The organism is Acinetobacter sp. YH01022 (assembly GCF_013420235.1).
Taxonomy (GTDB): Bacteria; Pseudomonadota; Gammaproteobacteria; order Pseudomonadales; family Moraxellaceae; genus Acinetobacter.
The window spans coordinates 1-57,671 of sequence record NZ_VOYP01000012.1 but is presented as its reverse complement, the minus strand read 5'-3'; the positions used below and the strand labels follow the sequence as shown (position 1 = coordinate 57,671).

At 41.4% G+C, this 57,671-nt stretch carries 54 protein-coding genes (1 of these 54 running past the window's edge); 27 read left to right on the top strand and 27 right to left on the bottom strand.

Annotated features, from left to right (window positions below):
- Window positions 1-270: the 5' end (the start) of a 3-deoxy-8-phosphooctulonate synthase gene (kdsA, locus tag FTT87_RS06215; RefSeq protein ID WP_086196319.1), read on the bottom strand. The gene continues 588 nt to the left of window position 1, outside the view; 270 of the gene's 858 nt are visible here — the first part of the coding sequence; the start codon lies at window positions 268-270; the stop codon falls past the left edge of the window.
- A 32-nt stretch (window positions 271-302) separates the two neighbouring features.
- Window positions 303-1,943: a CTP synthase gene (locus FTT87_RS06210; protein ID WP_180043435.1), complete on the bottom strand. Its 1,641-nt coding sequence runs from the start codon at window positions 1,941-1,943 to the stop codon at window positions 303-305.
- A 226-nt stretch (window positions 1,944-2,169) separates the two neighbouring features.
- Here FTT87_RS06210 and FTT87_RS06205 point away from each other — a divergent pair, with 226 nt between their 5' ends.
- From FTT87_RS06205 to FTT87_RS06195, 3 genes are all read left to right on the top strand, one after another.
- Complete coding sequence (locus FTT87_RS06205) at window positions 2,170-2,589, top strand: internalin (protein ID WP_180043433.1); 420 nt, start codon at window positions 2,170-2,172, stop codon at window positions 2,587-2,589.
- A gap of 258 nt (window positions 2,590-2,847) precedes the next feature.
- Window positions 2,848-3,324 carry a CinA family protein gene (locus tag FTT87_RS06200; protein ID WP_180043431.1) on the top strand — a complete coding sequence of 159 codons (477 nt, stop codon included), beginning with the start codon at window positions 2,848-2,850 and terminating at the stop codon, window positions 3,322-3,324.
- 2 nt (window positions 3,325-3,326) lie between these two features.
- A complete protein-coding gene (locus FTT87_RS06195) occupies window positions 3,327-3,950 on the top strand; it encodes an aminotransferase (protein WP_180043429.1) in 624 nt (207 codons plus the stop codon).
- A gap of 33 nt (window positions 3,951-3,983) precedes the next feature.
- Here the strand turns inward: FTT87_RS06195 and prpC are convergent, their stop codons facing one another.
- Together prpC and prpB are read right to left on the bottom strand one after the other, a co-directional pair.
- Window positions 3,984-5,120: a 2-methylcitrate synthase gene (gene prpC / locus FTT87_RS06190; RefSeq protein WP_180043427.1), complete on the bottom strand. Its 1,137-nt coding sequence runs from the start codon at window positions 5,118-5,120 to the stop codon at window positions 3,984-3,986.
- 37 nt (window positions 5,121-5,157) lie between these two features.
- Window positions 5,158-6,033: a methylisocitrate lyase gene (gene prpB / locus FTT87_RS06185; RefSeq protein ID WP_086174234.1), complete on the bottom strand. Its 876-nt coding sequence runs from the start codon at window positions 6,031-6,033 to the stop codon at window positions 5,158-5,160.
- Window positions 6,034-6,369: 336 nt separating this feature from the next.
- Between prpB and FTT87_RS06180 the strand changes: the two genes are divergently transcribed.
- The 3 genes from FTT87_RS06180 to FTT87_RS06170 all read left to right on the top strand — a co-directional run bounded on the left by FTT87_RS06180 (window position 6,370) and on the right by FTT87_RS06170 (window position 8,626).
- Window positions 6,370-7,020, top strand: a complete 651-nt coding sequence (locus FTT87_RS06180; RefSeq protein ID WP_086196325.1) for a TetR/AcrR family transcriptional regulator — start codon at window positions 6,370-6,372, stop codon at window positions 7,018-7,020.
- 114 nt (window positions 7,021-7,134) lie between these two features.
- Window positions 7,135-8,055: an ornithine carbamoyltransferase gene (argF, locus tag FTT87_RS06175; protein WP_180043425.1), complete on the top strand. Its 921-nt coding sequence runs from the start codon at window positions 7,135-7,137 to the stop codon at window positions 8,053-8,055.
- A 100-nt stretch (window positions 8,056-8,155) separates the two neighbouring features.
- Entirely contained in the window at window positions 8,156-8,626 is a 471-nt protein-coding gene (locus FTT87_RS06170) for a hypothetical protein (RefSeq protein ID WP_180043423.1), read from the top strand.
- A gap of 25 nt (window positions 8,627-8,651) precedes the next feature.
- On the opposite strand, the gene FTT87_RS06165 is transcribed toward FTT87_RS06170, so the two are convergent.
- From FTT87_RS06165 to rpiA, 7 genes are all read right to left on the bottom strand, one after another.
- Complete coding sequence (locus tag FTT87_RS06165; RefSeq protein WP_180043421.1) at window positions 8,652-9,005, bottom strand: YnfA family protein; 354 nt, start codon at window positions 9,003-9,005, stop codon at window positions 8,652-8,654.
- Between the two features lie 131 nt (window positions 9,006-9,136).
- Window positions 9,137-11,413: an ATP-dependent Clp protease ATP-binding subunit ClpA gene (gene clpA / locus FTT87_RS06160; RefSeq protein ID WP_180043419.1), complete on the bottom strand. Its 2,277-nt coding sequence runs from the start codon at window positions 11,411-11,413 to the stop codon at window positions 9,137-9,139.
- A gap of 9 nt (window positions 11,414-11,422) precedes the next feature.
- The gene (clpS, locus tag FTT87_RS06155) at window positions 11,423-11,836 is read right to left on the bottom strand and encodes an ATP-dependent Clp protease adapter ClpS (protein ID WP_180043417.1); all 414 of its coding nucleotides are present in this window, start codon (window positions 11,834-11,836) and stop codon (window positions 11,423-11,425) included.
- Window positions 11,837-11,854: 18 nt separating this feature from the next.
- Window positions 11,855-12,610 carry a DUF6776 family protein gene (locus FTT87_RS06150; RefSeq protein ID WP_086196331.1) on the bottom strand — a complete coding sequence of 252 codons (756 nt, stop codon included), beginning with the start codon at window positions 12,608-12,610 and terminating at the stop codon, window positions 11,855-11,857.
- 78 nt (window positions 12,611-12,688) lie between these two features.
- Window positions 12,689-13,744 (bottom strand): N-acetyl-gamma-glutamyl-phosphate reductase, encoded by a 1,056-nt coding sequence (argC, locus tag FTT87_RS06145; RefSeq protein ID WP_180081603.1) that lies wholly within the window; start codon window positions 13,742-13,744, stop codon window positions 12,689-12,691.
- A 702-nt stretch (window positions 13,745-14,446) separates the two neighbouring features.
- Window positions 14,447-15,127, bottom strand: coding sequence for a M48 family metallopeptidase (locus FTT87_RS06140; RefSeq protein WP_180043414.1), 681 nt, complete (start codon window positions 15,125-15,127; stop codon window positions 14,447-14,449).
- A 104-nt stretch (window positions 15,128-15,231) separates the two neighbouring features.
- Window positions 15,232-15,903, bottom strand: a complete 672-nt coding sequence (rpiA, locus tag FTT87_RS06135) for a ribose-5-phosphate isomerase RpiA (protein WP_166168347.1) — start codon at window positions 15,901-15,903, stop codon at window positions 15,232-15,234.
- A gap of 107 nt (window positions 15,904-16,010) precedes the next feature.
- On the opposite strand from rpiA, the gene ilvA reads away from it, so the two are divergent.
- The 3 genes from ilvA to FTT87_RS06120 all read left to right on the top strand — a co-directional run bounded on the left by ilvA (window position 16,011) and on the right by FTT87_RS06120 (window position 19,820).
- The gene (gene ilvA / locus FTT87_RS06130; protein ID WP_180043412.1) at window positions 16,011-17,549 is read left to right on the top strand and encodes a threonine ammonia-lyase, biosynthetic; all 1,539 of its coding nucleotides are present in this window, start codon (window positions 16,011-16,013) and stop codon (window positions 17,547-17,549) included.
- 276 nt (window positions 17,550-17,825) lie between these two features.
- Window positions 17,826-18,476, top strand: a complete 651-nt coding sequence (locus FTT87_RS06125; RefSeq protein WP_086196336.1) for a TrkA family potassium uptake protein — start codon at window positions 17,826-17,828, stop codon at window positions 18,474-18,476.
- A 3-nt stretch (window positions 18,477-18,479) separates the two neighbouring features.
- Complete coding sequence (locus tag FTT87_RS06120) at window positions 18,480-19,820, top strand: TrkH family potassium uptake protein (RefSeq protein ID WP_180043410.1); 1,341 nt, start codon at window positions 18,480-18,482, stop codon at window positions 19,818-19,820.
- A 59-nt stretch (window positions 19,821-19,879) separates the two neighbouring features.
- On the opposite strand, the gene FTT87_RS06115 is transcribed toward FTT87_RS06120, so the two are convergent.
- The 3 genes from FTT87_RS06115 to FTT87_RS06105 all read right to left on the bottom strand — a co-directional run bounded on the left by FTT87_RS06115 (window position 19,880) and on the right by FTT87_RS06105 (window position 24,816).
- A complete protein-coding gene (locus FTT87_RS06115; protein ID WP_180043319.1) occupies window positions 19,880-21,034 on the bottom strand; it encodes a phospholipase A in 1,155 nt (384 codons plus the stop codon).
- Window positions 21,035-21,058: 24 nt separating this feature from the next.
- Entirely contained in the window at window positions 21,059-23,998 is a 2,940-nt protein-coding gene (locus FTT87_RS06110) for an insulinase family protein (RefSeq protein ID WP_180043321.1), read from the bottom strand.
- Window positions 23,999-24,366: 368 nt separating this feature from the next.
- A complete protein-coding gene (locus tag FTT87_RS06105) occupies window positions 24,367-24,816 on the bottom strand; it encodes a GNAT family N-acetyltransferase (RefSeq protein WP_086196340.1) in 450 nt (149 codons plus the stop codon).
- Between the two features lie 136 nt (window positions 24,817-24,952).
- Here FTT87_RS06105 and FTT87_RS06100 point away from each other — a divergent pair, with 136 nt between their 5' ends.
- Genes FTT87_RS06100 through FTT87_RS06090 form a run of 3 tightly spaced genes read left to right on the top strand, consistent with a single transcriptional unit; the run spans window position 24,953 to window position 26,918 of the window.
- Window positions 24,953-25,957, top strand: coding sequence for an adenosine kinase (locus tag FTT87_RS06100; protein ID WP_180043323.1), 1,005 nt, complete (start codon window positions 24,953-24,955; stop codon window positions 25,955-25,957).
- Window positions 25,958-25,971: 14 nt separating this feature from the next.
- Window positions 25,972-26,283 carry a Rieske (2Fe-2S) protein gene (locus FTT87_RS06095; RefSeq protein ID WP_171521995.1) on the top strand — a complete coding sequence of 104 codons (312 nt, stop codon included), beginning with the start codon at window positions 25,972-25,974 and terminating at the stop codon, window positions 26,281-26,283.
- A 17-nt stretch (window positions 26,284-26,300) separates the two neighbouring features.
- A complete protein-coding gene (locus FTT87_RS06090) occupies window positions 26,301-26,918 on the top strand; it encodes an OB-fold-containig protein (RefSeq protein WP_180081609.1) in 618 nt (205 codons plus the stop codon).
- A gap of 108 nt (window positions 26,919-27,026) precedes the next feature.
- On the opposite strand, the gene FTT87_RS06085 is transcribed toward FTT87_RS06090, so the two are convergent.
- Window positions 27,027-27,497, bottom strand: coding sequence for a DUF6231 family protein (locus FTT87_RS06085; RefSeq protein WP_180043327.1), 471 nt, complete (start codon window positions 27,495-27,497; stop codon window positions 27,027-27,029).
- 34 nt (window positions 27,498-27,531) lie between these two features.
- Between FTT87_RS06085 and FTT87_RS06080 the strand changes: the two genes are divergently transcribed.
- Window positions 27,532-28,404, top strand: coding sequence for a DUF2797 domain-containing protein (locus FTT87_RS06080; RefSeq protein WP_180043329.1), 873 nt, complete (start codon window positions 27,532-27,534; stop codon window positions 28,402-28,404).
- Between the two features lie 59 nt (window positions 28,405-28,463).
- Here the strand turns inward: FTT87_RS06080 and FTT87_RS06075 are convergent, their stop codons facing one another.
- The 3 genes from FTT87_RS06075 to FTT87_RS06065 all read right to left on the bottom strand — a co-directional run bounded on the left by FTT87_RS06075 (window position 28,464) and on the right by FTT87_RS06065 (window position 31,363).
- Entirely contained in the window at window positions 28,464-30,332 is a 1,869-nt protein-coding gene (locus FTT87_RS06075) for a SurA N-terminal domain-containing protein (protein ID WP_180043331.1), read from the bottom strand.
- A gap of 132 nt (window positions 30,333-30,464) precedes the next feature.
- On the bottom strand, window positions 30,465-30,737 hold the full coding sequence (locus tag FTT87_RS06070) for an HU family DNA-binding protein (RefSeq protein WP_004651791.1): 273 nt from the start codon (window positions 30,735-30,737) through the stop codon (window positions 30,465-30,467).
- 158 nt (window positions 30,738-30,895) lie between these two features.
- Window positions 30,896-31,363, bottom strand: a complete 468-nt coding sequence (locus tag FTT87_RS06065) for a phasin family protein (RefSeq protein WP_180043333.1) — start codon at window positions 31,361-31,363, stop codon at window positions 30,896-30,898.
- Window positions 31,364-31,553: 190 nt separating this feature from the next.
- Here FTT87_RS06065 and FTT87_RS06060 point away from each other — a divergent pair, with 190 nt between their 5' ends.
- The 8 genes from FTT87_RS06060 to fdx all read left to right on the top strand — a co-directional run bounded on the left by FTT87_RS06060 (window position 31,554) and on the right by fdx (window position 37,740).
- The gene (locus FTT87_RS06060; protein ID WP_180043335.1) at window positions 31,554-32,201 is read left to right on the top strand and encodes a hypothetical protein; all 648 of its coding nucleotides are present in this window, start codon (window positions 31,554-31,556) and stop codon (window positions 32,199-32,201) included.
- A gap of 111 nt (window positions 32,202-32,312) precedes the next feature.
- Entirely contained in the window at window positions 32,313-32,786 is a 474-nt protein-coding gene (locus FTT87_RS06055; protein WP_180043337.1) for an Rrf2 family transcriptional regulator, read from the top strand.
- A gap of 1 nt (window position 32,787) precedes the next feature.
- Complete coding sequence (locus FTT87_RS06050) at window positions 32,788-34,005, top strand: IscS subfamily cysteine desulfurase (protein ID WP_086196348.1); 1,218 nt, start codon at window positions 32,788-32,790, stop codon at window positions 34,003-34,005.
- Between the two features lie 105 nt (window positions 34,006-34,110).
- A complete protein-coding gene (iscU, locus tag FTT87_RS06045) occupies window positions 34,111-34,497 on the top strand; it encodes a Fe-S cluster assembly scaffold IscU (RefSeq protein ID WP_180043338.1) in 387 nt (128 codons plus the stop codon).
- A gap of 38 nt (window positions 34,498-34,535) precedes the next feature.
- Window positions 34,536-34,856: an iron-sulfur cluster assembly protein IscA gene (gene iscA / locus FTT87_RS06040; protein WP_180043340.1), complete on the top strand. Its 321-nt coding sequence runs from the start codon at window positions 34,536-34,538 to the stop codon at window positions 34,854-34,856.
- 105 nt (window positions 34,857-34,961) lie between these two features.
- Window positions 34,962-35,477 carry a Fe-S protein assembly co-chaperone HscB gene (gene hscB, locus FTT87_RS06035; protein ID WP_180043342.1) on the top strand — a complete coding sequence of 172 codons (516 nt, stop codon included), beginning with the start codon at window positions 34,962-34,964 and terminating at the stop codon, window positions 35,475-35,477.
- Window positions 35,478-35,525: 48 nt separating this feature from the next.
- Window positions 35,526-37,388, top strand: a complete 1,863-nt coding sequence (gene hscA, locus FTT87_RS06030; RefSeq protein WP_180043343.1) for a Fe-S protein assembly chaperone HscA — start codon at window positions 35,526-35,528, stop codon at window positions 37,386-37,388.
- A gap of 13 nt (window positions 37,389-37,401) precedes the next feature.
- Window positions 37,402-37,740, top strand: coding sequence for an ISC system 2Fe-2S type ferredoxin (gene fdx / locus FTT87_RS06025; protein WP_086174266.1), 339 nt, complete (start codon window positions 37,402-37,404; stop codon window positions 37,738-37,740).
- A 71-nt stretch (window positions 37,741-37,811) separates the two neighbouring features.
- On the opposite strand, the gene FTT87_RS06020 is transcribed toward fdx, so the two are convergent.
- The 5 genes from FTT87_RS06020 to aspA all read right to left on the bottom strand — a co-directional run bounded on the left by FTT87_RS06020 (window position 37,812) and on the right by aspA (window position 45,558).
- Complete coding sequence (locus FTT87_RS06020) at window positions 37,812-39,272, bottom strand: adenylate/guanylate cyclase domain-containing protein (protein ID WP_180043345.1); 1,461 nt, start codon at window positions 39,270-39,272, stop codon at window positions 37,812-37,814.
- 65 nt (window positions 39,273-39,337) lie between these two features.
- Window positions 39,338-39,772, bottom strand: a complete 435-nt coding sequence (locus FTT87_RS06015; protein WP_086196353.1) for an HIT domain-containing protein — start codon at window positions 39,770-39,772, stop codon at window positions 39,338-39,340.
- A 233-nt stretch (window positions 39,773-40,005) separates the two neighbouring features.
- Window positions 40,006-43,464 (bottom strand): transcription-repair coupling factor, encoded by a 3,459-nt coding sequence (gene mfd / locus FTT87_RS06010; protein WP_180081611.1) that lies wholly within the window; start codon window positions 43,462-43,464, stop codon window positions 40,006-40,008.
- Between the two features lie 133 nt (window positions 43,465-43,597).
- Window positions 43,598-43,969 (bottom strand): hypothetical protein, encoded by a 372-nt coding sequence (locus FTT87_RS06005; protein ID WP_180043350.1) that lies wholly within the window; start codon window positions 43,967-43,969, stop codon window positions 43,598-43,600.
- Window positions 43,970-44,109: 140 nt separating this feature from the next.
- The gene (gene aspA, locus FTT87_RS06000; protein ID WP_086196355.1) at window positions 44,110-45,558 is read right to left on the bottom strand and encodes an aspartate ammonia-lyase; all 1,449 of its coding nucleotides are present in this window, start codon (window positions 45,556-45,558) and stop codon (window positions 44,110-44,112) included.
- A 461-nt stretch (window positions 45,559-46,019) separates the two neighbouring features.
- On the opposite strand from aspA, the gene putP reads away from it, so the two are divergent.
- Window positions 46,020-47,558 (top strand): sodium/proline symporter PutP, encoded by a 1,539-nt coding sequence (gene putP / locus FTT87_RS05995; protein WP_180043352.1) that lies wholly within the window; start codon window positions 46,020-46,022, stop codon window positions 47,556-47,558.
- Between the two features lie 64 nt (window positions 47,559-47,622).
- On the opposite strand, the gene FTT87_RS05990 is transcribed toward putP, so the two are convergent.
- The gene (locus FTT87_RS05990) at window positions 47,623-48,108 is read right to left on the bottom strand and encodes an Lrp/AsnC ligand binding domain-containing protein (protein ID WP_086196356.1); all 486 of its coding nucleotides are present in this window, start codon (window positions 48,106-48,108) and stop codon (window positions 47,623-47,625) included.
- 118 nt (window positions 48,109-48,226) lie between these two features.
- On the opposite strand from FTT87_RS05990, the gene putA reads away from it, so the two are divergent.
- From putA to FTT87_RS05970, 4 genes are all read left to right on the top strand, one after another.
- Window positions 48,227-51,997: a trifunctional transcriptional regulator/proline dehydrogenase/L-glutamate gamma-semialdehyde dehydrogenase gene (putA, locus tag FTT87_RS05985; protein ID WP_180174559.1), complete on the top strand. Its 3,771-nt coding sequence runs from the start codon at window positions 48,227-48,229 to the stop codon at window positions 51,995-51,997.
- Window positions 51,998-52,313: 316 nt separating this feature from the next.
- Window positions 52,314-53,396, top strand: a complete 1,083-nt coding sequence (gene trmA / locus FTT87_RS05980; RefSeq protein ID WP_180043356.1) for a tRNA (uridine(54)-C5)-methyltransferase TrmA — start codon at window positions 52,314-52,316, stop codon at window positions 53,394-53,396.
- A 251-nt stretch (window positions 53,397-53,647) separates the two neighbouring features.
- Window positions 53,648-53,878, top strand: a complete 231-nt coding sequence (locus FTT87_RS05975; RefSeq protein WP_086196359.1) for a hypothetical protein — start codon at window positions 53,648-53,650, stop codon at window positions 53,876-53,878.
- Window positions 53,879-54,162: 284 nt separating this feature from the next.
- A complete protein-coding gene (locus FTT87_RS05970) occupies window positions 54,163-55,407 on the top strand; it encodes an OmpP1/FadL family transporter (RefSeq protein WP_180043357.1) in 1,245 nt (414 codons plus the stop codon).
- A gap of 17 nt (window positions 55,408-55,424) precedes the next feature.
- Here FTT87_RS05970 and FTT87_RS05965 read toward each other — a convergent pair whose 3' ends face one another.
- Window positions 55,425-56,198 (bottom strand): phosphodiester glycosidase family protein, encoded by a 774-nt coding sequence (locus tag FTT87_RS05965; RefSeq protein ID WP_257221750.1) that lies wholly within the window; start codon window positions 56,196-56,198, stop codon window positions 55,425-55,427.
- A gap of 143 nt (window positions 56,199-56,341) precedes the next feature.
- On the opposite strand from FTT87_RS05965, the gene FTT87_RS05960 reads away from it, so the two are divergent.
- Window positions 56,342-56,875, top strand: coding sequence for a lecithin retinol acyltransferase family protein (locus FTT87_RS05960; RefSeq protein ID WP_180043360.1), 534 nt, complete (start codon window positions 56,342-56,344; stop codon window positions 56,873-56,875).
- A 148-nt stretch (window positions 56,876-57,023) separates the two neighbouring features.
- Here the strand turns inward: FTT87_RS05960 and FTT87_RS05955 are convergent, their stop codons facing one another.
- Complete coding sequence (locus FTT87_RS05955; RefSeq protein ID WP_180043362.1) at window positions 57,024-57,485, bottom strand: SRPBCC domain-containing protein; 462 nt, start codon at window positions 57,483-57,485, stop codon at window positions 57,024-57,026.
- Window positions 57,486-57,518: 33 nt separating this feature from the next.
- Window positions 57,519-57,671: transposase (locus FTT87_RS05950; protein ID WP_180043364.1), on the bottom strand; the 153-nt coding region annotated here is incomplete at its 5' end.

Genomic DNA, 57,671 nt, shown 5'->3' with positions numbered 1-57,671 from the left:
TTTTTTAATGTCTGCTAACCACTCGATCCCTTTTTCCAAGCCTGGGCCACGGAAAGAGTTCAAGCTTGAACGGTTGGCTTTATCAAAACTTGCTTTAAACACGTAAGGAATTTCCAGACGTTTGCAGATATCAACATAAGTTTCTGCAATTTCAAAAGCAAGGTCTTTTGACTCAAGTACATTCATTCCGCCGAATAATACAAATGGCAAGTGATTTGCCATTTGTATATCGCCTAAACGTACAATTTCTTGTGGTTTTAATTGCGACATTTAAACTTTCCTAGTTTAGTCTTGCCCAGCCATTATTTGGTTTTTTGGTACTGTTTTTTCGCAGCATCAATAAAGCTGGCAAATAATGGGTGCCCATCACGTGGTGAACTTGTAAATTCCGGGTGGAATTGTACAGCAATAAACCAAGGATGTTGAGGAATTTCAACTGTTTCTACCAAATGTTGTACTGGTGAATAACCTGAAATCTTCAGACCTTTCTCTTCTAGCGCAGGAATGAAACGGTTGTTCATTTCATAACGGTGACGGTGACGTTCGATAATTTCATTCGAACCATACACTTCTGCAGTTTTTGTACCTGCAACCAGCTCAGATTTTTGCGCACCTAGACGCATGGTTCCGCCAAGATCAGAATCTACAGAACGCTGTTGAACTTCGCCACGCTCATCCAGCCATTCGGTAATCAAACCAATTAAAGGTGATTTGGTTGAACGGTTGAATTCTGTGGATGACGCATCCGTGATACCCGCTACGTTACGCGCGTATTCGATCACTGCCAACTGCATACCTAAACAGATACCAAGGAATGGCACACCGTTTTCACGTGCATATTTAATTGCCAGCATTTTGCCTTCAGTACCACGCTCACCAAAACCGCCCGGAACCAGAATGGCATCTGCATCTTTAAGCGCTTCATTCACATCTTGGCTTTCAAGATCTTCAGCATTGACATAGTCAATTTGGACTTTGACACGGTTTTTAATGCCCGCATGAAGAAGTGCTTCGTTTACAGATTTATATGCATCTGGAAGCTCAACGTATTTACCTACCATCGCCACACGTACTGTGTATTCAGGGTTTAATAAAGCTTCTACAACATTGTCCCAGTCTGAAAGATCCGCTTCAGGCAGGTCGTTATAACCAAAACGTTCACAAATTAAATCGTCAACATCCTGTTCATAGAACGTACGCGGGATTTGATAAATAGTACGTGCATCTTTACAGACCACAACCGCACGCGCTTCCACGTTAGTGAATAATGCAATTTTACGGGTTGTATCTGCATCAACATCATGCTCGGTACGGCAGATTAAAATATCTGGTTGAATACCAATCGATAACAACTCTTTCACTGAGTGCTGAGTCGGTTTGGTTTTCAGTTCTGCTGCTGACTTGATGTATGGAAGTAAAGTCAAGTGCATCAACATGGTACGTTTATGACCAAGCTCTACCATTAACTGACGTACAGATTCCATGAATGGGAGAGATTCGATGTCACCTACTGTTCCGCCAATTTCCACAATTGCGACGTCATAGCCTTCGCCAGCGCGAAGCACACGTTCTTTAATATTATCGGTAATATGTGGAATAACCTGAACAGTACCACCCAGATAGTCACCACGGCGTTCTTTATTTAAAACATCCTGATAAACACGACCTGATGTGAAGTTGTTCAGTTTGGTCATTTTCGCACGACGTAAGAAACGTTCGTAATAACCCAAGTCTAAGTCAGTTTCAGCACCATCCTCTGTGACAAAAACTTCACCGTGTTGGAACGGACTCATCGTTCCTGGATCGACATTAATGTATGGATCCATTTTGACCATGGTCACTTTTAAACCACGGGCTTCTAAAAGCGCAGCCACAGATGCAGCTGAAATACCTTTACCTAGTGATGATACAACACCACCAGTAACGAAAATAAAATGGGTCATTAAGTTTCTCGTACAATGGAGCCTAAATTGGCCTACAATGTTGTGCGATTTTACTTTACTCTGTACCAATAAAGCAAAGTCATTCCGCATCAATTCATAGAACAATAAACAATTGGTTATTCTATCAGCATTTCCGATAAAAAATTAGGGTAAGCTGATAGGATTTTTATATTTGTATTTGCTGTTATAATAGCAACATCCAATTAATGCTTTATTTTGTGCGATTATGAATAACAAACTTTTACTTTGTGGTGCTATTGCAGCAAGTTTACTTTTAACAGCATGTGTAAAAAAAGAAACTCCAAAAGAAGATGAGCAAGAACAGGTTGAAACAACCGAGCAAACTGAACAAATGAATCAGCCTGCAGAAGCTGTACCTTTGGAAGCTATGGAAGATAACAACGCTCAAGCTCCAGCGCAGGTAGAAGTTGAACGTGAAGAAACGCCAAATACAACTACAGTCATTCGTCGTGAAGTGCGTGAAGCTCCTCAACAGACTACAACTGAAACTGCTCAAGCTGAAGCACCAAAAGCTCAACCAAAACCTGCTTCAGAAGCCCCAGCCAAATCAAATAATGAAGCTCAGTCTGAAGATGATGCAGTAGCTGCGGCCATTGCTGCGGCAACACCTGCATTGGATCAATAAATTCAGTCAGTTTTAAAGACCCGTCTTTATGGCGGGTTTTTTATTGTGGTTTACCAGAGATCGAAAATAATTTATAGATTCTAAATAAAATTTTTATTTAAAAACGATCGAGATAAAGTTAAGCACAAAGAACATAGATTTAAAAAACATGAACCGAAAAATGAAAAACTGATTTTTTGTCTTTCACCATATTTTGAGTGAAGTCTACCCAAGATAAAAAATTTGAACTAAATAGTATTGATTTTGAGACACAAACCTATGCTAAAACAATGTTGTGATTTGCTTGAAACACATCAGTTAAAAATTGCTTTTATTGAAAGTGCCAGTTCTGGCTATCTTTCCAGTCAGTTTTCTATTTGCAAAAACAGTGGCGCAGAAATTTTACTGGGTGGGCTGGTCAGTTATGATCCCTCAATCAAGATCAATATCCTGCATATTGATGCTGAACTGATAGAAAAATACACCGCAGAATCTGCTGAAGTCACAGAAGCAATGGCAAGGCAAGGAAAAAATCTCTTTACTCAAGCCGATATTATTGTTGCTTGCACGGGTTTACTGAAACCTGGCGGTAGCGCAACAGAAAATAAACCTGAAGGCACATTTTTCACCTCAATTTTATATTTAAATAAAATACACAATTTTCAATATTTTATTGAGGGTACAGCATTAAAACGCCTTGATGTTTTAACTCAATATATTGCAGATGAAATCATCAAACTTATTCAGAGTGTTTAGTGATGTTTAAACTCAAAATGTTCACATTCGGATTAATCCTGCTGCCATGCAGCAGTTTTGCAACCGTAGGTGGTCCTCAAAATATCGAAGTATTGGGCTATGAAAACAAAGAGCAAAAAGTCTATCTGCTTAAACATTATCTTGATGGTCGTGGTCGCCTACCGCAACTTTATTATTATCAATTTAAAAATACCCAGCAACCGGCAAAGCTGATTCAGGTGAATTCGCTATATATTAATCCTAAAACCAAGAAAATTGATTATGACCAAGATAGTCGGCAGTTCGATAAGGAAATAGTAAAAATTAAAAAGCGGCTTAACCCTCTTGCACCACTACCTAAATCAAGCATCAAGATTCAGGTATTAAAGAAAATCACCTCTAAAGAAAAATCTTGCTATGATCCGAAAGAATATATTCCGAAATATACTTATACATACCAACTCAGCAGTCAAAGCTTGAAAAGCCAGATCCATCAGGCAATCGATTATCGCCACGGATTAAGCATATCCCAAGCTTATAAGATTCCCCGGCAACAGAAGATATTAGCGGTGGTTAAATACCTGGGCATTCCTTTTGAAACAGGTTACACCATTGAAGATCCAGTTTTACTGACTGCAAAAAAATAAAGCCTCCGAAGAGGCTTTATTCATGCTTTTATCTTAAGCTACAGTACGCTCTGCAATTGGAACCACTTTACGCAGTTCAGGGCCGGTATAATCCGCACTTGGACGAATAATACGGTTGTCTGCACGCTGTTCCATTACATGGGCTGCCCAGCCTGTTACACGGCTCATTACAAAGATTGGTGTGAACAATTTAGTTGCAATCCCCATGAAGTGGTAAGCAGATGCATGGAAGAAGTCTGCATTACAGAACAATTTCTTCTCGCGCCACATCACCTCTTCACAGCGTACTGATACCGGGTAAAGTACTGTATCACCGACATCTTGAGCTAAACGCTCAGACCAGATTTTGATGATGCCATTACGTGGGTCATTGTCTTTATAGATTGCATGACCAAAGCCCATGATCTTTTCTTTACGCTCCAGCTTACCCAGCATTTCGCGTTCGGCTTCTTCTGGAGAGGTCCAGTTTTCAATCATTTCCATCGCTGCTTCATTGGCACCGCCATGTAATGGACCACGAAGTGAACCAATAGCACCAGTAATACATGAGTGCATATCAGACAACGTAGATGCACACACGCGCGCAGTAAATGTAGATGCGTTGAATTCATGCTCTGCATAAAGAATCAGCGACACATTCATCACCTGTTCATGCAATTCATTCGGTTTTTCACCACGCAGTAAATGCAGGAATTGTGCACCAATTGAATCATCATCGGTATTTTCTTCAATGCGCACGCCATCGTGGCTATAACGATACCAATAGCAAATAATTGCAGGTAAAGTCGCCAAAATACGGTCGGCAACATCTTGCTGCTCATCAAAAGATTTTTCAGTTTCCAAGTTGCCTAGCATGGACACACCGGTACGCATCACATCCATCGGATGCGAATCTGCCGGAATGCGTTCCAACACTTCTTTCAACGCTTGTGGAAGCTGACGTAAAGATTTCAATTTGGCCTTATAAGCCGCAAGCTGTTCAGTCGTTGGCAATTCACCAAAGAAGATAAGATAAGCCACTTCTTCAAATTGGCAATTTTCCGCCAGATCCTGCACATCATAACCACGATAGGTTAAGCCTGCGCCACTCTTACCAACAGTAGAAAGTGCGGTTTTACCTGCAACCTGTCCACGTAATCCTGCACCTGTCAGTACTTTTCCTTCAGCCATTTTTAATTCTCCATTTTGAATTATTTATTTAAAAAATTTATTTAAACAATTTATCTAAAGTGTTCTCAAACGTATGATAATCAAGAAACTCGTAAAGCTCTTTACGCTGTTGCATCTTGTCCAATACATTCACTTGCGTACCGTTTTCACGGATAGAACGCATCACTTCCAATGCCGCTTTCTGCATTGCACGTGTCGCAGACAGTGGATAAAGTACCATACGAATACCTTGTTCACCCAACTCATCTACGGTGTAATAAGGCGTATCACCAAATTCGGTAATATTTGCCAATACAGGCACACCTACAGCATCACACACTGTACGATACATGGTAATGTCAGTCATCGCTTCAGCAAAGATTGCATCCGCACCAGCTTCAACACATGCACATGCACGGTCAATCACCGCTTGTAAACCTTCTTTTTGCAAGGCATCGGTACGCGCCATCACCACAAAGTTTGAATCAGTCTTGGCATCCACCGCTGCTTTAATACGGTCAACCATTTCCTGCTGGGTCACAATTTCCTTGTTTGGACGGTGACCACAACGCTTTTGTGCAACCTGATCTTCAATATGAACGGCTGCAGCACCAGCCGCAATCATCTGTTTAACAGTACGGGCGATATTAAATGCTCCGCCCCATCCCGTATCAATATCTACAAGTAAAGGCGTATCGACACGCTCAGTGATACGACGTACATCTTCCAGAACATTGTCCAAACTGGTCATACCCAAGTCAGGCAATCCGTAAGAATAGTTGGCAACTCCTGCGCCCGATACATAAATGGCTTTATAACCCACTTCTTTCGCCATCATGGCTGCATAGGCATTCACTGTGCCGATAATTTGTAATGGCTTTTCAACTTCCAGTGCTTGTCTAAATCTTAAGCCTGCAGACATTTGTTGTGTCATCTTCCTTTCCACAGTTTAACTTTATTTATCGAAGTTTGAGTATATCCATAAACCTCTGTTTGGCCATGACTCTTTAGAATTTTTACTCTATAACTTTAGTCAAATAATTCTCAAATTTATTGCACAATAAATTTTCGTGATATTAGATATTATTTATTTTTGATAAACACAGCTTTTTTGTATTCTAAATAAGCTAAATTTGAGCTATTTTCTAAAATAATGACTTTTTCAGTTCAAATCATGCCGTACGCGAGTACACTTCTACACAGCACGCTTTACATATATTTGTTATAATAACAATCTCCCTCCTATTTAATTGTTAGTTTTTTATCCAATATGCATAAAATCGCCCATTTAGCTCCTTTAGGTAAAGATATACCACCAACCAAGCGTGGTCATGAGCGATGTGTGGCATTATTAGTCAGTGCAACCGACCTGTTTTTAGAACGTGGTTACGATGCAGTATCACTGGATGATATTGTGCAACACGCAGGCGGATCTAAGGCTTCAATCTATAAATACTTTGGCAATAAAGAAGGCTTATTCAAAGCAATTTGTGATTATCGTCGGGAACAGTTTTTTAAAGATATCTGCATCCCTTTTGAACACGGTAAAGATGATCTTCGTGTCTATTTAATCCAAACCCTGATAAATGTTAAGCAACATTTGATGCTTCCAGAAAATGTAGCCTTCCTTCGTTTAATTATTGAACAGACACAGCGCAGCCCACAGCTTGCTCTTTACATTCACGAACAGGGTCCAAAGCATATTCAAATCGCCATAGCCAATGCGCTAACCAAAGCCGATGAGATCGGGATTATTCACTGTAAACAACCGATTTATTCTGCTCAACTGTATTTTGGCATTATCCGCAATATTGAATGGTGCGTACTTATGGGTGTGCCAATCCGTGAAAATGATCAAGAAACCATCAATTACATTACTTATTGTGTAGATCGCTTCCTGGAAGGCCATCAACCCCGTTAGATTTTTTGCAATTTGTCTCGCATATAGTATATTAGCCGATTCCGTATTTTTTTCTTAACCAACCAGCAACTAATTACTGATAATTTATTTTCAGCGGTTATTGTGGAGTAAATGATGGCTCTCCGTCACTTTCTAACTTTACGTGATTTATCGACTTTAGAACTTAACCAAATTTTGCAACGCGGGATCGAACTCAAGCGTAAGCAGCATAACAATGAAGTTTTCCAACCTTTCGTTGGTAAAGTCATGGGTATGATTTTTGAAAAATCGAGTACTCGTACACGTGTTTCGTTTGAAGCTGGCATGAGTCAATTCGGTGGTAGCGCAATCTTTCTTTCTTCACGTGACTCCCAACTTGGTCGCGGTGAGCCAGTTGAAGATTCGGCACGCGTAATATCAAGCATGCTGGATATCGTAATGATCCGTACTTTCGGCCATGATATCGTTGAGCGTTTTGCTTCTTATTCAAAAGTACCTGTAATCAATGCATTAACAGATGATCACCACCCTTGCCAACTATTGGCTGACATGCAAACTTACCTTGAACACCGTGGTTCAATTGAAGGTAAAACCGTTGCCTGGATTGGTGATGGCAACAACATGTGCAACTCTTATATTGAAGCTGCACACATGTGGGGCTTTAAATTAAAAATTGCTGCACCTAAAGGCTATGAACCACAAGAAAAATTTCTGACTGAGTTTGCTCATTGCGTCGAACTTGTCGATTCAGCTGAAGATGCTGCGGTAAATGCCGATCTGATTGTGACTGATGTCTGGGCAAGCATGGGACAGGAAGAAGAGCAAAAAATCCGTGAACAAGCCTTTGCTGATTATCAGGTCAATGAACGCTTAATGGACCTTGCTCACCCAGATTGCTTATTCATGCACTGCTTGCCAGCTCACCGTGGCGAAGAAATCTCAGAAAACATGCTTGATCACAAAAATGCTGTGGTTTGGGATGAAGCTGAAAACCGCCTGCATGCACAAAAAGCACTGGTTGAATTCTTAATTAATGAAAATTTAAAGAAAGATTAAATTTTCAGCCTCAAGTTTTCTAAAAAAGTACCTTCGGGTGCTTTTTTTATGCCTATAAATTGTTTAATTTAAATCATAAGTATTCTCAGTGATGATGATCATGCCATTTAAAACAATATTTTTATGTTTAAGCACTTTTCTTATATTTAATACCGCACATGCCAAAGCCACCGAGCTCGACCAATATTTTGTTAAAAAGCAGATTCTGGATTCATCTTATAAAATTAAAGACCATAAAGCGCTGAATGAGATTTTAGATGTCATCAGTGATGAAGATTCGCGCACATTGCCTTTCCAGATCGATCAAAACATGCTGATGGAAAAATACCAAATGAGCGCGAATGGGGTAAAAATTGAAGGCATTATCACCACGCCTGATTTTACCCAGTTTGCCCAAGATGTTGGTGAAAAGGAAGTCAAAAAACTGCTGAGAAAAAATATTTTGCAGAACTGCAGCTTGTTGTTTGAAAATGAATTTCAACGTGTAAATCCCTATCATGTTGAATTAAAGCTGTCATCCGAAAGTAAAAACTATGACTTTAAGATTAAGAACAGTGAATGTTCTTTTTAAAAAGCTGTCTGATACGTTAGGCTAACTAACGTATCAAACCTTGCGGTTGTAAAATAATAATGCTTGCCCCAATCATCACTACAATTCCGCCCAGTAAATCCCAGCGACTTAATGCCACCTGATCAACAAATCTTAACCACATCAGTGCGGTAAAAATATAAATTCCACCATAGGCTGCGTAAATTCGTCCCGATGCAGCAGGATGTAGAGTGAGTAACCAGACAAATGTAGCCAGTGCCAGGACCGCTGGAATCCAAAACCACTGAGTTTTTCCCTGATTTAAAATAAGATAGGGAAAATAACACCCCAGAATTTCCATCACAGCAGTGACAAGAAATAAAAAGACCATGTTTAAAACTTTGGTAATTTGAATATCCATAAATTAAAGGTTACATCCGATTTCATTTTTCTAAAGATTTTGAAAATCATACTTGAGGTAAAACACAAAAAATTTAGATTGAAGCAAATAAAAACCCGTGCGAACACGGGTTTTTTATGAGTTATTTTTAATTACGCAGGTTCCGCAGTCTGATCTTCAAACACTTCCAGTTTAAGACCGACTGCTTTGCCATTCTCTTTCTTCACTGAAACTGCAACATTGCCGCCATGTTCTGCCAATTCACCAAAGAGAATCATCTCGGCAAGCGGTTTTTTCAGGTGTTCCTGAATCAGACGCTGCATTGGACGAGCACCCATCAAACGGTCATAGCCATTTTCGGCCATCCATTCACGTGCACTTTGATCCACTTCAAGAATGACTTTTTTATCATCCAACTGCGCCTGAAGTTCAGTCAGGAATTTATCCACGACATTTTCAATAATTGTGGTTGGCAATGCCTTGAATTGAATCACTCCATCCAGACGGTTACGGAATTCTGGAGAGAATGCGCGTTTCATTGCTTCCTGATTGTCATTACTATTATCTTGTTCTCTAAAACCAATGCTGGCACGTGAAATACTTTCTGCACCAATATTGGTGGTAAGAACCAGAATCACATTACGGAAATCTGACTTGCGACCATTATTATCTGTTAACGAGCCATGATCCATAATCTGCAATAATAAATTAAACACATCAGGATGCGCTTTTTCAATTTCATCCAACAGCAATACGCAATGTGGATTTTTATGAATGGCATCGGTCAGCAAACCGCCCTGATCAAACCCCACATAACCCGGAGGTGCACCAATTAAACGTGAAACTGCATGACGTTCCATGTATTCCGACATATCGAAACGGACAAGTTCCACACCCAGTAATTTTGCCAACTGTTTGGTGACTTCGGTTTTACCTACCCCGGTTGGGCCTGCAAACACAAAGCTACCCACAGGTTTCTCCGGTGATTTCAAGCCAGCACGCGACAATTTAATTGCAGAACCAAGTGCTTCAATGGCTTCATCCTGACCAAAGACCACACGTTTAAGATCACGCTCCAGATTTGAAAGCACCGTTTTATCATCTTTCGATACTGTTTTCGGCGGAATACGGGCAATCTTGGAGATGATATCTTCAATATTTTCAACCGTGATTAACGTATCGTCTTGCTCGGCTTTCAAACGGCGCTGAGCACCTGCTTCATCAATTACATCAATTGCTTTATCTGGCAAGAAACGGTCATTAATAAACTTGGCTGATAGCTCTACCGCTGAAACCAGCGCTTTATCATCATATTTGACATGATGAAAATCTTCAAACTTCGATTTCAAGCCACGTAAAATATCAATGGTTTCCGAAATTGAAGGTTCATTGACATCAATTTTCTGAAAACGACGTGACAAGGCATGATCTTTTTCAAAGACTTGGCGATACTCTTGGAACGTGGTTGAACCAATACAACGTAACGAACCATTCGATAAAGCCGGTTTAATTAAGTTTGATGCATCCATGGTGCTGCCCATGCTTGAACCAGCCCCAATAATCATGTGAATTTCATCAATAAATAACACGGCTTCTGGTTTCTTTTTCAACGCATTCAAGAGTTGTTTCAAGCGTTTTTCAAAGTCACCACGGTACTTGGTTCCTGCAACCAGAGCTCCAATATCCAGACTATATATTTCTGCATGGGCTAATGGCTTCGGTGCTTTACCATTAACAATCAGCCAAGCCAGTCCTTCTGCAATCGAGGTTTTACCAACCCCCGGATCACCAACCAGCAAAGGATTGTTTTTACGGCGACGACATAAAATCTGTGCTGCACGTTCAATTTCTTTTTCACGCCCGATCAAAGGATCGGTTTTACCTTTTTGCGCTTCTGCATTCAAGTTAGTGGTATATAGATCGAGTGGGCCTGCATTTGAAGAACTCGATGTTTCTCCATCCAGCTCTTCCACTTCCTCTTCAGCCTGTACGTCTTCTTTACGTGTACCATGCGATAAATATTGAGTTAATGTTAAACGATTAATTTGATGACGTTTAAGCAAGTAAACCGCAAAAGAATCACGTTCAGAATACATCGCAACAAGAATGTCTGCACCTTCAACAGTTCGATCTCCACCACTTGATTGCACATGGAAAATCGCACGTTGCAGAATACGATCAAAGCTTTCCGTCGGATGTGGTGCCTGATCACTATGTTCGCTTAATTTAGGGGTGTGTTGCTCAACATATTCTTCCAGTTCCTTGCGAAGAACGATAATGTCCGCACCACATGCTTTTAACGCATTTACTGCAGAGTCATTATCAAGTAAAGCCAACAATAAATGTTCAACCGTGAGAAACTCATGTCTCTTTTGACGAGCCATGCTTACAGCCAAACGTAATGATACTTCTAATTGACGACTGAGCATGTAATCCCCTTAATCTTTTGGCTCAATCTGACAAAGTAATGGATGACCTTGAGACCGAGCATAATTATTGACTTGGTTCGCTTTCGTTTCCGCAATGTCTCGTGGATAAACGCCTGCAACACCTTTCCCTTCATAATGTACAGTTAGCATTACTTGGGTCGCTTGGTCAAGATTCAAAGCAAAGTATTGTTGTAAAATTTCAATTACAAAATCCATAGGGGTGTAATCGTCATTCATCAAAACAACAGCATATAAGGGGGGACGCTTTAATTCAGGGGGAGCCGTTTGTACTGCAACATCCCCTTCAGCGTCATCCTGCGAGTCATTACTTAAGCGTGGACTAATATGCCAGTCGACATATCCCGATTGATGAAAAGAATTTTTGATGGTGTTTAAACAATAATGACGCTTATTCATTCGCATAGGATTTTTAATTCACATTTATTGTGCATTTGCTTCTGCTTGAGGAATTTCAGAAATAAATGCCGATTGACTCTCTATAGGTTTACCACGTCCCCAACTAAAGCGCTTAATTAACGGTGTACTTGTTGCTCCGGTTAAACGAACCTCAATGAATTGTGGTGTAAAGCCGTTAGGCATGGTCCAGCGTCCGGTTAAACGTTCATAATCTTCAAAGTTAAAGTTTTTGTCTTCCATAGGAACCACCAAAACTTCAGTACCCTGAATTAAACGCAACTCCACAGTTCCTGAAACACCCCGTCTATTCGGACTGATTTGAACCAGATCAAGTTGATATTCATAGGCATTTTCTGGTAAGGGTTTAATGCCGATATTTTGTATGGTCAGGCTTAAACCACCACGCTGACGCAACACTTCACGGTAAATTGCACTCAAACCTTCAGCCTGACTTTTATCTTCACGTGCCTGATTCAAAGCAGTAAACAAATCATTTGAATTACTGACCGCAACATCACGCTCCTGTACTGCCAGATTCAAATTTTTATTCAGCATTTCCAGGCTGGCTTTTTGCTTTTGCACTACTTCGACCAGCTGTTCGGCATCCGCCTCATAGCCAACCACAGTCAAACCTTGCCGATGCCCAACTGAATAGCCCAGCAAACCACTTCCCAGAACAAGAATGGCCGCACCAATTGCCAGCGGTAAATTACCCTTTAGAAAAGGTTTTTTACTGAGGAAATTCAGTTGTGACGGAGTATTTGAGTCAGAATTCGGCATCGTCATCTCTTATTTTGATTCATTCAAAACACACATTTAAATCCAAATCCAAATGTGTGTGAAGTCGAAAAACGTTTTTTATGGTAATAAGCCAATACCTGCAAGACCTGCATTCTCAGCAAAGCCAAACATCAGGTTCATATTTTGTACCGCCTGTCCTGCCGCACCTTTCACCAAATTGTCTTGTACAGAGAGCACAACCAGTTTTTTAGGCTGTGGTTTATACAAGGCAATTCGAAGCTGGTTGGCACCGCGTACCGAACGTGTTTCAGGTGAGCTGTTAGGTGGCATTACATCTACAAACTGTTCATTGGCATAGAATTGTTCATACAAGCTTTGCAAATCGGTAGCATCACCTGCATCAGTTAAGTCCACATACATGGTACTCAGCATACCGCGGATCATAGGAACTAAATGCGGTACAAATAAAATGTGATTAAATACATCTTTAAGACCGGAAATATTTTCCAATGCTTCCACAATTTCAGGATGATGACGATGACCTGCAACGCCATAAGCCTTAAAGTTATCGGCATTTTCAGAATAAATCATACCTAGGCTGGCTTTACGCCCTGCACCAGATACGCCGGATTTTGCATCAATAATAATACTTTCCGGTTTCACCAATGCTTCAGTTTGTTTAAATAATGGTGCCAAGCCTAACTGAACTGTAGTTGGATAACACCCAGGGTTACCCACTACATTGGCTTGTTTAATTTTGTCACGATTCAGTTCGGACAAACCGTAAACTGAATCTTTTAAAATATCTGGGCAGGCATGTTCAAGACCATACCATTTTTCAAATTGTTCCAAGTCTTGCAAACGGAAATCCGCCGCCAAGTCGATGACTTTAGTATTTGCTGCAACAAGTTCTGCTGCATGTTTCATTGCTACACCATGAGGGGTTGCAAAGAAAACCACATCGCATTTTTTCAGTTCATCAATGTTTAAATCTGAATATTCAAGATCGGTATGACCGCGCAAGCTTGGGAACATGTCATCGACACGGCGACCTTTTTCGGTACGTGATGTCAGTACATTAACCTGTACATTTGGGTGTCGTAGTAAAAGACGCAACAATTCAACGCCTGTATAACCTGTACCACCGACAATACCAACAGTAATCACGATCACTACCTCAAATCTAAAGTGTCCATTTCGTAACTGCGTAGTATGACAGGAAGTTTTGGTTTTCTAAACCATTTCTCAAAGGATTGATGTTTTTTTATAAATTTTGGATTAGCTCCTCAGTCCTGTTTCCAGTTTGTGAACTTAGCTCTTTCCAGCTTCGGCAACACAGGTAGACAGCAAATAAAAATCCCGGAAAAGCAAAGAATACAATCACATCTCTAATAGTAGATAGCCCAGTCACCCCAAGTATTACTCCTGTAGTCGCTAGAATTTTGAAACTGGTTCTTCCATACTCCAAAACAGTGCAATAACAAATAAAACGATCCAATAAAATGGGGTAGAGAATGCTCAGCATAAAAATTAAATAATAGAGGAATAATGCTGGAGTACACATACAAAATCAGCAAACTTAGCGCAAATTTATTCCAATTTAGTTTAAGCAAAATTCTAATTTTTATAGTTTATTTTAACTGAATTTACAGATATGAAATATTTAATTCGCTTAGGCTATTTTCCGAGTAAGAATGATAAAAAATATTTAACTTCAATTTTATCTAAATGTTGAAATGAATTCTCAAAGACTCTTCTCTATTCCGCTATTCACAGCTCACAGCAGTTTAGAAATTCAAAATCATCTATTTAAAACAGTCTTAAAAATATGACCCGAGTAATGTTTAAGTGATGCTGTATATCAACCCAATTAGTTTAATTGCACCACCAATACAGCATTGGATTAGTTTTTAAAATTTTGCGATGCTGCTGATAATTGGCATCATGCTTTGCAACTTTCGCCCAAAATCTTGGACTATGATCAAAATGCTGGGTATGCGCCAACTCATGCACACAAACATAACGTACGATATTTTTAGGAAACAATACCAGAGCACTATTCAACATAATGTCATGTTTCGATGTACAACTTCCCCATCGTGTTTTAGGCTGCCGAATCGCACATTTGCCAAAACTCAAATTACTTTCTTGGCTCACACCCCCCAAATAAAGCGGAAGATGCTGCTTTGCATAGGCGATTACAAACGCTTTTAAATATTGTTCAGGCTGACGATCACTGATCAAAAGTTTTAAATTTTCATCATCAAAAATAAAACCATGCTTTTGGCTTTGATAAATGATCTGTAAAGGCTGATCTAAATTAAACAGCTGTAATTCATTCGGTAAAGTTTTGTCTATTTGAACAATTTTTTCTTGCTGTTTCTGCCAAGTTTGAATGAGCCATTGCTCAGACTGATCTATAAAATTTTGAATTTGTCGTTTGCTGCAAAGTACCGGCGCAGTTAAACGGATCTGAGTCGGTTCAACACGTAAGCGTAAATTCTTCGCTCGCGAATGACGGACAATCTGGATTTCAGGTAGGTCGTTTAGGGTCATTTTGTTCTTTTAAAATCTCCCCAAACCCCCTCTTTTACAAAGAGGGGCTTTAAAGTTTCCCTTTAAGAAATGGAGATTTAGAGGGATTTTTCTAGAAAGTTTAATTAAACCGCAGTACGCTCTTCAATACCGTTGTCTGTTGCAACTACAGCAATATCCGCTTTATTCAAAGCAAAAATACCATTACACACCACACCCGGAATGTTGTTAATGGTTTTTTCAAGTTCCAACGCATTTAAGATATTCAAATTATGCACATCTAAAATCACATTGCCGTTATCTGTCACTACACCTTCACGATAAACCGGATCGCCACCCAAGCTTACAATTTTACGTGCTACCGCAGAACGCGCCATTGGAATAACTTCTACAGGCAGCGGGAAATCACGACCCAATTGCTCTACCCATTTCGAATCATCCACGATACAGACAAATTTCTTTGCAATCGATGCCACGATTTTTTCACGAGTCAATGCAGCACCGCCGCCTTTGATCATATGCATATGACGGTCAATTTCGTCCGCGCCATCGACATAAGCATCCAAGCCGCCTACAGAGTTCATATCGACCACTTCAATACCTAATTTTTTAAGGCGCTGTGCTGTTGCTTCAGAGCTGGCAACCGCAGCTTCCAGTTGCAATTCTGGCAATAATTCAATGAGGAAGTTCACAGTACTTCCTGTACCTACACCCAAAATCCCGCCTTTAGGCAAGTGCTTTAAAGCAGCTTTTGCGGCAGCTTGTTTCTTTTCATCTTGGGTAGCATACAGACTCATAACTTGGCTCAACTATTTTTTGACATTTGTTGCTGATTTAACAGCCCAAATGTACGGGGGTTTGTTACAATAAAGACCTATTTTAAACTGTTAGATGGAAAATTAACATGCTGTCTCGTTTGGTTCGACAAATATTACAAGCAACGGTGTATGACGTTGCAATCGAAACTCCACTCGAAGCAGCGCCACGAATTAGTGAAAAGCTAAACAACAACATTCGCTTTAAACGCGAAGATTTACAACCTGTCTTTTCCTTTAAACTACGCGGTGCCTATAACCGTATTAGTCAATTACCGAAATCTCAGTTGGAACGTGGCGTTATTACGGCTTCAGCAGGTAACCATGCACAAGGTGTGGCCCTATCTGGTAAAAAACTGGGAATTCGCGCCATTATTGTCATGCCGAAAACCACGCCTGACATTAAAGTTCAGGCAGTAAAACGTTTGGGTGGAGAGGTAGTCTTGCATGGCGATTCTTTCGATGTTGCCAACAAATATGCCATTCAACGTGCTACCGAAGATGGTATGACCTTTATTCCGCCTTATGATGATGAACTGGTGATGGCCGGTCAAGGTACTATTGCCAATGAAATTTTACGTCAATGGCGTGATGTGGAATATGTATTTGTTGCTGTTGGCGGTGGCGGTTTAATTGCCGGTGTTGCCGCTTACCTTGGCGATGTTGCACCGCATGTCAAAGTCATTCCGGTGGAATATGATGAATCTGCATGTTTAAAAGCGGCTTTTGAAGCCAATGAACGTGTAATTCTACCCTCTGTAGGCTTATTTGCTGACGGTACTGCGGTTGCACAAATTGGTGAAAAACCGTTTGATGTGATTCGCCTGCAAAAATCAGACAACTCGGGTTCAATTGTTGAACCGGATGTTGTACTGGTGAACACAGACGAGATCTGTGCAGCAATTAAAGATACCTATGACGAATGTCGCAGCATTGTAGAACCTTCCGGTGCCATGGCACTTGCCGGGATCAAGAAATATGTGGCAGAACATGGTCTGGAAAATAAAAATATGGTGTCGATTGTTTGTGGTGCCAACATGAACTTCGACCGTCTGCGCTATATTGCCGAACGTACAGAGCTCGGTGAACGGAAAGAAGCCATTTTTGCCGTGACCATTCCAGAAGAAAAAGGTTCATTCCTGAATTTCTGCCGTGCCCTGCAAGGCCGTAATATTACGGAATTCAACTACCGTGCCAGCTCTTCTAGTGCTGCTCAAGTATTTGTCGGCATTAGCTTGAAAGGTGGCGAAAAAGAACGTCACGACATTTATGACACCTTGACGACGCAATATGATGTTGATGATTTGTCTGATGATGAAGTTGCAAAACTGCATATTCGTTATTTGGTCGGTGGTCACGCAGACATTGAAAATGAACGTCTGTTCCGTGTCGAGTTCCCGGAACGTCCAGGTGCATTACTGACTTTCCTGGAACGTTTAGGACCTACCCACAACATTACCCTGTTCCACTACCGCAACCACGGCGCGGCGGAAGGTCGTGTACTGGTTGGCTTAGAAGCAAGCGACGCGAAACAAAATCCAGATGGTTTAATTGAAACATTGGAAAATATCACTTATCCATATGCTGAAATTACCAACAATTTGGGTTATCAACGATTCTTGAAATAATTTTTTAGCATGACTTGAAATAGCCTGTATGAATACAGGCTATTTTTTTGCATTTAACTCTCGTTATTAAAAAAATAGTTAGACAAATCACATCAATCAAAAGCTGCACATGGGCTGTTTTATAATCTTGAGCTAATCATTCCCTGTTTAGAATTCAGTTGAATGACGTTATTCAATACTTAAGCTAAAGTTTAACACGCAAACTCTAAAATTTAGTGGCATCATAGTCGTTGAAATATGATGTAAAAATTGAAAACGAATTAGGATTAAAAACACATGGCACAGTTTGCAGTGATTGGTTTGGGTAGTTTTGGTGCAACCGTCGCAACCAAATTAGCCATGTTAAACCATGATGTGATTGGTATAGACAGCAATAAAAAATATGTAGAAACCTTTTCTGATCAGCTGACTCATGCAGTCATTGCCGATGCCACAGATGAACATGTACTCAAAGAACTGAATATTCAAAACTGTGAAGCCGTGGTGGTGGCTATTGGCGAAGATATAGAAGCCAGCATCTTATGTGTTTTGCATCTAAAAAATATGGGGATTAAAAAAATTTGGGCTAAGGCCAAATCACAAGCCCATCACATGATTTTGACCCATCTTGGCGTGAATAAAATCATTCATCCTGAAGAAGATATGGGTAACCGGGTTGCCCAGTCATTAAGCTACCCGATGGTCAGTCGTTATATGGGTTTAGAAGACAATCATTTCATCGTTAAAATTGAAATTAAAAAGAGTCAGCAGGGCGAACGTTTTCATCAGCTTATGAGTCATGTTCCTGAAATTAAAACGATTCTGCACAAACGCGGCAAAGAGGTTTCATATAACATTGATCCTAATTTAATTATGCAAGAAGGTGATATCTTAGTCGTGGAAGGCGAAATTGAACCATTAAGAAAACTATCTGCCCGGTTTAAATAAAATATGAATCAAGCGCAAAACAAAAATCCCAATACGGTCAATCTAAGCCCACCCAGTTTACTGGCACTGGGTTTCTTGAGCTTTATCGTTGTCGGAACTTTATTGCTCAAACTCCCGATTTCACATCATGGTGAATTAAGCTGGCTCAATGCCCTGTTTACTTCAACGTCTGCCGTGACCATTACCGGGCTGTCTGTAGTCAATGTCGGAGACGCCTATACCACCTTTGGCAAGGTCGTCATTATGCTGTTATTGCAAAGCGGCGGCCTGGGTTTTATGACCTTTGCCATACTGGCTGCACTGAGCCTTTCTTCCAATATCAGGCTCAAACAGCAAATGATGGCGCAGGAAACCATTGGTCAAACCAGCCTGGCTAAAGTGTCATTCACCATTAAAGGGGTGCTGTTATATTCCCTGTTTTTTGAAGCGATTGGTACATTGATTTTAACTATTGCCTGGATGCCAGAATACGATTTTTCCCGCGCCTTTTTTTACGCGGCTTTTTATAGTGTTTCGGCTTTTAATAACGGCGGTTTTTCCCTATTTCCCAATAGTTTGATGAGTTTTGCAGACCATTACTTTATTACTTTTACCATTAGTATGCTCTATATTATTGGTGGAATTGGCTTTGTCGTGCTGATGGATATCCAGCGCACTCGTCGCTGGAAAAAATTAAGTGCCAATAGCAAATTAATACTCTCTACCATTGCAGGTTTAAACCTGTTTGCCTTTATCGTAATTTGGGCACTGGAAGCCAACAATCCCCTAACCCTGGCGAATATGAGCCTGGGTGATCAAGCCCTAAATGCCTGGTTCCATGCCACAGTTCCGCGCTCATCCGGTTTTAACAGCCTGGAGATGGCAAACATGACCGATGCTTCCACCTTAGTCACCATGATCCTGATGTTTATTGGTGGCGGTTCACTCAGTACGGCTGGCGGTATCAAGGTGGGTACTTTTATTATTGTGGTCTTAAGTGTGATCACTTTTTTACGACGCTCGGAAGAATTAACCGTATTCAATCACTCAGTTTCTAAAACCACCTCATTTAAAGCCTTAGCCGTGGTTTCCATTACCGCCATACTGATATTTTTAGGATTATTTACGCTTCTTATTCTGGAGCCCAGCAAAAACTTCCTGGATTTACTCTTCGAAGCAGTTTCTGCCACCTGTACGGTAGGATTATCACGTGGCATTACCAGTGAATTACAGCCTGCAAGTCTGTTTGCATTAATCTTACTGATGTTTGCGGGTCGTTTGGGGCCACTGACTCTGGCCTACCTGATTGCCACTCCGAAAAAAAGCCGTTTAAAACATCCACCGGCAGATATTCAAATTGGTTAAACCCGATTCAATAAAAAACCACTCATACAGAGTGGTTTTTTATCATTCATGGATAAATTTTAATACCAATTCATTAAGGATACACCTAAACCGACATAAGTGGCCCGATGGTTATAATCAATCAGGCTTTCACCATAGCCATCAAACAATTGAAAATGACCACGCAATTTACCGCTAATCGGGAATGCCCAATCAAACTGCATAGCCCCATGCGCATCATCGCCACCTTTTAGCGAGTGACGCAGCATCAGGGAAAATTCATGATCATTCTTGCGGTAGAATGCAGTTAAATCACCACGACCAATATAGTTTTTAATATCCGGGTTGTTATCATCTTTTGCATCTTCTTCAATGCGATACCAAGGACGTAGCATCAATGCAAAGTTGTCGCGTTCTAAACCGACATTAAAAATAATACGGTTCCAACTACGCGATAAAGGATCGGCACGGCCATTGGACTGATGGTTAAAGGTCACGCCTAGTAAACGTGCATTTAAGCCCAAAATTTCATAATTGGTCCGAAATACCAGACTGGCTTCAGGTTCATAGTTGGTTTCACGAAAAGGACGCGAGGCATCTGCATTATAAACCTGCCAGTGTGATGACTGGGTATAACCCAGCCAGATATCTCCATTATCACCAAACAGGTTTTCAACTGCTTTGGTTTTTAAAGACAACTGGAATTTCGCTTCCATCGATTTCAGGTTTTGCTCATCACCCACCTGTACCGTGTTATTTTCATTCGGACTGAAAGGACGTTCGTTTTTATCCGAAGTCCAGAATCCTGGAAGCAGATAAACCGGTTGGTGCGCACGAATATTCCAGGTTCCAAGTTTACTTTCAGAAGACAGCTCCCAACGCTTGTCCAGCAAAGACGTATTGGGATCAATTTTTGGCCCCTCAACTGCAAAGACATTACTCATCCCATGACTGATTTTTTCTTTGATCGTTTCTGGCTCAGTCGGTGCAGGTGCAATTTGATTGGCTGCCTGACGTTCAGACACCAGTGCCGTTTTTTCTGTTTCAGGCACCTTGAACAAAGTGTCATAACAGGCCAGACGATCCGCATTGGACTCTAATGCCACGCATGCTTCCGGACTTGCGGGTGTAATGAGAGATTCTGGTTTTTGTGCATGAATACTCGCCGCATACAAAGAACTGAGCATGATCATGCTCAGTTGCAATGTAGTGCGTTCAAGCGTTTTGAACGCCATAGGGTTTTACCTCAAATGATATCTTTAGTTCACTTGCTTAATATCAAAACCAAGTTCAAGCAGCGCTTCACGCTTAGCTACGGGTGCAACCACAGCCTTCACCGGTTTTTGCTGAACCAAATATTGTTCTGCAACCCGTTTTAAATCATCAAGAGTTACAGCAAGTAAACGTGCACGTAATTGCTTGCGCACTGCAGGTGTACGTGCATGCAATAATGCATAGCAGGCAGTAATGGCTTCCCCGGCAGGAGAACCCGGTTTATCCATGCTTGCAATTAAGCCCAAGATTGCTTCTTCAAGTTGATGCGGTTTGTGTTCACTATTCAGCAACCAGTTAATACTGGCATCAAAATCTTTAAAAGTTTCTGCCAAACGTGGATCACGATAGCTATAAAAACGGAACGAACAGGCATTACCATCGTAGCTTGCTCCACCGCCGTACGCCCCGCCTTTTTCACGAATCGCACTGTGCAAGAAGCCATTACGCAAATAAGCAGCCAATACCATGAGAGGTGCAGCATCTGGATGAGAAACCTCTACTGCAGCATAAGCAGCAGCACAGAATTGAACATTGGCTTGAATCAGCCAGGCTTCGTCATGATTGCTATTTTCTGTGATGATTTGAGTTAATTCTACCGGAGTTTTATCAACAGCTAACTTGTCCCAAACGTCTTGCACTTCTTCAATCAAACGATCGGACTGATGTTCTTCACACACCAACAAGAATTGTTTTGGTGCCTGTAAAAGTAAACGATGAATGGCTTTTAATTCTGCAATTAATGCATCATAAGCAGCTTCATCGCTTTCAATTTTACTTACCAAATCACCTAACCAGTTCAGCGCACCCAGACCGGTATTTTGATAGTCACGTTGTGCTAAAGCACTGTGGTTACGTCCGGCAATTTGCATGGCATAACTATGACCCGAACCGGAAATACGTGAATTCCAACGGGTTTTACGCTGTTGCAATAATTCAATAATACGGTCTTTTTCATCAAAACGTAGTTGTTCAAATGCCAGTTTCAACAGGCGGATAGCTTCAAAATTATTCACCAGCGATTTGGTAGTCAACGTAAGCCATGCGCTAATCTTGTTTTTATCATCATATTTTGAACGTAGAGATGCCCCCATCCCCACGCCACCACTCACTGCAGTTTGCAGTTGTTGCAGTTCCAGATAGTCGTATTCACCCGCACCGACTTCACCCAGCAAAATTGAAAGTAAATTGAAATATGGCGACTGAACCACCTGATCTGGAATTTTTACCAACACCTGTTGATAGTAAATGCCATTGGTTCCGGCATGATACAGATTCAAAGGCGTGTCTAAATTATTGCTGATAATTTCACGCAATTGACCTTGTACGATGTGCAAGTCCGCAGGAACGTCTTCCAGACCGACTTTCGGTAATAGGTTCAAATCATCCGGCGTATCCTGACGGACTTTTAATGCTTCGGTTTGCTTGAGAATTTCTGCTTTTTGCTCATCCGTCAGTTGGGCACCAATTTCAGCCAGACGCGCTTTTTCCGCTTCAGCTTCTCTTGCCGACTTGGTTGCATCCGGCAGCAAAGTCATCTGTACACGATGCGGATTATCCAGCAGATATTCTTTAATCAGGTTGGACAACCACATTGGGTCTTTAAGTTCTTTTTTGACCTGTTCAATCGCCGTGTCTACATCCCAGACCTGAATCGGATCGCTGTGATGAATGACGCTGCTTAAACCGTTTAAAATCAGGCTTAAACCGTAAGGCATGCCATCGCCATTGATTTCACGCTGATGTAATTCGATTTGATGCAAAATCGCATCCACCATTTCGGCATCAACCGGTTTCGAAGCAACTTCTTCAAGAACCTTAAACACACCGTCTTTAAATTCCTGGGCATGTTCAGGATTTGAACCCTGTACGCCACAAAAGAAGGTCATTTCAAAGTTGGAATCATCCACACCCATAATTGGACCGGTAGACTGGGCATAACCACAGGTTTCCAGATAATGACGTAATGGCGAAGCTGAATCTTCCAGCAAAATACCTTCAACCAGACGCATCCCCAAGCGTAATTTAATATCACTGGCTTGCGGCAACAGCCATGAAATCACGTGATAGGTTTTATCCTTCAGGTCTTCTGCATCTACAGCATAACTTTCTGTGACTTCAAGCGGTGCAGTTAAACGGGTTTCGGGTGTTGAATGTAAGGTTTGACCTTTTTCAAATTTAGACAAGGCTAAAGTTTCAAATTGTTCCTGCAAGTAATAAGCCGATTCATTGCCAAAAGTCATAAATACCGCATTACTTGGATGGTAATGTGACTTATAGAAATCAACCAACTCAGGGTAAGTTAAATCCGGAATATTTTTAGGATCGCCACCGGAATTGTAATGATAGGTAGTATGCGGGAATAAATGATGCGCCAATTGATGATAAAGCTGATCTGAAGGAGAACTCATTGCCCCTTTCATTTCATTAAAGACCACGCCTTTATAAACCGGTTCGCCATTTTCCAGCTCAATGCGAATACCTTCCTGAGCAAAATCAAGTTCGTTTAAATTGGCAGCAAAAGCAGCATCCAGATACACTTCCAGCAGGTTCTGGAAGTCTTTTTTATTTTGCGTGGCAAAAGGATAGGCGGTCCAGTCTGCTGAAGTAAACGCATTCATAAAGGTATTGAGCGAACGACGAATCATCAGAAAGAATGGGTCACGGACCGGAAATTTTTCCGAACCACAAAGCGCAGTATGTTCTAAAATATGCGCCTCACCTTTTGAATCCATGGGCTGGGTACGAAACGCAACAAGAAAGACATTTTCATCCAGATCACTGGCCAGATGATAATGTATAGCACCAGTGGCTTTATGCTTATATTCAGACACCCGAATATCTAGGGCTTCAACATGGTGTTGACGTATCAACTGAAACGCAGGATGAACAGTTTGAGAAATGGTTTCAGTGACATCTACAGTCATGTGATCTCCAACATTTAAATATTTATAAGATGGTTTTGATTATACCTGAATATTGCACTATTTGGATTTGTACAGTTACCAAATTCCAAGCATTTTGGTCCATTTTAAATCACGGAATATTTCAATCAGATTTCGGAATTTTTTAATGTAACTTTATCAAAAGTGAATTCAAGATGAGGGTCAGACAGGTATTCAAAAAATAGTGGAAAACAAAGCGATGAATGCAATAAATAAGGGATTGTGTTGAAATAATTTTTAATTATCAATTTAGACTGATATCTGAATAATGAATAGCATTTAAAAAATAACTTCATTATGACACCATCAAACCTACACGGACTTAACGGTGTCACAAGTGAAAATAAAAACTAGATCAAATATTTGAAATAACTATAGTTAGGATGATTTTCTACAAACACATAGTTTTGCTTTTGATAGAAATGCGCTGCATTTTTAGTATCTGTATTCAGGCACAATGCTGAAAAGTTGGCACGTGCCTCTTTTTCCAGCTGTTGTAACAGTTGCTTGCCCACACCATGCTTGCGGTATTTCGGTAATACATAAAAACGACGCACCCGCCCAATACGCGCATCAATTTCATTTTCATTCCACTGCTGGTTTAAACCGCCACAAGCCACAAGCTTGTCATCATCATAGCCCAACAGCAGAAATTCACCCGGTTGATCAAACCGGTTCTTGCCACTTTCGAACTCTTCAATCAATCGATCAACAAACTGAAATCCTTCTTTCTGTGCCTGCTTGGCTAATTCCTTGATTTGTTCAGGTAATTGCTCAGCTTTATCAATCGTGATATTCATCTAACCTTCCTTATTCTGTCCTATATAGTATTTTGAACGAATAAATTGACTCTATATTGAATTTTATTCATCAATCTACAGCAATCATGAGCATTGGTGTAAACTTAGCGTTTTAATTTAAATGTGAATGAAAGACATGACAACTGTTGATCTTTTTGCAATTGGTAATGCATTAATCGACCAAGAATTTAAAGTCTCTGACGATTTCCTGATTCAACAAAATTTGCAAAAAGGCACTATGCAGTTGACTGATGGTGAAACGCAAGCAAATTTATATAATAATTTAAAAGAAACGCAAGTATACAAAGGTCAAGCATCAGGTGGATCTGCTGCAAATACCACCGTTGCATTTAGTGCTTTAGGCAGCACAGCCTTTTATGCTTGCCGCGTGGGTAACGACGAACTTGGTCAGATTTACCTGAAAGGCTTAAATGATGCCGGCATTCAAACTGCAGAACAATCCGTCAGTGAAGGTGTGACCGGAACATGTATGGTTCTGGTGAGTCCGGATTCTGAACGTACCATGCAAACTTACCTTGGTATTACCGCTGAACTGAGTGAAGCACAAATCAATTTTGAACCCTTAAAAACTGCAAAATGGCTGTATATTGAAGGCTATTTATCCACTAGCGACACTGCAAGACAAGCGGTTAAACAAGCCCGTGAAATTGCAAAAGCACATGGGGTAAAAATTGCTTTGACCCTTTCTGATCCAGCAATGGTGCAATATGCACGTCAAGGGCTGGATGAACTTTTGGATGATGGTGTCGATTTATTGCTTTGTAATTATCATGAAGCTTTAATGTATACGGAAACTGATTCAATTGAAGCAGCTTTGGCTAAATTGCAATTAAAAAGCAAATACACTGTCATTACATTATCAGCTGAAGGTGCTTTGATTTCCGATTCTGAGCAAATCCTGAAAGTTCCCGGCCGCAAGGTAACCGCGGTAGATGCCAATGGCGCCGGTGATGCCTTTGCAGGTGCGTTTCTGTATGCACTCAATGCAGGTTTAAACCTTAAAGTGGCTGCTGAATTATCAATCTTGATTTCAAGTGAAGTGGTTTCACAATTTGGACCACGCCTGAGTGTAGAAAGTTATGCAGAATTATTAAATAACTTCCACAAGGAATGTGCATAATGATTAAAATTGCCATGATGGAAGAGATTCCTGAACGTGAAGCACGTTCATACGAAACGCCAAATGGTGACACGATTTTCATTACCCAGCGTGATGGTTCATTCTATGCCTATCAGAATCTCTGCCCTCACTTACAGGTCGAACTGGAATTTCTGGAAAACCAGTTTTTAGACCGTGATCAGGAATATATTGAATGCTCCACTCATGGAGCCCTGTTTCTGGTTGAAACCGGTGAATGTATTTCTGGTCCCTGCTTAGGGCAATCACTTGAAAAAGTAAAGATTAATGTGCATTCTGATGGTGGAATTTACCTGAAAGAAGAATAAAACTTATGGAATTTGCCATGCTAGAGTTTCTACAAAACTATAACTTAATCCCGTTTCATTTAAGTTTACTGGCTTTAATTTTACTCAGCATGGCAGAAACCATTGGCTATTACTTTAATATTCGTCCGACTGAGTTTCTAAAAACCCTTTATCCAAAGAAACTTACCGACTCCCCTCTACTCAATGTCAAATTCTCCAAAACACTGATTGTGGTGTTTTTACTGATGAACTTCAGTTTCGCAGGCTATTTTCTGCAACTTTGTGTATTTGCACAGCAGAAGGCATTCTTGCCTGCTTATTATCTGATGATCCCGGCACTGATCATTGCGGTGTTTTTCACTGTATTTATGATTCATTGTCTTGACCAGGTCATCAAGCCAACGCTTACTAAACAACAGGTCAGTCTGCTGGGACGTTTGGCGACCATTTCCAGTGGCAATGCACGTCCGGGATTTTCCGCACAAGCACGGGTACGAGACAGTTTTGGTCAATTACATTATGTCCAGGTCGAGCCTGAATTTGGCGAACTGGAATTCCAATCGCAGATTATTTTAATCCGTCTAAAGAAGTCCCACTATATTGCTAAAAAAATTTCCAAATCCAATAATTTATTTAACATGGAAAATTCACAATAATCTTGGCTTACCCTAGCGTCAAATTGGACATTAAATCATTAGAATTCGCTCATAGCGACTAACTCTCTCCTCCTGCTGTTAAGATTTGCAAGAATCAAAGTCCATACATTACCAGCGAAATTTATTCCAGTTTTCAGGATTTGCCCAGAATTTGGAGTTAAACCAGTCAGGCACATGCTTATACGTTAAAATATTGAATTGCCACAATGCAAAATCACTGTCATGACGGGTTTTATCAATGAGCTGGGTAAAGCCCAAAGCGCGCAATAATTTTTCATCTTGCAACCGGCTCACCACAACAATTCGTTTTGCCATCAGGTCTCGCAATCTCACTAACAGCTGAGACTTCTGCACATCAGAAAGTACCGCCAGCTCTTGTGAATCCATCACTACAAAACCCAGATCATATCGCCGGGTAAAAGGCAGATTTAAAAACTCAGTTACGTTAAAATAGTGCCATTGAATTGATTGATTATTGTCGTATTGCGCAAGATTTTGACCAATACATAATGCAGTTTGGATAGGCTGTTCGTTGGATAAATCGTCTAGCATTGAAGTGATGACATTTTGTTCAGCCATAACTGCATCCTTATTATTGAAGAGAGTATTTTGTATGGAACTACAAGGCATTTGCCATAAAATGCATGCAGGTCTTAAGGACCTTAGTGTAACTGATCAACATACACACAAGGCAAATGTTGAATATAAATTTATTCTAGATCGTTCAGAAGTTGATCTACCATTCAATTTAGGCCAAGAAATTGAGATTGAATGGACCGGTAATATCTATTGTGTATCTTGTGGTAGCAAAACCAGCAAATCCTTTTCGCAGGGTCATTGCTTTAAATGTTTCAAAACCAAAGCGTCTTGTGACATGTGTATTATGAAACCGGAAACCTGTCATTATCACCTCGGGACTTGCCGTGAAGACAGCTTTGCCAAAGAGGTCTGTTTCCAGCCCCATATTGTTTATCTGGCCAATTCAAGCGCATTAAAAGTCGGCATTACCCGTCTTGGACAAATGCCAACACGCTGGCTGGATCAGGGGGCAACACAGGCATTACCCATTATGAAAGTGGGTTCGCGCCGTCTCTCAGGCCAACTGGAAATTATGTTTGGAACACAGGTGGCGGACAAAACCGATTGGCGTAAACTGCTAAAAGGCGAAGCTGAACCGCTCAATTTAATTGAGGTACGTGAACAGCTACTGGAAGAATTTGCACCGAAAATTCAGACCATTCGTGATGAATTTAATCAGAACCTCGAGTTCAATGAAACGATTGAAGTCATGGAAGATGAGCTGCCACGCGAGTTTGTCTATCCAGTCGAGCAATATCCTGAAAAAATCAAGTCGCACAATCTGGATAAAACACCGATTATTCGTGGCAAATTACTGGGCATTAAAGGACAATATCTAATCTTGGATACCGGTGTCATTAATATCCGCAAATATTCAGGCTATGAACTAAAAATCCGTGCTGAATAACTTTAAATTCAGCCATAAAAAAACCTGCGTTCATGCAGGTTTTTTTATTTCACTTAAGATTACTTAATCTTCGCATGTGATTTTAGATATTGCGTGTAATCATCCAGTTCCTGCTGACCGCGAAGCTGCTGATACAGCTTGGACAATTCACCCAATTGTCCATTGGTTAATGCATTCGAAGTAGCCTTATTCACATTTGACACAGCCACTACCACCAATTCATTAGGCAATGCAGCTGTGGTGACCGACCACATTCCTGCTTTCGGTGTAGGAACACTGAATGCCGCACGTTCAATCTCACGTTTTAGACCTTGTGAACGCGTAAATACACCGGCACTTTCAAAAGCAATCTGACTTTGTGCCAAAGCGCTAGCAGCCGGTTGCGATTTAAAGTTATTCAATGCTGTCTGGATTTTCGCTTTAGCTGCATCAACTGCTTTTTGTTCAATCAGTTTGGCTTTTACACGTGGCGTTGCTTCAGCCAAAGTCTGTACTCCAGCTGCATGATAGTTACGCACTTTCACCCAAACGGTATTACCATTTGCCATTTGAATGCTGCTAGAAGCATTGCGATCACCATTTTTCACATCATCATTAAACAGCTTAACTTTGACATTGGCATCACTCAGTACAGGATGCTGTGTAGAGAGGGTCATACCTTTCACAGATTGAACTGTCACACCCTTAACTTCCTGAGCCACCACATCCAGCGCATCGCTACCTACAACCAACTCATTCAGGCTATTTACAGCATCTGAAAATGAATTCGCAGTTTTGTTCTTTTGCAACTCTGCTAACAGGCGTGGTTTTTCAGTTTCAAATGAAGGTAACTTCAAAGCGGCTGCTTCTGTTTCAATTAAATGATAACCATACTGGGTTTTAACCGGTGCTGAAACTTGGGCTGGTTTTAAAGAAGCAACAGTTAGATCGAATGCATCACCAAACACACCTTTGGCATAAGCTTCTACCACACCACCCTTGGTCTTCGATTCAGTATCATCTGAATACTGTGCCGCCGCTTGGGCAAAAGACATACCTGCTTTAATTTTCGCAGCGACTTCAGTGGCCAATTTTTTCGCTTCAGCATCTGAACGGGTATCTACGGTAATTAAAATATGTTTTACCAATGGCTGAGCATTTTTCTTTTGTGCATCAACAAATGCACTATAAGCTTGCTGCAATTCAGCATCTGTCACTTGAGTATTCGCTGGTGCAACATTGGCTGGTGTGAGCACAACATAATCAACGTCCACACTGGCTACCTGCTTAAATGCATTTTGATGCTTGTTGTAGTAAGCAGCAATATCTTGAGGTGTGACTTTGATATTTTTCTTGTATTCATCCAGTTTAATGCTGGCAAGATGCAAGGTGCGTTGTTCAGTTTGCAAATTGGCAATTTGTTGAATATCAAGCTTGCTCACCAATGCATAATCCATAAATGTTGACGTCACCATTTTTAAGGCATGGTCTTTACGCAAGTTTGCAATCAGAGCCTGACTGGTCATACCCACTGAACGTAAATAATTTGAATATAAGGCTTCAGAAAACTTACCGCTTTCCTGAAAGCTCGGTTGCTGGGCAATCATTTGTTCAATTTGTGCATCACTCAAAGAAATACCCAACTCTTCCGCTTGTTGTAATAATAAGGTACGAGCAACCAGACTCTCCATCGCCTTATTTTCGATAAAAGATTGATTCAGTAAAGTTTCGTCGCCATTGGCATAAGCCAGGTATTGTTCTTTAAATGTTTTGCTCAGCGATTCTAATTCTTTTTTAGAAATTTCTTGGCCATTGACCAATTTTGCCGTGTCTTCAGATTTTCCACCGCTAAAATATCCTTCAATACCTACAAGTGCTAAAGGGGTCAAAAACAAAATGAGCAAAGCTTTGCCCAACCAACCTTTAATAACTTTACGAAAAGATTCCATAAGTATTCCAATATTTTATTTGTGGGCGATTTTACCCGAAAACCTGCTTTGAATGAATGCGTTCAGACTGTAAATCGGCATTATTAATAAAAAACGCGCCATATAGGGCGCGTTGATAGGCTTTCAAAAAGATTAAGCTACAGAATCTTTTAAACCTTTACCTGCTTTAAAGCTTGGTACTTTGCTTGCTTTAATTTCTAAAGCTGCACCAGTTTGCGGGTTACGACCTGTACGTGCCGCACGTTCTTTAACGTTAAATGTACCAAAACCAACAAGTGTAACAGTATCACCAGATTTAAGTGCTTCAGTAATTGAAGCAATAGTTGCATCTAAGGCTTTACCTGCATCAGTCTTAGACAATCCCCCTTTCTCTGCAATTGCATCGATTAATTCTGATTTATTCATGAAGATTACGTCCTCTTAATATCGTTTATTTAAGGTCTAAGGATTCCATAACACCTTTATATCAATGCTTTGGGGCAAAACGCAATACTCTGAATAGGCTTTTCTAGAAAATAATTGCGAAAAAAATTGTTGAAAAATGCAGAAAAAGCCAAAAAGTTTCATTTTTTTAATATTTGTGCCTTGAGTATTTTATTTTCTTCAATAAGACAATCGACCTTATTATGTAATTGTAATATGAGACTTTCTAAATGTTGAATATCTTTTACCGTGACCAAACCAATTCTGTTTAAAGAATGGTTAACACTATGGTCGAGCAATTTTTCAACCTTATCTTTGGTATCATTGACCGATTCTTTGGCTTTTTCCGAGACTTTTTCTACGGTTTGATCGGCAATTTCAGTGGTCTTAGATTCCAGCTCCTCCCCCACCTTGACTAAAGAGTCAAAGAGTTTGTTTCCTTCCTCTTCTGCACGTGAAAAAGCACCCAAACCCGCAAGCCATATTTGTTGAGTATATTTACGAAAATCCAGACCCGACTTACGGCCTGAACGTAATTTATTCTTTGTTTTATCAGGATTTTCATTTTTTAGTTGATCAATCTCTTGATCTGTTTTTGATTTATGCATACCTGCCATCTCCTAGCCTACTTTCTATACAACTTAAATATAATTACTCAAAAAATACAGCTATAATAGCAAATTAAATACTTGATCGATTTGCTAAACTGTTCTACAAAGCAAGATTAATATATTTGTTATAAGTCCTGAAATACATTTTCGAGCATGGGATGCTCCTTTCAGGTAAGGATTAAGTTTTATGAGTGAATCGCAACAAGGTCAGAATCAACCGCATTTGTTGCTCACAATGACCATGATTGTCTTAGAAACAATCTTTACCTTCATCTTAAAACATGATCGGGTCGTTGGCTTGCAGGCTAAAAAATTTATAGACCAAAAAATCACCATTAAAATTAACAGCTATTTGCCTTATTTCGATTTTTATGTTGTTTTCACTGAACAAGGCATACTCTTTGACAGCAAAGCTCCCGAGAAAGTAGTCGATCTGGATATCCGCACTACCCTCATGGATTTAATTAAAGTATTTGTCTTTGCCAATCGCCGCAGTATAAAAAAAATGCGTATTGATGGTGACAGCACCTTAAAAGATGAGTTTCGAGATTTAAGCTTGCTGTTCAGCTTTCCAAAAGTTTTATCCGACTGGAAACAGTGGCTCAGCCAACCCGCTGATGGACAGGAAGTTATTTCTTCCAAAAAGCGTATTGCTCCCCTATTAGAAAAAATTGACCAGCAACGTTCAAAGATCAATACCTTAGAGGTAGAAGTCAAACAATATAAGAATCGCATTCGACGTATGCAACAAAAACAAAAAAGAGTGAATGTCACTTTTAGTCTAATTATCGTGCTATTAGTAGCGTTATTAGTATATAATTACTGGATTGTTTAAACATATAATTTTCCTATAAAACAAAATAATTTAAAGACCAATAAAAAACTTGACTATTTTAGTCAGGATTCATAAAATCAACTCATCTAGTCTTAATATGTGTATCGAATCATGCGTCTTACTACTCGCGGTCGTTACGCAGTGACTGCTCTACTTGATTTAGCTTTGCAGCCAACTGAACAAACGATTACGCTTGCTGAAATTGCAGCTCGTCAAAGTATTTCTGTTGCTTATCTTGAGCAGTTATTTGCGAAATTAAAGCGCCACGGCTTAGTTTCTAGTGTTCGTGGGGCCAACGGTGGTTATCACCTGGCTCGTAGCGCTGAAGAAATCACAGTATTAGAAATTATTGAAGCTGTAAACGAAGCAGTTGATGCAACACGTTGTGATCATAAAGGTAACTGCCAGAATGGTGCAATGTGCTTGACTCATGATTTATGGCAAGAACTCTCCCACCACATTGCCGATTATTTAGCAAAAATCAGCCTTGCTGACCTGGTCGCACGAGACAACGTTCAAACCGTTTCCATTCGCCAAAATACAGCATCATTTGATTCAGCCCTTTTATCGGTTACAGGTATTTGACATGAAACGTCCGATTTATCTTGATTATGCAGCAACCACTCCTGTAGACCCTCAAGTTGCAGAACGCATGATGGAGTGCTTAACTTTCGACGGTACTTTCGGTAATGCTGCATCTCGTTCTCATGCTTACGGTTGGCAGGCTGAAGAAAAAGTAGAATATGCACGTGAACAAGTTGCGAACTTGGTCAAAGCAGATCCACGCGAGATTGTTTGGACTTCAGGTGCCACAGAATCTGATAACCTGGCACTCAAAGGTGTGGCTCAGTTTTACGCGTCTAAAGGCAAACACATCATCACCAGTAAAATTGAACACAAAGCAATTTTAGATACTTGCCGTGAATTAGAAGAAGAAGGTTTTGAAATCACCTATCTTGAGCCACAACCACAAACAGGTTTAATTACGCCTGAGATGGTTGAAGCAGCTATTCGTCCAGATACCATTCTTGTTTCCCTGATGATGGTCAACAACGAAATTGGTACCATCACTGACATTGCAGCTATCGGTGAAATTACCCGTGCCAAGAAAATTTTCTTCCACGTTGATGCGGCTCAAGCTGCAGGTAAAGTAGAGATTGATCTTTCAACTTTAAAAGTTGATTTAATGAGTTTCTCTGCTCACAAAATTTATGGCCCTAAAGGTATCGGTGCGTTATTCGTTCGTCGGTCACCACGTGTACGCCTTAAAGCGCAAATGCATGGTGGCGGTCATGAACGAGGTATGCGCTCAGGTACACTTGCAACCCACCAAATCGTAGGTATGGGTGAAGCATTTGAACTTGCAGGCAAAAATCTGGAAGCTGAACAAGCCCGTTTACGTATCCTCCGTGATAAATTATGGAACGGTTTACAAGGTCTGGAACAAGTATTCTTAAACGGTCATCCTACTTACAACGTTGCAAACTATCTGAATGTCAGCTTTAACTTTGTTGAAGGCGAATCATTGATGATGGCATTGAAAGATGCAGCTGTATCTTCTGGTTCAGCATGTACTTCTGCAACACTTGAGCCATCTTACGTACTTCGTGCGCTCGGTCTTTCTGACGAACTTGCTCACAGTTCAATCCGTTTCAGCTTCGGTAAATATACCACTGAAGAGGATATCGATCACGTTCTTGAAATCACTAAAGCTGCTGTTGAGAAATTACGTGAACTTTCTCCGCTTTGGGATATGTATAAAGAAGGTATCGACCTTTCCACTGTTGAATGGGCTGAACACTGATTCATGACATGGAGATAGCTTTAAAATTTAAAGCTATCTCATTGATAAACGTAATTTCATCCCCATATTAATCTTAAGGCTGACCCCGAGGTTTGGAGAAGCATCATGGCTTATAGCGAAAAAGTAATTGATCATTACGAAAACCCTCGTAATGTTGGCGTTTTAGACAAAAATGCTGAAAATGTTGGTACAGGTATGGTAGGTGCACCGGCTTGTGGTGATGTCATGCGTCTTCAGATTCAGGTGAATGATGACGGTGTGATTGAAGAAGCACGCTTTAAAACTTATGGTTGTGGTTCTGCGATTGCATCTAGCTCGCTTGTGACTGAATGGCTAAAAGGTAAAACTCTGGACGAAGCTCAGGCGATCAAAAATATTGATATTGCTAACGAGCTTGCTTTACCTCCAGTAAAAGTACACTGTTCTGTACTGGCTGAAGACGCGATTAAAGCTGCTGTTGAAGACTATCGCAGCAAAAAAACAAAAGCTTAAGTGTTTCGAGTTTTTGATCAAAGATTAACGGAGTTTTCATGATCCATTTAACTGAAAATGCTGCAACTCATATCAGCAATTACCTAAAGAATCGCGGTAAGGGTGAAGGCATTCGCGTTGGGGTGAAAACTTCAGGCTGTTCTGGTTTGGCTTATGTACTCGAATTCGTCGATGAAATCGATACCCATGACCAGATGTTCGAGCAGTTTGGTGTTAAAGTTTTTGTTGACCCGAAAAGCCTGGTTTATCTTGAAGGTATGGAGATGGACTACGTGAAAAACGGTCTCAATGAAGGCTTCGAATTTAACAACCCGAATAAAAAAGGCGAATGTGGCTGTGGTGAATCTTTCACCGTTTAACCACACCACTCCCTCTCTTTTTGTGATTAAAACAGTGTAAAATGCACTGTTTTAATTGCATTTACAGCAGTCACTTTTGCATATCTATCGCGGATCCAATCTCCCATGAATCATTTTGAGCTGTTCAACCTCCCTGTAGCACTCGATATTGATTTGGCAGCGTTAAAAACTGAATTTTTAAAGTTGCAGCAACAATATCATCCAGATAAAGCCGAAGACAAAGATCAAGCGCTGATTAAATCGAGCGAGATCAACCAAGCATTTAAGGCTTTATCCAATGTTGATAGCCGCGCTGCTTATCTCTTGAGTCTTAAAAAACAAGATTATCATCTGGATCAATCGATTGGAGATTTCGAGTTTTTACAGTCTGCACTGGAAATTCGTGAACAGCTGGATGAAGCTGCATCAGCTGAGGAACTGACTTCATTAAAGCATGAAGTTCAGCAATGGATTGACGGTTTGGTCCGTGAATTCAAAATCGACTATGAAGATGAAGACTGGGGCGAAGCTCGCGATACCGTTCGTAAATTGCGTTTCTTTGTTAAAGTCATGGCTGACATCGACAAGGCTGAAGATCGTTTTCTGGATGATGACAGCTTTGATTTAGATGATGATTTTTAATTCGCTTTAATTTTATTTTTTAATTTTTAGTTCTAAGGATGTAACACAATGGCTCTCTTGCAAATTGCAGAACCCGGTCAATCAAGTGCACCGCATGAACACCGCATTGCAATTGGTATCGACTTGGGTACTACGCATTCATTGGTTGCCACAGTACTTTCCGGTAAAGCTAAAGTTCTGAACGACGAACAAGGCCGAGTGTTACTTCCCTCTATTGTTCACTACAGCCATAACACCACCCATTATGGTGATGAAGCCAAGCCGTTTACTACTACAGATCCTAAAAACACCATTGTCTCCGTGAAACGTTTTATGGGACGCTCGAAAACAGACATCAAATTCCAGCACCCTTACACTTTGGTGGGTGAAGACAATCAGATGCCTGCTTTTGAAACTGCACAAGGCCGTAAAACTCCTGTCGAGATTTCTGCAGAAATTCTAAAACAGCTGAAAGACCGTGCTGAAGACAGTTTAAAAAATGAAGTGAATGGTGCGGTAATCACTGTTCCAGCCTATTTTGATGAGGCACAACGTCAGGCAACACGTGATGCTGCCCAACTGGCCGGTTTAAATGTTTTACGTCTACTGAATGAGCCTACTGCTGCGGCTGTGGCTTATGGCCTAGACCAGGAAACCAATCTCGCTCACGATCAAAATTATGTGATTTATGACCTGGGTGGCGGTACTTTTGACGTATCTATCCTGCGTTTTTCCCAAGGTGTATTCGAAGTTTTAGCGACTGGCGGACATACTGCTTTAGGTGGTGATGACCTGGATCGCCTAATTGTGAAATGGGCTAAAAAACAACTGAATATTGAAACCTTAGATGATGCCGAATATGCACATTTTATTGTTTCTGCACGTAAAGCAAAAGAAGCCTTGTCAGATGCCGAGTCAGTTGAACTGAAAGTTTTAGATCAGGCTCTGACTTTAGACCGTGCTACATTTGAAGACATCATTAAAGTTGCTTTAGACAAAACCATCAGCGTATGTAAACGCGTGATGCGTGATGCCAAACTTGAACTGGATGACATTAAAAATGTCGTGCTTGTAGGTGGTTCTACTCGCTCTTATGCGGTGCAAAAGGCTGTTCGTGAAGTCTTCAATCAGGAACCGCTATGCACCATCAACCCGGACGAGGTGGTCGCAATTGGTGCCTCTATTACAGCGAATCAGCTCATTGGCAACTCCAAAGATGGTTCATTGTTATTAGACGTTACCCCTTTATCACTCGGTCTGGAAACCATGGGTGGTCTGGTGGAGCGTTTAATCTCACGCAATACGGCCATTCCTGTGGCGCGTCGTCAGGAATTCACTACTTATCAGGATGGCCAGACTGCCATGTTGATTCATGTGGTACAAGGTGAACGTGATCTGGTGGAACACTGCCGTAGTTTGGGTCGCTTTGTCTTGCATGGCATTCCGCCAATGACTGCCGGTCAGGCACGTATTGAAGTCACTTTTCAGGTTGATGCCGATGGCCTGTTAACTGTTGCTGCCAAGGAAACCACGTCTGGTGTACATGCTCAAATCGACATTAAACCTTCTTATGGTTTATCTGATGCCGATACCGAACGCTTACTGATTGATGGCTTCAAATATGCGGAAGAAGATAAACATCTTCGTCATTTGCAAGAAACCAAGGTTGAAGCAAAACGTGAGCTGGAAGCACTGGAACAAGCCCTAAAAGTGGATGCCCAGCTATTAACTGCTGAACAGTTAGTATCGTTAAATCAAGCCAAAGCTCAACTTGAGGCTCAACTCGAAACCACCGATATTAAAGCGATTGAACAAGCTGTAGAACAGCTTAAAATACACAGTGATGCTTTTGCTGCTGCACGCATGAACCAACATATTGATGCAGCTTTGAAAGGCACTAAACTTGATGACTGGTCAAACTCGGACCAATAAACAGGAAAAAATTATGCCACGTATTAAAGTTCTTCCACATGCGCAAATTTGCCCTAATGGTGCCGAGTTCGAAGTTGAACAGGATGCCAACCTGTGCGAAAGCCTGTTAAAAAATGGTATCAAGATTGAACATGCATGTGATATGTCTTGTGCTTGTACCACCTGTCATGTCGTAGTTCGCAAAGGTTTTGACAGCCTCGAAGAAATGACAGATGTAGAAGCAGATTTACTAGATCGTGCCTGGGGTCTGGAACCGGATTCACGCCTTTCATGCCAAGTGAAAATTGTCGATGAAGATTTGGAAGTCGAAATTCCCAAATATACCATCAATCACGCCTCAGAAAATCATTAAGATTTTCGCTCATAAAAAACCACGCAATCGCGTGGTTTTTTTATCTGTAAACATCATCTCAATCATGATTTTTAGTGGTATTGCTCGTCCTTCTCATCTTCAATCACATCTTCCAGATTGAGTCGAACAATACCTTCTGAGTTGGTCAATTTTTGCTGTTTTTGAATCCGCTTAATCATCTTTTCCAAAACTTGGATCAACTCTGGATATTCATAATTTTGAACCTCATCCAGATTCAGCAACAAATGGAAACCCTTGTACTCATAATCAAACCAGCGCTGATAATCCAATTTACGCGAGGTATATTTTTCCATAACTTGCCAGGTCTTTACCGGACCGTGAATCCCTTTAAGCGTAATAGGTTTTTTCGGCGCACATAAATAGTCATTTTTAATTAAATTATAGGTTTCATCTGAAATCAGGATTTCATCGACTGCTGCCGCACTTTGCAGCCGTGCTGCCAGATTGGCATCACGTCCAACAATGGTATATGCCATACGATGTGCTGCGCCATAGTTCCCTACGTGACAATAACCAGTACTAATCCCCATACGGATATGCAAAGCCGGATAGCCCATCTTGATCCAGCGTTCACGCAGCAGTTTCATTTGTTGACGCATATCAATTGCCATGTCTAGACAAGTTTTGGCATCTTGCTCCACCCCTTGCGAGATTGGATCACCAAAGAAAATCAGGATCGCATCACCCATAAACTTGTCGACAGTCGCTTCATACTGCTTGGCAATTTCAGTCATATGACTTAAATAGTCATTGAGCAGGAATGCCAAATCATCTGGAATAAGCGTTTCTGAAAGTTCGGTAAAACCTTGAATATCTGAAAAGAAAATGGTCATTTTCTTACGTTTGTATTCAATTTTGGCTTCCGACTCACCTTTCATGATCGATTGCCACAACTGCACAGGTGCATATCGGCTCAGCTGATTTGCGAACTCCATATAACGATTCATTTGATCGTAATAATAGGTTCGACGATTACTGATATGTTGAATCTGGCTGCTTTGATAAAAACTACCCACACCAAAAAAAGTAATTAAACAGATAAAACCTAAAACGGTTAACTCACCAGTGGTTTGTTCAAAATACTCACCAAAACCAAAAATCAGAATATTACACAGATAAAAATTTGCGATTCCAATCAGGCTTGCCAATGACACAGCTAAAAAAGAAATCTTGTTGGTGATTGCGGTATATAAAATGACAAACAGTGAAATGAAAGTCAGAACCAGGTTTAAATGAATAGCAGATAAAATAACCGAAATAACAACTACATCGGTAATAAACAAGACACTGCGTTTTATATTGGAATTATAACGATACTGCAGCCAGGTCGATAATCTTGGCGTAATCAGAAAAATGAACAACAGGAAAAAAGGAATATAAATCTGGTATTGGGTGTCAGAAGCCGTGTAATGGTAGACAGTAACGAGTAAAGACAACATCATATATCCCATCAAACGATGGAAATACTCAAATTGTCTGGGTTCTTTTCTAATCCAGTCGTCTAATGACACTCAATCACTCCTGATTCGAGTCTTGACACCATAAATTCCATACTATGGCTTTCAATGGCTTGGAATTAATCCATACGCCAGTCAAATGGCATATCACCCTGACCACGCAATGCGAGCATCAAGGTTTGACGCATATGTGCAAGAACTTCATTGGTATAAGGAATAGCTGGAGTACCCCATACTGGTTTTGGCCAAGCCACGTCATTTTGATAGCGCACGACATGATGAAAATGCAATTGTGGAACCATATTCCCAAGAGCGGCCACATTCATTTTGTCTGCGCGGAATACGCGTGCAAGCTGACTCGATAACCAGCTCGATTCACGCAGGAACTGTTCCTGGTCAGCCTGACTTAATTCATATAATTCGCTCACGCCCGGCACGCGTGGAATTAATATGAGCCACGGAAATTGCATATCATTCATTAAACGACATGTTGACAGTGGAAAGTCGCCTACAAAAAAAGTATCTTGAGCAAGTTGTGGATGCAAACTAAACATATCTTTATAAATTATGCAAAATTAGAATGATGGCTAATACTATCACATCCAATGGGGCGTGAATATTCTATGCAATGTGTTTCATTACAAATAAACCACTATTTGCAATGAACGCATGAACATTCACGAATTTAATAAATTTCTTTAAAAAATCAAGCGCTTCATCTCACGATTTTTTAAAATCTGCACAAATTGCAAAGCGAGTGCATAAATCTTATGCACTCCCTGTCAAATCAATGAATTTCTTTCAATAAACTGTCCAATAAATCGATAATAAATTGGATACGTTTTTGATAATCTTCCAGCATGACCATGACTTTCAGGCGTTGCCCGCCATCCATGCGGAAAAAGGTCGGATGTTTTTGCATCATTTGAATAATACTGATGGCCTGTACTGGTGTTTCTGGTGAAAATTCAATATGACCACCGTTAGCACTGATATCAATTTTGGTAATGCCCAGCTGCTCAGCTTTCAAACGAATCTGATGCACAGCAAATAACTGCTTCACTGGCTGCGGTGGCACACCAAACCGGTCAATCAGCTCCATGCGGATATTATCGAGTTTTTCCTGGGTATCGGTATTACTGATGCGTTTATAGAACAATAGGCGCTGATGCACATCTCCCAGATATTCATCTGGAATCAAGGCTGGCATATGTAGATTGATTTCCGCAATCAGGGACAATGGTGCATCGAAATTCGGGGTTTTGCCTTTTTGGATGGCTTTGGTGGCCTTTTCCAGCATTTCCATATACAGGCTATAACCAATCGCTTGCATGGAGCCACTTTGTTGCTCACCTAAAAGCTCGCCAGCTCCACGAATTTCCAGATCTTCCGTCGCCAGCATGAAACCGGCCCCTAAATTCGATGCGCGCTGAATCGCATCCAGACGTTTCTCTGCATCTCCCTTTAACCCCTTGATTGAAGGTACCAGCAAGTAGGCATAAGCTTGATGGTGTGAACGTCCGACACGGCCCCGTAATTGGTGCAACTGGGCAAGTCCCAGCTTATCAGCGCGTTCAATTAAAATGGTATTAGCATTGGGAACGTCAATCCCGGTTTCAATAATGGTTGAACAGACCAGCACATTGTATTCTTTATGATAGAACTGCTGCATCACCTGCTCCAGTTCACGTTCCCGCATTTGGCCATGAGCAACCGCCACCCGGGCCTCAGGCACCAGTTCACGAATATTTTCAGCAGTGCGCTCAATGGTATCCACTTCATTATGCAGGAAATATACCTGTCCACCGCGCAGCAATTCACGCAGAATGGCTTCTTTAACCGACTCACTGGTCTGTTCCTGTACAAAGGTTTTCACAGCCAGACGACGTGCAGGCGGTGTAGCGATAATCGAAAGGTCGCGCATCCCGCTAAAGGCCATATTTAAAGTTCGTGGAATTGGCGTCGCGGTGAGAGTCAGCATATCGACATCTGCACGCATGGCTTTAATACGTTCTTTATCACGTACCCCAAAACGATGCTCTTCATCGACAATCATCAGGCCCAGATTTTTAAACTGGATATTCTGCTGCAAAATTTTATGCGTACCAATCACAATATCGACTTTACCATCAGCCAGGTCTTCAATGGTTTTACTATGGGATTTGCTTGAACCAAACCGTGACAGCACTTCAATACGGATCGGCCAGTCGGCAAAACGGTCTTTAAACGATTCATAATGCTGCTGTGCCAGCAAGGTGGTGGGAACCAAAACAGCCACCTGCTTGTTGTTTTGTACCGCAACAAATGCTGCCCGCATCGCCACTTCAGTTTTACCAAAACCAACATCGCCACATACCAGACGATCCATCGGTTTGGCCAGCTGCATGTCGTGCAAAGTTGCTTCAATGGCATTGGCCTGATCCAAGGTTTCTTCATAGGCAAAGCCGCTGGCAAACTGCATATATGGACTTTGTTCCAGTTCAAAGCTAAAACCGGGTTTAGAGTGACGGCGTGCCTGAATATGCAGCAGTTCAGCAGCAACATCATGGATTTGCTCCAGCGCTTTACGTTTTGCCTTGCTCCAGGCATCAGTTCCCAGTTTATGCAAGGGGGCCAAATCCGGATCGCCGCCGCTATAACGGCTGATTAAATGCAGATTGGTGACCGGAACATAGACCTTGGCAGCATCAGCATAATCCAGCTGTAAAAATTCATGTTCCTGGTCGTCAATACTTAAAGTGACTAGGCCAGCATAACGTCCCACACCATGATCGATATGCACCACAGGTGCACCAATACTCAGTTCAGTTAAACTGCGAATCAGGAATTCTTCGGATACTTCTTGCTGACGCTTGCGGCGGCGCTGCACCACCCGATGTTCATAGAGCTGGTTTTCCGAGATGATGGTAAGCTGATCAGGAATGACCAGACCCCGATCCAACGGTGCACTGGTAATGGCTATAGCATGTAAAGAGCTTCTGAATTGTGCATAATTTTCAACATTGGGAATGTCTCCCAGCGCTGGACGCAAGGCATCCTTGAGTGTTTCACGACGGCCAGCACTTTCAGCCACCAGCAGGACTGGATGATTGGCAGCATCAATATATTTTTTAACCGCAGAAAACGGTTTTTCCTGTTTTGGATCTACTGGTAAGCGCGGTGGAATTTCCGTATTGAAATTAATCACACCGCTTTTTTCAGCGAATGTTTCTGTTGAGGCAATAATTCTGGCAAACTGATTCAGCTGTTCCAGCACCTGATTCGGCTGCAAAAAGATGTCTTCCGGCGGCAAAATAGGCTGCTCGACATTATGACGGCGGTCTTCATAACGATGCAGCACATCTTTCCAGAAACTGGTTAACCCTTCCTCCAGATGCTTATCTGTAATGACAATGCCATTCTTAGGTAAGTACGCCATGAGGGTACTTTGCGTTTGCATCGCCTCTTTACTAAAGAATAAGGGAAAATAAAACTCCAGTCCTGGTGAGGCAATACCTTCTAATGCATCTTGATAGATTGGATTTTTCTTCGGATTTGCTGTGGGAAATTTTTCCGCATAACGGTCACGGAAAGTGGCGCGTCCTTCTTTAAGCGGAAACTCCTTGGCAGGTAATACAGAAAACTGTTGTAGCGTTTGGGTTGTTCTTTGAGTTTCAGGATCAAAAAACTTTAAGCTTTCAATTTCATCATCAAACAGATCAATACGAATGGGTGCACTTTGACCGGACGCGTAAATATCCATAATGCTGCCACGCACAGCAAATTCACCATGATCATAAACGGTATCGACCAGATGATAACCGGCCTGAATCAGACGCAGTTTTTGCTGTTCCAGTTCAAATTTCTGTCCCACTTGAATATCAAAATGTTCGCCCAATACCCATGAAGCCGGTGCAACACGCTGTGCCAAAGTTGATGCAGATAAAAGCAGCACGCCCTGCTTCGGCATATTGGATAAAATGGAAAGCCGCTCTGACATAATATCCTGATGGGGAGACAAACGGTCATAAGGCAAAATTTCCCAATCCGGGAAAATCGTCGGTTTAATCCCGTAAAATTCCAGTTCACTTTCCAACTGTCCCAAATGCTGATTATTTTTGGCCACCAAAATGAATAATTGCTTGCTTTGTGTGGCAATTTCTTTGAAGAGTAAAGCGGCAGATGAGCCTTGTAAATTACCGACCCAGCGTTTTTCGCCTGCTTTTAACTGTTGCAGATGGAGTTGAGAAATTTCTTGTTGGAACATGTATATAGCTTTTGGTCTAAATGACATGGACCGTATATTAACATGGGTTTTTTCTTGGTTGAGTTATTTTTATATACAGCAAATGATCGCATCTAAATCCTTTTAGATGCCGAGCACATAAGTCTTTGTCCAATTATTTTTCGCGCAGGAAATTACGATAGTAATCATTCAGTTTCTGAATGATCTGCTTGAACTGTAACAGGTTTTCTTCAGTATTACCCAAACGTGCAACAAAACGCTGACTGGCAATTTCCAGATCAATTTTTTCATTAATCAGAATGGCAGTAAAATATAGGGTTTTTAAATCATCAAAGTTGTTCAATTTGCGATTGGAAAAATAAGCCAAACGTTCAGACAGCTGATTGACCACGATTCCGTCCACAATATAGCCTTGTTCCGGATCAAACTGGATATTGTTTTCTTGAAGATACAGCTGTTCAGGAGAAGGTTTTGAACTTTTAAGCAGTCCTGAACCTGTAAATAGTCCAGCAAGTTTATTCAGCATGAGCATGGCATATAGAAAAAATCCCAGCTATTTTAACCCTGAGCTGCATTATCTTCATCCCTATTTTTTCATAAAAAAGATCGCTGTTTAAATTGCGATCTTTTTTATTCAGATCATGATTAAATTTTTGTAGCCAGCAATTAGCCAACCTGTGCCAAAGGTTCATGCTGTAAGCTTACTTCTGAAACCAGATTACTAAAAGCAAAAATTTCATCCAGCTGTGCTTGAGTCAGTAATTCCCTTTCCAAAACCACCTGCTGAATAGTTTTATTTTCAGCAATGCACTGTTTCCCAATTTCATCACATTTGGCATGTCCTAAAATCGGATCCAGCAAAGTGACAATGCCGACACTGCGCATTACAGCGTCATAACAGACCTGCTCATTGGCCTGAATACCTTGAATACATTTACGGTCAAGACTGACCACCGCCTGGGTGAGAAGTTCAATCGACTCATTAATTGCAACAGCAATCACCGGTTCCATGACATTGAGTTGTAATTGCCCGGCTTCTGCTGCCAGAGTCACGGTTAAATCGTTGCCAATGACCTTAAAGGCAATCTGGTTCACCACTTCAGGAATCACCGGATTGATTTTGGCCGGCATAATGGATGAACCCGCCTGTAATTCGGGTAAACGAATTTCCCCCAAACCTGCACGAGGCCCCGAACTTAATAGGCGCAAATCGTTACAGATTTTTGAAAGTTTCACCGCCAGACGTTTCAGGGTACTGGATAAAATAATAAATACCCCGCAATCGCTGGTAGCTTCGACATAGTCTTCTGCACCCACCAGATTCAAGCCGGTAATTTTGTTTAAGGATTGAATCGCTGCATGGGCATAACCTTGGGGTGTATTCACTCCTGTTCCAATAGCTGTGGCTCCCAGATTCACTTCCAGTAAAAGCTCACGGGTACGTTGAATCAGACGTATATCTTCCTTTAATAAGGTAGCAAATGCACGGAACTCTTGTCCCAAAGTCATCGGAACCGCATCTTGCAGCTGGGTACGTCCCATTTTTACCACAAATTGAAACTCTGTCGCCTTGATATATAAGCTATCAACTATTTTTTGAATCTGAAGCAACAAATTGTCCAGACTATAATAAGTCGCTAAACGTAAGGCTGTAGGATAGACATCATTGGTGGATTGCGATTTATTCACATGATCATTCGGATGAATGTGTTCATATTGCCCCTTATGAAAACCCAAATGCTCCAAGGCAATATTGGCCAACACTTCATTGGTGTTCATATTAATGGAAGTTCCTGCACCCCCCTGATAAATATCTAAAGGAAAAGCTTCACTCCATTGTTCAGGCGATTCGATTAAGGCATTACAGGCAAATTGTATAGCTTGGCTGACCTGTTCTGAAATTTTGCCAAATTCTAAATTGGCTTGGGCAGAGGCTTTTTTGACTTGTGCCAAAGCACGGATAAAGTGAAGCTGACTTCCCACCTTCTGATTAGAAATCTGGAAATTCTCCAGAGCCCTTACTGTATGAATGCCATAATAACACTCGGCGGGAACTTCTTTTGCTCCCAATAAATCACGCTCTATTCTTGTATTGTCGGGTTGAACTGTTGTCACTTTAAATATACTCACATGTATGCACTAGAATTGTGCAATTGAAAAAATATTAAGGCTTTACGCTATTTTAAATATTGTAAAAAGATATTTATTTGGCAATGCTCTTTAACCAAATACATGGACTCTGTAGCGAATGTAAGCATTTGTAACTATATTAGCACTTCCAATTTTCATCACTAAAAAATTAAGCGCAAAAATTTTTGAGCGTTATTTCTAATTCACAGTAGATAATTATTCGAACAAGATGAATGACATTAAGTTACACAATTATAAGTTATTTATTTTATTAAATTTTTATCAATTGTATCTAAAAATACATTCCGCTACATAACACGTGATTAAATCCCTTAGAAATGTTACAGAAGGTAATTTCAATTTTATGGTTGAATCAGCGCCTGAGTGAACCTGCACAAAAAATCATCTTGGAAAGATGTTATTCATAAGGACATAAGGATGCGCCCATGAGTCAACTTAACCCCACCCTCATCACATTTATTTTTTATATTATTGCCATGGTTGGTATAGGACTGTATGCCTATAAATCCACCTCCGACTTTTCAGATTACATTCTGGGCGGACGCAGTCTGGGCAGCGTGGTCACCGCCCTTTCCGCAGGCGCTTCCGATATGAGTGGATGGCTGCTCATGGGCTTACCCGGTGCAATCTATCTTTCAGGCTTGTCGGAAGCCTGGATTGCAATTGGCCTGATTATTGGCGCATGGCTGAACTGGCTGCTGGTCGCCGGCCGCTTACGGGTGCATACCGAAGTACAGAACAATGCCTTAACCCTGCCGGACTATTTCACCAGTCGTTTTGGGGATCGCAAGCGTATATTACGGATGATCTCGGCTCTGGTGATTCTGGTGTTTTTCTCCATTTACTGCGCGTCAGGCATGGTGGCAGGTGCACGATTATTCGAAAGTATTTTTGGCATGTCTTACACGACGGCACTCTGGATCAGTGCAATTGCCACCATCAGCTATGTATGTATCGGTGGCTTTCTAGCGATTAGCTGGACCGATACCTTTCAGGCAGGACTGATGATTTTCGCGCTGCTGCTGACGCCGATCATGGCCTATATGGCCATCGGTGATCATAGCCAGCAGTTTGCCACAATGATTGAAACGGCTCGCCCGCATGCCACCAATATGCTTTCAGGATTAAGTACGGTCGCCATTTTATCATCACTGGCGTGGGGCTTAGGCTATTTTGGACAGCCGCATATTCTGGTGCGTTTTATGGCAGCAGATTCAGTCAAGACCATTCCGGCAGCACGTCGTATTGGCATGAGCTGGATGATTCTATGTCTAGGGGGTGCAGTCGGAGCCGGTTTTATTGGCATTGCCTACTTCCAGCATCATGCAGAACTTGCAGGCGTGGTTTCCCAGAATCCTGAAACCATCTTTATGGAACTGACCAAAATTCTGTTTAACCCCTGGATTGCAGGCGTAATTTTGGCCGCCATTTTAGCTGCGGTGATGAGTACCCTGAGCTGTCAGCTTCTGGTCTGCTCCAGCACCCTGACGGAAGATTTGTATAAAGCATTCTTACGCAAAAATGCTTCGCAAAAGGAACTGGTTTGGGTTGGACGCTTGATGGTACTGGCGATTGCCGTACTTGCCATTATTCTGGCAAGCAATCCAAACAGTAAGGTTCTAGGACTGGTTGCCTATGCCTGGGCCGGTTTCGGTGCTGCATTTGGTCCGCTGATTATCCTGTCCTTGTTCTGGAAACGCATGACCTTAAACGGCGCGATTATGGGGATTATTGTCGGTGCGGTAACCGTTATTTTATGGAAAAACACCATGGCCAGTACCGGTTTATATGAAATTATTCCCGGTTTTATTCTGTCATTTGTGAGCATTGTCGTGGTCAGCTTATTAGAAAAAGCTCCTTCGCAAGAAGTACTTCAGCGTTTCGAGCAGGCTGATCAATTGTACAAGAAAGAAATGGCAGAACTGCAAAAGGGGCTACCCGCCCAATCTAAGAATGGAGGATAAAGCTTTGAGGATATTTTCTTTCACCAGATAAACTTCAAGGGGCATTAAGCCCCTTGTTTTATTTTTATCCTTTATTTTTCAGATAAATTTTAGAACTTTCCTTAATCACTTCCATCACCGGATAACTTCGTGTCTCTTTAATTCCGGGAAGACGCCACAGGACCTGCCCTGAAATTTTCCGGAATTCTTCCATATTGGCACAGCGGATTTTCACAACAAAATCAAATCCGCCACTGATCATGTGACATTCCACAATTTCAGGATATTGCATGATCGCATCAGAAAATTCCTCCAAAACATTGGGGGTAGTTTTATCCAGTAAAATCTCGACAAACACCACGAAACTGGCATTAAGCATGTCAGGATTCAGCTTGGCTTCATAGCCCAGAATAAACCCATCTTTGGTCAGTTTCTGTACCCTTGCCAAAGCCGCGGTCGGGGATAAATTTACTGCTTCGGCCAGTTTTATATTCGAAATCCGGCCATCATTTTGCAGAATATCTAAAATTTTGATATCTGTTCGGTCCAGGGTAAAAATCGGGCTGTACATCAGAATTATTCTCTAAAATGAACCAAAATTATAGTGAGTTATTCGGCATTCTTTCTGTAATCATAAATTATATAAAGCATTTTACTCAACAAAAATTTGGCAGTCACAGGATGTTGGCATGAATATAATGGACACTGAAACCCGCTTTGACCAGACAAAACCTCACTTTGGATATATTACCGAATTCAAAGAAAAAAATGATTATGAAGTTGAGGTAAATACTGCCTGGCGCCGTGCTGAACCTGACTGTGTTGAACATTTACTGGAACATAGCCAGATTTCTGAACAGCTGAACCAGCGTATTTATGATCTGGCATTCGATCTTGCTCATAGCTTACGGGAACGTAAAAGCTCGAACGGTAAAGCCGGGATCGTACAGGGATTATTGCAAGAGTTTTCACTTTCCTCTCAGGAAGGTATTGCCCTGATGTGTCTGGCTGAAGCCTTGCTGCGAATTCCGGACAGCGCGACACGGGACTTGCTGATTCGCGACAAAATCAATCAGGGCAACTGGAAAGAACATGTAGGGCAAAGCAGCCTGATGTTTGTCAATGCGGCTGCCTGGGGGCTCATGCTGACCGGAAAACTGATGGAAACCCCAAAACAAAAGACTTTATCCAGCGTGCTCACAGGGCTTTTAGCCCGTAGTGGTCGCGGGATTATCCGTAAAGCTGTGGATGTCGCCATGCGGATGATGGGCGAGCAGTTTGTTACGGGTGAAACCATTCAGGAAGCGCTAGAACATGCAGAACCGCTAGAAGATAAAGGTTTCCGTTATTCTTATGACATGCTCGGTGAAGCCGCGCTGACCGAACATGATGCTGAACGCTATTTCCAGGATTATAGCAATGCCATCCATGCCATTGGTCAGGCCTCCAAAGACAAAGATGTCTATGACGGCCCGGGTATTTCCATCAAGCTTTCCGCCCTGCATCCACGTTATCAGCGTGCACAAATACATCGCGTACATGAGGAGCTGTATCCAAAAGTACTGCAATTGGCAGAACTGGCAAAACGCTACAATATTGGCCTGAACATTGATGCCGAAGAATCCGAACGTCTGGAAATTTCTTTAGAACTATTAGAGCGTTTATGTTTTGAGCCGGGCCTTGCCGACTGGAAAGGCATTGGTTTTGTGATTCAGGCCTATCAGAAACGCTGCTTCTACGTGGTGGACTATGTGGTGGACTTAGCCACACGCAGTCAAAAACGCCTGATGATCCGTTTGGTTAAAGGTGCTTACTGGGACAGTGAAATCAAGAAGGCCCAAATTGAAGGCATGACGGACTACCCGGTGTTTACCCGTAAAGTGCATACCGACCTGTCTTATATTGCCTGTGCGAAAAAACTGTTGGCTGCGCCAGAGCAGATTTACCCGCAGTTCGCGACACATAATGCCCAGACTCTTGCAACCATTTATCATTTCGCCGATCCGAACCAATACTACAGTGGCCAATATGAATTCCAGTGCCTGCATGGCATGGGTGAACCACTGTATGAACAGGTGGTGGGCAATAAAACAGATAACAAACTGGGGGTGCCGTGCCGTATCTATGCCCCTGTAGGGAATCATGAAACCTTACTGGCTTATCTGGTAAGACGTTTACTGGAAAATGGCGCCAATACCTCTTTCGTCAACCGCATTGCAGATAAAAGCCTAAAAATTGAAGATCTGATTGAAAATCCGCATGCAGAGATTTTGAAAAATGCAGCCAAAGAATCACAGGTGGGTCAGAAGCACCCGGCTATTCCCCTAGCACCTGATTTGTACGGTGATATCCGTCCAAACTCAGCGGGTCTGGATTTAGCCAATGATCATGACCTGACCGACCTCAACCAGACTGCACACAACCTGAGTCAGCAGCAATGGCAAGCGCAGGTTTTGGGTAAAAACCTCGGTCTTGAAAATGACTCAAATGATGCAAGTTCGCAGACACTTCTTATTGTCAATCCTGCCGATCATCTAGATATCGTGGGTCATGTACAGGAAGCAAGCGCTGATCAGGTCAATCAAGCCCTAGATCATGCCGTGAATGCACAAGCTGAATGGAGCAATACCGCTAAAGACACACGTGCCGCTTACCTACAGCGTGCAGCAGATATCATGCAATCACGCATGCAGGAACTGATGATTCTGTTATGCCGTGAAAGTGGTAAAACCTATGCCAATGCCATTGCCGAAGTTCGCGAAGCAGTCGACTTCCTGCGTTATTACGCAGCGCAAATGATCGATCTGGATCGAGATACCGTGATTCAACCCTTAGGTACGGTATTATGTATCAGTCCATGGAATTTCCCTTTGGCGATTTTTACCGGACAAATCTCAGCGGCACTGGTTACTGGAAATACTGTCATTGCCAAACCGGCTGAACAAACGCCACTGATTGCAGCGCAAGCGATTCAGATTTTGTGGGAAGCCGGCATTCCTCAAGATGTGCTACAGCTACTGCCGGGGCAAGGTGAAACAGTCGGTGCACAATTAAGCAGTGATACGCGTATTCAAGGCATCATGTTTACCGGGTCAACCGAAGTCGCCAAAATTTTGCAAAAGACCCTGGCGCAAAGACTGAGTCCATCAGGTCATCCTATTCCACTGATTGCGGAAACAGGTGGGCAAAATGCCATGATTGTTGACTCGTCGGCATTGACCGAACAGGTGATTCTGGATGTGGTGAGCTCGGCTTATGATAGTGCCGGCCAACGCTGTTCTGCCCTGCGTGTGCTCTGCGTGCAAGAAGACAATGCCGATAGTGTTATCCATATGCTGAAAGGTGCCATGCAACAACTGCGTGTTGGCAATCCCGCGCTATTAAAAACCGATATCGGCCCGGTAATTGATCTTGAAGCACAAAACAATATTCAGAAACATATTGATCAGATGCGTGGTAAAGGTCATTCCGTACATCAACTGATGTTAAATCCTGAACAGGATCAAAGCCTAGCACAAGGGACTTTTATTCCGCCGACTTTAATTGAATTGCCGAATCTGGACGATTTGCAGCGTGAAGTATTTGGTCCAGTTTTACATATGATCCGCTACAAATATGGTCAATTAGAACAGCTGCTTGAGCAGATCAATGCCAAAGGTTATGGTCTGACCATGGGACTGCATACCCGTATTGATGAGACCATTCAGACTGTCATTGCACATGCAGAAGTCGGCAATTTGTATATCAACCGTAATATTGTCGGTGCGGTGGTCGGTGTTCAGCCTTTTGGTGGTGAAGGCTTGTCCGGTACAGGCCCTAAAGCTGGCGGCCCGATTTATCTGTACCGTTTGATGCAGCACTGCTCTGCGAAAAAACTGGCTCGACCATTTGCAACTCAGGCACAAGCCACACAGCCAGCGCATCAGCCTTTATATGACGTGTTTTATCAATGGGCAGAAAAAACCTTCCCTCAATATCAATTGCAACCGTGCCCTGCATTCTGTGCTGGCCATCATTATGAATTGCGAGGTCCGACCGGTGAAAGCAATCAATATGTAGTGTTGCCAAGAAAACGCGTGCTGTCTTTAGCGGAGCAGGAACAGGATCAGATTCAGCAATTGGCGGCAATTTTTGCGGTTGGCAGCCAGCCTGTGGTTCTGGCTGAAAATACCTTTGTGCTCAAATATCTTTCTAAAATGCCCAAAGAAATTGAACAGCGTTTTGCCGTAATCCAGAACATTGAAAGCGCTGATTTTGATGCCGTACTGCATCACGGCAGTAAAGCACAACTGCAATACTTGCAAACTCAAATTGCTGCCCGTTCCGGGGCGATTATTGGCATCACGCATTTAAAACCGCTGGATCATAATATTCCTTTAGAACGATTGGTGATTGAGCATGCCATCAGTATCAATACCGCAGCCGCAGGAGGTAATGCCAGCCTGATGACCTTAAATTAAAACCTTAACCTCAACCCAAACTTAAAAATATACGTCAGCGCTTAACCCTATAACGACGTATCGTTTCCTCTTTGCCAAGTCAACTTCTCCCTGGTCTGGTTGACTTGGTTTCTTTTTGGTTTTGAAATCATTTAAACCATCCTGATTTTTTCCTTTGAATAAAAATCTGCCTTTATCATTCTTAATATCAAAAAAGCGCATTTGAATTTGAGTTCAATCACTATATTTCTGCTGCTGATTGGGGAATAAGTTTAGTCATCTTAGGCAAACTTTGTTACCATCCCTGTTTTCAATGTGTTTGTGATTTTTACTGCATATGACTTCAGCTTATCAGTTACAACTTGATGCCAAGATTGCACGTATTTCTGCTCAATTTGCCGAGTTTAATCCCCCTTCTTTAGAAGTATTTCAGTCGCCTGAACAAAACTTCCGTATGCGCGCAGAATTTCGGATTTGGCATACTGACGACGATATGTTTTATGCGATGTTTGAACGCAGTGAAGATAATCAAAAACAGGTGATTCGCATTGACGAATTCCCGATAGCCGATAAAAGCATTAACGATTTAATGCCTGTTCTGTTAAAAGAACTGAAAGCGACAGAAATTCTATCCAAGCGTTTATTTGAAGTTCATTTTCTAGCAACATTAAAAGGTGAAATGCTGGTTTCACTGGTTTACCGTTGCACACTCAATGCAGAATGGGAAGTTGCAGCAAAAGCACTGTCTGATAAGCTCAACATTAAAATTTATGGTCGTAGCCGTGGTCAACGTGTCATTTTGACAGATGATTATGTGGTGGAAGAGTTAAAAGTATTCGATCGTACTTATCAATATAAGCAAATCGAAAGCAGCTTTACCCAGCCGAATGCACAAGTCTGCCAAAAAATGCTGGAATGGGCATGCAATGCGGCCAAACAGTCAGATAAAGACTTACTGGAATTGTACTGTGGCAATGGCAACTTTACCCTGCCACTGTCCACCAAGTTCAATCGCGTACTGGCAACCGAATTGGCCAAATCATCGGTCTACGCGGCGCAGTGGAATATTGAACAAAACCAGATTGATAATATTCAGGTGGCACGTTTATCGGCTGAAGAATTTACCGAGGCCTATAATGGCGAACGTGAATTCCGTCGCTTGCAGGAAGCAGAAATCGACATCACCAGCTATGACTTCGATACGGTATTTGTTGATCCACCGCGTGCAGGTATTGATGATGAAACATTAAAACTGCTACAGCGTTTTGAACGGATCATTTATATCTCATGTAATCCGGACACTTTACAGGACAATTTAAAGACTTTATCGAGTACGCATAAAGTGACCAAATTTGCCTTGTTTGATCAGTTCCCTTATACCCATCACGTCGAGTCGGGTGTGTTACTGGAAAAAATTTAAACAATTTATTTCTTTGTTAAGTTTGTAAATATATTTACATCAATGAAGCTCAATTGAGCTTCATTTATATTTCATTGAAAATAAATCATTTATAAATAATTCTGAATAGAAAATCTCATAATATCGTTAAAGTGTTCAATTACTATCGGAAAATTAAAGGTTCAATTGATTCTTTTATAGCTTTGGTAGACTTGTATTCCTCAAAAAACTGGATATATTTCGATCTATGTTAGGTTGTGTATGAAGGCTCTATGAGTTTTTGGCAAAAGCTGTTTTCTGCTCATCAACAGCAAAACGAACACAAGAATCAAATCTCGTGTGTTGAAAATGATTGCTCTTGCAAATCAAATGAACAATTGATCCAGGCTTTAACTCAAACAACAGATGAAAAAGTCATCATTGGAATTAAGAAAGTTTTAATTTCAAGAGGTTATAGCCGAAAAGAGTTAAATGAATTACAGCATCTACCACTGCGACAATAGAGTCTAAACCCTCTATATGAAGGCATTTAGTCAACTAAATGCCTTTTTATTTGCCCCCGAAAATTGTTATATAGCCCATTATGGCCAAATTTTAATACTTCGAAACATAGTTCCCATCATTTTTCCAGAATCTGCTATGCCACACAATGTAAAAGTGCTCTACTAGAATAAGAATTTTAACAAACCGATAGAACAGCCAAGCAAGTAAGAATAAAAGCAAGCAAGAATACAAGATAAAAAACAACAAGAGCAAAAAATAAAAATAAGCCTAAAAAGGAAAATATATGAAACGGTATTATCCTGGACTGGCAATATTATGCAGCCTAATCTCAAGTCATAGTCTGGCGGCAACCATGGATCAATCAGGACAATCCGTGTTGCCTTTTCTAGAATCAGGGCATTATTTTGAAGCCTCCATTACTGCTGCCGATCCTGAAGTGTCCGGGCATACCTTAGGTTCACGTCCAGATCTGGTTAATCCTGACAGTGCTGATAATACAACCGATAATATTGCCCAGACTTTCCAGTACCAGAGTGCCGCACTGAAACTGCAATTCGTTCCAAATTTCTCTTTTGGCATTCTCTATGATCAGCCATTTGGTTCAGATTTACACTATCCATTAAAAGACAATGGCAGTTTCTCCGATACCGCACTGAGCCAGCAAGGTACTCAGGTCAATGTCGACAGCCAAAACCTGAGTTTTATTTTAGGTTATCAACCTGTCAAAAATATTAACCTGTATGCCGGTCCTGCCTATCAAACCGTGGAAGGTCATGTCGCGCTACGTGGGCTGGTATATGCCCAATTTAATGGTTATAACGCCAAATTTAAACAGGATGCTGGCCTCGGCTGGAAAGCGGGTCTTGCCTATCAGTTTCCCGAGCTCGCACTAAAGGCTGCCTTGACTTATCACTCGAAAATAAATCATAAAATCAATGTAGAAGAAAACATTTTGGGCACACCTCTACTCCTAACAGACAATGCCAAAACCAAAATTTCTACCCCACAATCGGTCAATCTGAATTTCCAGACCAGTATCATGAGCGGAACTTTACTGTACTCGAACATACGATGGGTCAACTGGAAAGATTTTGTGATACGTCCTACCCAGTTCGGCGCATTATCGGCACTTGCCACCACGACCCTTAGTAATGGCAGTTATAGCGCAGGATTTAATCTGGATGATTATCAAAAAGACCAATGGAGTGTGACCTTAGGCATGGCACGACAATTAACCACGAAATGGTCCGCTGCTTTTGATCTCGGCTGGGATTCAGGCACGGGTAATCCTAGATCAATTTTAAATCCTACCAAGGGTTACAAAAATATAGGCTTGGGATTTCAGTTTAATCCTGAATCCAACTATTTTATTTCAGGGGGGATCAAATACTATTGGCTTGGTGATGCCACCGCACAAGATGGCACTTATTATCTTCCTCTTCCCGGGGTATCTGAAGCTTCACAGGTCGGTGAATTTAACAACAACCATGCGATAGGCTATGGTTTAAAAATTGGCTACAGGTTTTAATGGCTGGCGAACTTCATTTATTGAGTAGCACAGTTCTGTTGATCAATATAGGCCACCATCGGTCCCAGATTAAACAATGAATCTGAACGTTTTAACTGCGGAATATAGGCACTAGAGATTGAGCCGTCCAGATACAAGGCATTTTGCACTTTAAGCTGTTGTTGAAAAAATTGTGCAAATTGATAAAAACTCAACGCATTTCGACTGATCACAAAATATAAGCTTTGATCTTTAATCCCGACAGCATTTCTGATCTTAAAGGAATCTGAATCTTTTAAAAATTGTGGATTAATCTGCCCATCAATCACCAGCATAGGCCCCGATTGCGTCGCGTATTCGGCATTAAACTTGAGCTTTTGATAACTTTCTGTCTTTGCGATCAGGCTGTGATGCCGATTCCAGGCCAATACGCCATTGGGTTGCAGATAAAAATTGCCATATGCCTGTTTGACCGTGTTCAGTTTTTTCTGTTGCCGAGCTGCTTCAATATATAACCCGACCGGAGAATAGTCTGCATGATACATCCCGGCATTCATGGCAAAGAGCAGCTTTTCACATGCTTTCAGCTGTTTTGCCACAGCTTTAAATTTACCTAAGGGTTGATGGGTCTGGCGATCATTTAAAAACAGGCGCAAGTTTTGTGGCTGATCAATCTGAACAATGTCTACATCTACAATATCAGTCTGCCAGCGCCGGGTATAAAGCTCTGCATAGGTGATACTGGTCAAACTGAGTAAGGTGATAACTGCACATTTTATTAACAATATTTTCTTCATGCTGCTATGGCTCATGAGGTATGCTGAATCCTGACATTTTTAATGCGCTGTAGTGTCATAAAAGCTAGTCAACTCAGTGAAATAGTCGATTCTTTTATAAAGAAGCAGTAAACTAAGTCACTAAAATATATTTGTAACTTTATTGGTTAAACGTCTACATGCAACAGCAGAAAATACGATTTCCTTTAGGGACGCATCTTATCGTTAAACATTTTGGATATTCTCATCACGGCATTTATGCAGGACGTGGCCGGGTTATTCATTATTCAGGTTTTGCCCATTTATTTAAGAAACGTCCCATTGAGATTACCTCACTGGAAAAATTCAGCTTTGGTAAAACCATTATTATCCAGCAATATAACAATCCTAAATTTCGCGGCCGCAAAGTGGTACGGCGTATGCGTTCACGAATGAACGAAAACCAGTATCATCTGATTATTAACAACTGCGAACATTTATGCACCTGGGCCATTACCGGTGTGGAAAGCAGTCCTCAAGTCATCCGCATGATGAACCGTTTAACCACTATTGGTTATGTCAGCTCTCTCATGAGTTTTATGAACAGCATGCTGCTGACCCTCACCACCACCTGTTTTGCATTGGTGTTGTACATCAAGAAAAAGTTACGTGATAAAGCAAAAAAACAGATTCCGCATTATTTATGGTTAAAAGAACAGAATCCCAAGCAGTGATCGAACCGGTCTGTCTTTTCCATTGCAGCCATAAAATTCCAAGTGGCCTCAACCAGAACAGGAGATGTTTTAGTGAGCTGCAGGATGACGCTTTTTCTATCTGTAGCTCCTAGGCTTACCCCCGATCCATGACAGTTTATATTCAGATTTAAATCACCCCCATTTCGACAAATGGCGGAAACTTGTCATTGACCAGATTTAACTGCGCTCCATATTCCAGGTAAGCCTTACAGCCATCCAGCACAGTGGTGAAACCGCTTGTTTGCTCAATCACAAAAGTAATTAAGTCTGAGCCTTGCAGAGAAATATCATAATTGCGAATGCGAAGATAAGTCTCTTGTTCTGTTAACTTCTCAAAAATAAAATCTACCGTGCTCTTGGGTTCTCCCCAAGTAAACTGGATCAGTTCATTATGAATCAGCTGTTCGACATAAACACTGCGGGTCACTTCATCTTTTTCCCAATACCAGTCTACCGTTCTGTTTTCTATCAAGTGTCCGGTAGATGAAGTAAACCAAAACTTGCTGGTGATTTCGGGGTCAATAAAGGCATTAAACACCTCTGCAACCGGTTTGCGAATTAACATCTGGGTTTCTATGACTACGCTCATTGCGTTCTTCCTTTTTATTCTTCTTCTTAGAACCTATCCAGAATATTTTCTATGCAAACGTAGCCTTAAAAAGGCTAAATTAATGAACTGAAGGCTCGTATTTAGGTGCTTTTCACAGTTTTTCCAGAGCCTTCTGCATTTTTCTAACCAAGCAAATGATCTTTCCACAACCCAGCGTTGTGGAAT

What these genes read in the sequence shown, in the direction of transcription:
- FTT87_RS06210 (WP_180043435.1), bottom strand. Translation starts at nt 1,943, where the DNA reads ATGACCCATTTTATTTTCGTTACTGGTGGTGTTGTATCATCACTAGGT.
- FTT87_RS06205 (WP_180043433.1), top strand. Translation starts at nt 2,170, where the DNA reads ATGAATAACAAACTTTTACTTTGTGGTGCTATTGCAGCAAGTTTACTT.
- FTT87_RS06200 (WP_180043431.1), top strand. Translation starts at nt 2,848, where the DNA reads ATGCTAAAACAATGTTGTGATTTGCTTGAAACACATCAGTTAAAAATT.
- FTT87_RS06195 (WP_180043429.1), top strand. Translation starts at nt 3,327, where the DNA reads ATGTTTAAACTCAAAATGTTCACATTCGGATTAATCCTGCTGCCATGC.
- prpC (WP_180043427.1), bottom strand. Translation starts at nt 5,120, where the DNA reads ATGGCTGAAGGAAAAGTACTGACAGGTGCAGGATTACGTGGACAGGTT.
- prpB (WP_086174234.1), bottom strand. Translation starts at nt 6,033, where the DNA reads ATGACACAACAAATGTCTGCAGGCTTAAGATTTAGACAAGCACTGGAA.
- FTT87_RS06180 (WP_086196325.1), top strand. Translation starts at nt 6,370, where the DNA reads ATGCATAAAATCGCCCATTTAGCTCCTTTAGGTAAAGATATACCACCA.
- argF (WP_180043425.1), top strand. Translation starts at nt 7,135, where the DNA reads ATGGCTCTCCGTCACTTTCTAACTTTACGTGATTTATCGACTTTAGAA.
- FTT87_RS06170 (WP_180043423.1), top strand. Translation starts at nt 8,156, where the DNA reads ATGCCATTTAAAACAATATTTTTATGTTTAAGCACTTTTCTTATATTT.
- FTT87_RS06165 (WP_180043421.1), bottom strand. Translation starts at nt 9,005, where the DNA reads ATGGATATTCAAATTACCAAAGTTTTAAACATGGTCTTTTTATTTCTT.
- clpA (WP_180043419.1), bottom strand. Translation starts at nt 11,413, where the DNA reads ATGCTCAGTCGTCAATTAGAAGTATCATTACGTTTGGCTGTAAGCATG.
- clpS (WP_180043417.1), bottom strand. Translation starts at nt 11,836, where the DNA reads ATGCGAATGAATAAGCGTCATTATTGTTTAAACACCATCAAAAATTCT.
- FTT87_RS06150 (WP_086196331.1), bottom strand. Translation starts at nt 12,610, where the DNA reads ATGCCGAATTCTGACTCAAATACTCCGTCACAACTGAATTTCCTCAGT.
- FTT87_RS06140 (WP_180043414.1), bottom strand. Translation starts at nt 15,127, where the DNA reads ATGACCCTAAACGACCTACCTGAAATCCAGATTGTCCGTCATTCGCGA.
- rpiA (WP_166168347.1), bottom strand. Translation starts at nt 15,903, where the DNA reads ATGAGTCTGTATGCTACCCAAGATGAAAAGAAACAAGCTGCCGCAAAA.
- ilvA (WP_180043412.1), top strand. Translation starts at nt 16,011, where the DNA reads ATGCTGTCTCGTTTGGTTCGACAAATATTACAAGCAACGGTGTATGAC.
- FTT87_RS06125 (WP_086196336.1), top strand. Translation starts at nt 17,826, where the DNA reads ATGGCACAGTTTGCAGTGATTGGTTTGGGTAGTTTTGGTGCAACCGTC.
- FTT87_RS06120 (WP_180043410.1), top strand. Translation starts at nt 18,480, where the DNA reads ATGAATCAAGCGCAAAACAAAAATCCCAATACGGTCAATCTAAGCCCA.
- FTT87_RS06115 (WP_180043319.1), bottom strand. Translation starts at nt 21,034, where the DNA reads ATGGCGTTCAAAACGCTTGAACGCACTACATTGCAACTGAGCATGATC.
- FTT87_RS06110 (WP_180043321.1), bottom strand. Translation starts at nt 23,998, where the DNA reads ATGACTGTAGATGTCACTGAAACCATTTCTCAAACTGTTCATCCTGCG.
- FTT87_RS06105 (WP_086196340.1), bottom strand. Translation starts at nt 24,816, where the DNA reads ATGAATATCACGATTGATAAAGCTGAGCAATTACCTGAACAAATCAAG.
- FTT87_RS06100 (WP_180043323.1), top strand. Translation starts at nt 24,953, where the DNA reads ATGACAACTGTTGATCTTTTTGCAATTGGTAATGCATTAATCGACCAA.
- FTT87_RS06095 (WP_171521995.1), top strand. Translation starts at nt 25,972, where the DNA reads ATGATGGAAGAGATTCCTGAACGTGAAGCACGTTCATACGAAACGCCA.
- FTT87_RS06090 (WP_180081609.1), top strand. Translation starts at nt 26,301, where the DNA reads ATGCTAGAGTTTCTACAAAACTATAACTTAATCCCGTTTCATTTAAGT.
- FTT87_RS06085 (WP_180043327.1), bottom strand. Translation starts at nt 27,497, where the DNA reads ATGGCTGAACAAAATGTCATCACTTCAATGCTAGACGATTTATCCAAC.
- FTT87_RS06080 (WP_180043329.1), top strand. Translation starts at nt 27,532, where the DNA reads ATGGAACTACAAGGCATTTGCCATAAAATGCATGCAGGTCTTAAGGAC.
- FTT87_RS06075 (WP_180043331.1), bottom strand. Translation starts at nt 30,332, where the DNA reads ATGGAATCTTTTCGTAAAGTTATTAAAGGTTGGTTGGGCAAAGCTTTG.
- FTT87_RS06070 (WP_004651791.1), bottom strand. Translation starts at nt 30,737, where the DNA reads ATGAATAAATCAGAATTAATCGATGCAATTGCAGAGAAAGGGGGATTG.
- FTT87_RS06065 (WP_180043333.1), bottom strand. Translation starts at nt 31,363, where the DNA reads ATGCATAAATCAAAAACAGATCAAGAGATTGATCAACTAAAAAATGAA.
- FTT87_RS06060 (WP_180043335.1), top strand. Translation starts at nt 31,554, where the DNA reads ATGAGTGAATCGCAACAAGGTCAGAATCAACCGCATTTGTTGCTCACA.
- FTT87_RS06055 (WP_180043337.1), top strand. Translation starts at nt 32,313, where the DNA reads ATGCGTCTTACTACTCGCGGTCGTTACGCAGTGACTGCTCTACTTGAT.
- FTT87_RS06050 (WP_086196348.1), top strand. Translation starts at nt 32,788, where the DNA reads ATGAAACGTCCGATTTATCTTGATTATGCAGCAACCACTCCTGTAGAC.
- iscU (WP_180043338.1), top strand. Translation starts at nt 34,111, where the DNA reads ATGGCTTATAGCGAAAAAGTAATTGATCATTACGAAAACCCTCGTAAT.
- iscA (WP_180043340.1), top strand. Translation starts at nt 34,536, where the DNA reads ATGATCCATTTAACTGAAAATGCTGCAACTCATATCAGCAATTACCTA.
- hscB (WP_180043342.1), top strand. Translation starts at nt 34,962, where the DNA reads ATGAATCATTTTGAGCTGTTCAACCTCCCTGTAGCACTCGATATTGAT.
- hscA (WP_180043343.1), top strand. Translation starts at nt 35,526, where the DNA reads ATGGCTCTCTTGCAAATTGCAGAACCCGGTCAATCAAGTGCACCGCAT.
- fdx (WP_086174266.1), top strand. Translation starts at nt 37,402, where the DNA reads ATGCCACGTATTAAAGTTCTTCCACATGCGCAAATTTGCCCTAATGGT.
- FTT87_RS06015 (WP_086196353.1), bottom strand. Translation starts at nt 39,772, where the DNA reads ATGTTTAGTTTGCATCCACAACTTGCTCAAGATACTTTTTTTGTAGGC.
- mfd (WP_180081611.1), bottom strand. Translation starts at nt 43,464, where the DNA reads ATGTTCCAACAAGAAATTTCTCAACTCCATCTGCAACAGTTAAAAGCA.
- FTT87_RS06005 (WP_180043350.1), bottom strand. Translation starts at nt 43,969, where the DNA reads ATGCTGAATAAACTTGCTGGACTATTTACAGGTTCAGGACTGCTTAAA.
- putP (WP_180043352.1), top strand. Translation starts at nt 46,020, where the DNA reads ATGAGTCAACTTAACCCCACCCTCATCACATTTATTTTTTATATTATT.
- FTT87_RS05990 (WP_086196356.1), bottom strand. Translation starts at nt 48,108, where the DNA reads ATGTACAGCCCGATTTTTACCCTGGACCGAACAGATATCAAAATTTTA.
- putA (WP_180174559.1), top strand. Translation starts at nt 48,227, where the DNA reads ATGAATATAATGGACACTGAAACCCGCTTTGACCAGACAAAACCTCAC.
- trmA (WP_180043356.1), top strand. Translation starts at nt 52,314, where the DNA reads ATGACTTCAGCTTATCAGTTACAACTTGATGCCAAGATTGCACGTATT.
- FTT87_RS05975 (WP_086196359.1), top strand. Translation starts at nt 53,648, where the DNA reads ATGAGTTTTTGGCAAAAGCTGTTTTCTGCTCATCAACAGCAAAACGAA.
- FTT87_RS05970 (WP_180043357.1), top strand. Translation starts at nt 54,163, where the DNA reads ATGAAACGGTATTATCCTGGACTGGCAATATTATGCAGCCTAATCTCA.
- FTT87_RS05965 (WP_257221750.1), bottom strand. Translation starts at nt 56,198, where the DNA reads ATGAGCCATAGCAGCATGAAGAAAATATTGTTAATAAAATGTGCAGTT.
- FTT87_RS05960 (WP_180043360.1), top strand. Translation starts at nt 56,342, where the DNA reads ATGCAACAGCAGAAAATACGATTTCCTTTAGGGACGCATCTTATCGTT.
- FTT87_RS05955 (WP_180043362.1), bottom strand. Translation starts at nt 57,485, where the DNA reads ATGAGCGTAGTCATAGAAACCCAGATGTTAATTCGCAAACCGGTTGCA.